42 protein-coding genes are annotated in these 48,236 nt (G+C 39.0%); 39 read left to right on the forward strand and 3 right to left on the reverse strand.

Features of this window, described 5'->3' with window-relative positions; genetic code table 11:
• Positions 1-31: 31 nt before the first annotated feature.
• The 3 genes from AB1498_11950 to secD are packed head-to-tail and all read right to left on the reverse strand — an operon-like array spanning position 32 to position 3,420.
• Positions 32-1,138, reverse strand: a complete 1,107-nt coding sequence (locus AB1498_11950) for a DUF362 domain-containing protein (GenBank protein MEW6089004.1) — start codon at positions 1,136-1,138, stop codon at positions 32-34.
• A gap of 2 nt (positions 1,139-1,140) precedes the next feature.
• On the reverse strand, positions 1,141-2,061 hold the full coding sequence (secF, locus tag AB1498_11955; protein MEW6089005.1) for a protein translocase subunit SecF: 921 nt from the start codon (positions 2,059-2,061) through the stop codon (positions 1,141-1,143).
• A 12-nt stretch (positions 2,062-2,073) separates the two neighbouring features.
• Entirely contained in the window at positions 2,074-3,420 is a 1,347-nt protein-coding gene (gene secD / locus AB1498_11960; GenBank protein MEW6089006.1) for a protein translocase subunit SecD, read from the reverse strand.
• Positions 3,421-3,628: 208 nt separating this feature from the next.
• On the opposite strand from secD, the gene AB1498_11965 reads away from it, so the two are divergent.
• From AB1498_11965 to AB1498_12155, 39 genes are all read left to right on the forward strand, one after another.
• Positions 3,629-8,641: a fibronectin type III domain-containing protein gene (locus AB1498_11965; protein MEW6089007.1), complete on the forward strand. Its 5,013-nt coding sequence runs from the start codon at positions 3,629-3,631 to the stop codon at positions 8,639-8,641.
• 255 nt (positions 8,642-8,896) lie between these two features.
• Positions 8,897-9,433, forward strand: coding sequence for a hypothetical protein (locus tag AB1498_11970; protein ID MEW6089008.1), 537 nt, complete (start codon positions 8,897-8,899; stop codon positions 9,431-9,433).
• On the forward strand, positions 9,399-9,698 hold the full coding sequence (locus AB1498_11975; GenBank protein MEW6089009.1) for a UPF0175 family protein: 300 nt from the start codon (positions 9,399-9,401) through the stop codon (positions 9,696-9,698). The genes AB1498_11970 and AB1498_11975 overlap by 35 nt, the downstream gene beginning before the upstream one ends.
• 82 nt (positions 9,699-9,780) lie before the next feature.
• Positions 9,781-13,245 carry a DNA polymerase III subunit alpha gene (locus AB1498_11980; protein ID MEW6089010.1) on the forward strand — a complete coding sequence of 1,155 codons (3,465 nt, stop codon included), beginning with the start codon at positions 9,781-9,783 and terminating at the stop codon, positions 13,243-13,245.
• 59 nt (positions 13,246-13,304) lie between these two features.
• The gene (locus AB1498_11985) at positions 13,305-14,255 is read left to right on the forward strand and encodes an acetyl-CoA carboxylase carboxyltransferase subunit alpha (GenBank protein MEW6089011.1); all 951 of its coding nucleotides are present in this window, start codon (positions 13,305-13,307) and stop codon (positions 14,253-14,255) included.
• Positions 14,255-14,941, forward strand: a complete 687-nt coding sequence (locus tag AB1498_11990) for an L-threonylcarbamoyladenylate synthase (GenBank protein MEW6089012.1) — start codon at positions 14,255-14,257, stop codon at positions 14,939-14,941. Before AB1498_11985 ends, AB1498_11990 begins: the two co-directional genes overlap by 1 nt.
• Positions 14,907-16,796 (forward strand): pyruvate/oxaloacetate carboxyltransferase, encoded by a 1,890-nt coding sequence (locus AB1498_11995; protein MEW6089013.1) that lies wholly within the window; start codon positions 14,907-14,909, stop codon positions 16,794-16,796. The genes AB1498_11990 and AB1498_11995 overlap by 35 nt, the downstream gene beginning before the upstream one ends.
• Positions 16,797-16,799: 3 nt before the next feature.
• On the forward strand, positions 16,800-18,038 hold the full coding sequence (locus AB1498_12000) for a flippase (GenBank protein ID MEW6089014.1): 1,239 nt from the start codon (positions 16,800-16,802) through the stop codon (positions 18,036-18,038).
• A gap of 1 nt (position 18,039) precedes the next feature.
• On the forward strand, positions 18,040-18,966 hold the full coding sequence (locus AB1498_12005) for a glycosyltransferase family 2 protein (GenBank protein ID MEW6089015.1): 927 nt from the start codon (positions 18,040-18,042) through the stop codon (positions 18,964-18,966).
• Positions 18,959-20,320 (forward strand): hypothetical protein, encoded by a 1,362-nt coding sequence (locus tag AB1498_12010; protein ID MEW6089016.1) that lies wholly within the window; start codon positions 18,959-18,961, stop codon positions 20,318-20,320. The genes AB1498_12005 and AB1498_12010 overlap by 8 nt, the downstream gene beginning before the upstream one ends.
• Positions 20,317-21,243 (forward strand): glycosyltransferase family 2 protein, encoded by a 927-nt coding sequence (locus AB1498_12015; protein ID MEW6089017.1) that lies wholly within the window; start codon positions 20,317-20,319, stop codon positions 21,241-21,243. The genes AB1498_12010 and AB1498_12015 overlap by 4 nt, the downstream gene beginning before the upstream one ends.
• The gene (locus tag AB1498_12020) at positions 21,198-22,199 is read left to right on the forward strand and encodes a glycosyltransferase family 2 protein (protein MEW6089018.1); all 1,002 of its coding nucleotides are present in this window, start codon (positions 21,198-21,200) and stop codon (positions 22,197-22,199) included. The genes AB1498_12015 and AB1498_12020 overlap by 46 nt, the downstream gene beginning before the upstream one ends.
• Positions 22,200-22,204: 5 nt before the next feature.
• Positions 22,205-23,236 carry an MraY family glycosyltransferase gene (locus AB1498_12025; GenBank protein MEW6089019.1) on the forward strand — a complete coding sequence of 344 codons (1,032 nt, stop codon included), beginning with the start codon at positions 22,205-22,207 and terminating at the stop codon, positions 23,234-23,236.
• A complete protein-coding gene (locus AB1498_12030) occupies positions 23,229-24,521 on the forward strand; it encodes an FAD-dependent oxidoreductase (protein ID MEW6089020.1) in 1,293 nt (430 codons plus the stop codon). The genes AB1498_12025 and AB1498_12030 overlap by 8 nt, the downstream gene beginning before the upstream one ends.
• Positions 24,508-25,677 carry a glycosyltransferase family 4 protein gene (locus tag AB1498_12035; protein ID MEW6089021.1) on the forward strand — a complete coding sequence of 390 codons (1,170 nt, stop codon included), beginning with the start codon at positions 24,508-24,510 and terminating at the stop codon, positions 25,675-25,677. Before AB1498_12030 ends, AB1498_12035 begins: the two co-directional genes overlap by 14 nt.
• Before the next feature lie 193 nt (positions 25,678-25,870).
• Positions 25,871-26,389 (forward strand): sigma-70 family RNA polymerase sigma factor, encoded by a 519-nt coding sequence (locus tag AB1498_12040; protein MEW6089022.1) that lies wholly within the window; start codon positions 25,871-25,873, stop codon positions 26,387-26,389.
• A 285-nt stretch (positions 26,390-26,674) separates the two neighbouring features.
• Positions 26,675-29,224 (forward strand): hypothetical protein, encoded by a 2,550-nt coding sequence (locus AB1498_12045; protein ID MEW6089023.1) that lies wholly within the window; start codon positions 26,675-26,677, stop codon positions 29,222-29,224.
• A 92-nt stretch (positions 29,225-29,316) separates the two neighbouring features.
• On the forward strand, positions 29,317-30,234 hold the full coding sequence (locus tag AB1498_12050) for a PEP-CTERM sorting domain-containing protein (GenBank protein ID MEW6089024.1): 918 nt from the start codon (positions 29,317-29,319) through the stop codon (positions 30,232-30,234).
• A 290-nt stretch (positions 30,235-30,524) separates the two neighbouring features.
• Complete coding sequence (gene nifH / locus AB1498_12055; GenBank protein MEW6089025.1) at positions 30,525-31,343, forward strand: nitrogenase iron protein; 819 nt, start codon at positions 30,525-30,527, stop codon at positions 31,341-31,343.
• A 56-nt stretch (positions 31,344-31,399) separates the two neighbouring features.
• A complete protein-coding gene (locus AB1498_12060; GenBank protein ID MEW6089026.1) occupies positions 31,400-31,738 on the forward strand; it encodes a P-II family nitrogen regulator in 339 nt (112 codons plus the stop codon).
• A 43-nt stretch (positions 31,739-31,781) separates the two neighbouring features.
• A complete protein-coding gene (locus AB1498_12065) occupies positions 31,782-32,141 on the forward strand; it encodes a P-II family nitrogen regulator (GenBank protein MEW6089027.1) in 360 nt (119 codons plus the stop codon).
• A gap of 16 nt (positions 32,142-32,157) precedes the next feature.
• Positions 32,158-33,795, forward strand: a complete 1,638-nt coding sequence (nifD, locus tag AB1498_12070) for a nitrogenase molybdenum-iron protein alpha chain (protein ID MEW6089028.1) — start codon at positions 32,158-32,160, stop codon at positions 33,793-33,795.
• Positions 33,796-33,905: 110 nt separating this feature from the next.
• Complete coding sequence (locus AB1498_12075) at positions 33,906-35,279, forward strand: nitrogenase component 1 (protein MEW6089029.1); 1,374 nt, start codon at positions 33,906-33,908, stop codon at positions 35,277-35,279.
• A 50-nt stretch (positions 35,280-35,329) separates the two neighbouring features.
• Entirely contained in the window at positions 35,330-36,679 is a 1,350-nt protein-coding gene (nifE, locus tag AB1498_12080; GenBank protein ID MEW6089030.1) for a nitrogenase iron-molybdenum cofactor biosynthesis protein NifE, read from the forward strand.
• Positions 36,669-38,072, forward strand: a complete 1,404-nt coding sequence (locus tag AB1498_12085) for a nitrogenase component 1 (GenBank protein MEW6089031.1) — start codon at positions 36,669-36,671, stop codon at positions 38,070-38,072. Before nifE ends, AB1498_12085 begins: the two co-directional genes overlap by 11 nt.
• Positions 38,069-39,304, forward strand: coding sequence for a radical SAM protein (locus AB1498_12090; protein MEW6089032.1), 1,236 nt, complete (start codon positions 38,069-38,071; stop codon positions 39,302-39,304). The genes AB1498_12085 and AB1498_12090 overlap by 4 nt, the downstream gene beginning before the upstream one ends.
• A 41-nt stretch (positions 39,305-39,345) precedes the next feature.
• Positions 39,346-39,927 carry a DUF6036 family nucleotidyltransferase gene (locus AB1498_12095; protein MEW6089033.1) on the forward strand — a complete coding sequence of 194 codons (582 nt, stop codon included), beginning with the start codon at positions 39,346-39,348 and terminating at the stop codon, positions 39,925-39,927.
• Complete coding sequence (locus AB1498_12100) at positions 39,914-40,132, forward strand: hypothetical protein (protein MEW6089034.1); 219 nt, start codon at positions 39,914-39,916, stop codon at positions 40,130-40,132. Before AB1498_12095 ends, AB1498_12100 begins: the two co-directional genes overlap by 14 nt.
• A 340-nt stretch (positions 40,133-40,472) precedes the next feature.
• Positions 40,473-41,171: a hypothetical protein gene (locus AB1498_12105; GenBank protein ID MEW6089035.1), complete on the forward strand. Its 699-nt coding sequence runs from the start codon at positions 40,473-40,475 to the stop codon at positions 41,169-41,171.
• Between the two features lie 151 nt (positions 41,172-41,322).
• Positions 41,323-42,675 (forward strand): ammonium transporter, encoded by a 1,353-nt coding sequence (locus AB1498_12110; protein ID MEW6089036.1) that lies wholly within the window; start codon positions 41,323-41,325, stop codon positions 42,673-42,675.
• A gap of 77 nt (positions 42,676-42,752) precedes the next feature.
• Positions 42,753-43,091 carry a P-II family nitrogen regulator gene (locus tag AB1498_12115; GenBank protein MEW6089037.1) on the forward strand — a complete coding sequence of 113 codons (339 nt, stop codon included), beginning with the start codon at positions 42,753-42,755 and terminating at the stop codon, positions 43,089-43,091.
• 90 nt (positions 43,092-43,181) lie between these two features.
• Positions 43,182-43,361 (forward strand): hypothetical protein, encoded by a 180-nt coding sequence (locus tag AB1498_12120; protein MEW6089038.1) that lies wholly within the window; start codon positions 43,182-43,184, stop codon positions 43,359-43,361.
• Between the two features lie 67 nt (positions 43,362-43,428).
• Positions 43,429-44,757: an ammonium transporter gene (amt, locus tag AB1498_12125; protein MEW6089039.1), complete on the forward strand. Its 1,329-nt coding sequence runs from the start codon at positions 43,429-43,431 to the stop codon at positions 44,755-44,757.
• A 58-nt stretch (positions 44,758-44,815) separates the two neighbouring features.
• Positions 44,816-45,154 (forward strand): P-II family nitrogen regulator, encoded by a 339-nt coding sequence (locus AB1498_12130; GenBank protein MEW6089040.1) that lies wholly within the window; start codon positions 44,816-44,818, stop codon positions 45,152-45,154.
• A 164-nt stretch (positions 45,155-45,318) separates the two neighbouring features.
• Positions 45,319-45,450, forward strand: coding sequence for a DUF6364 family protein (locus tag AB1498_12135; protein MEW6089041.1), 132 nt, complete (start codon positions 45,319-45,321; stop codon positions 45,448-45,450).
• Positions 45,451-45,547: 97 nt separating this feature from the next.
• The gene (locus tag AB1498_12140) at positions 45,548-45,862 is read left to right on the forward strand and encodes a hypothetical protein (GenBank protein MEW6089042.1); all 315 of its coding nucleotides are present in this window, start codon (positions 45,548-45,550) and stop codon (positions 45,860-45,862) included.
• A gap of 415 nt (positions 45,863-46,277) precedes the next feature.
• The gene (locus tag AB1498_12145) at positions 46,278-46,541 is read left to right on the forward strand and encodes a hypothetical protein (GenBank protein ID MEW6089043.1); all 264 of its coding nucleotides are present in this window, start codon (positions 46,278-46,280) and stop codon (positions 46,539-46,541) included.
• A 32-nt stretch (positions 46,542-46,573) separates the two neighbouring features.
• Positions 46,574-46,927 (forward strand): hypothetical protein, encoded by a 354-nt coding sequence (locus AB1498_12150; GenBank protein MEW6089044.1) that lies wholly within the window; start codon positions 46,574-46,576, stop codon positions 46,925-46,927.
• A 180-nt stretch (positions 46,928-47,107) separates the two neighbouring features.
• The gene (locus AB1498_12155; GenBank protein ID MEW6089045.1) at positions 47,108-47,596 is read left to right on the forward strand and encodes a hypothetical protein; all 489 of its coding nucleotides are present in this window, start codon (positions 47,108-47,110) and stop codon (positions 47,594-47,596) included.
• The last annotated feature ends 640 nt before the right edge of the window (positions 47,597-48,236 follow it).

The following is a 48,236-nucleotide window of genomic DNA, read 5'->3' on the forward strand; positions in this document are numbered from 1 at the left end:
GCAAAGACAAAATGGACTAAAAATGTAACAGCTACACTTCGATTAAATTGTATTTACGAAAACCCAATCCCAGTTTTTCCGCGTAATCAAGCTGAATATTCCAGTCAATATGAGGGTAAATACCTTTGAATTTGTCCTCGCCGGGCAATATGTTGTTTGTAAGCCGTGTATTTGCCAATCCCTGGGTTTTGTTCACTAAATCAACGCTTGCCTGGTCAATCGCGACAGGGTCAAGAGAGGCGAGTATTCCTATATTTGGAACAATAGGGCTGTCTGAAAACGGGTAGCAGTCGCATTGCGGAGAAACATCCAGTATAAAATTAAAAAAAGCCGATTTATGCTTTTTATTATAAAGTACCGCGTACGCGTATTCAACTATTTTTTCCTGGAATACGGAAGTATCCGGGTTCCAGTTTATCTGTATGGCTTTGCTTTGGCATATTGCGAGGCATTCTCCGCATCCTATACATTTCGACTGGTCAATTTGCGCGTTGGTTTGAGTTAAAGTAATCGCATTTCCCGGGCACCATGAAACACATCTTTTACACAAAGTGCATTTATCTTTTTTAACTTTTGGCCGGACATCGGAATGCATGGCAAGTTTCCCGCCCTTGCTGCCGGAGCCCATTCCGATATTTTTTAAAGCCCCGCCGAAACCTGAGAGCTCGTGCGCCTTGAAATGGCTTAACGCAATAATACAGTCAGCCTGTGCGATTTCCTTTCCGATCAGGGCTTTCTTAAAATGTTTTTGGTTTATTGTCACTTCTTCATAGGAGGCGCCTTTAAGGCCGTCCGCGATTATTGAAGGGACACCCACGGTTGAGTATGTGAAACCGTTGGCAATCGAGGTTTCCAGATGGTTTACCGCGTCGGACCGGGATGCCAGATATAAGATATTTGAGTCGGTTAAAAAAGGGTATGAATCATCTTTTTTTAGTAATTCGGCGATTTTTCTCACAAATATCGACCTTATAAAAGACGAATTTCCTTTTTCCCCGAAATGGATTTTTACAGCGGCGAAATCTTTTGGCGAAACACAGTTTGACACCCGGCAGGATTTATACAGCCGTTCTATTTTTTTAAATAGATTATCCTCTGCTTTTAATTTTAAAGAGGCAAAATATACGGGGGAATTCATTATTATTTTTTTCTTGGGAAAATCTTTTCCCAATCTATTAGAATCGGCGCGGCTATATAAACTGTTGAATATGTGCCTGAAATGAATCCAATAACAAGCGCAAAAGCAAAATCATGTATCACAGGCCCCCCAAAAAGAAATAAAACAACAACACTGAAAATTGCGGTCAAAGTAGTTAATATCGTCCTGGAAAGGGTCTCATTTATACTTCTGTTAACCAGGGAAGGATAATTATCCTTTGGATATAAACGTATATCTTCCCTTATACGGTCAAATATTACGATAGTATCATTTACTGAAAAACCGATTAACGTCAATATCGCGGCCAAAACGGTTAAATTAAATTCTTTATTCAAAAATGAAAAAAAGGAGAGAGTGATTAAGACGTCATGTATCAGGGCCAGAACAGCCGCAAGGCCGTATTTGAATTCAAAACGGAAACTTAAATAAATTATTATTCCAAGCCATGAAAAGATCGTTGCCAAAACAGCCTTGGATTTTAAGTCCTTGCCTACTAAAGGGCCGACATATTCGACACGCTCAAAGCGGATTTTATTTTTGCCGAATTTATTTTCAAAAGCCTCTGTTATTTGTTTATTTACTTTTTCATATACTGTGCCTTCCGCGTTTTCCGCCACTTTTTCCTTATTTATACGAATGATTATGCTGTTCCTGTTCAAAACCTGTTGTATGGTGCTTTCTTCAAGGTTGATTGTTTTAAGGACCGACCGGACTTCTGCGACATCAGGATTATTTTCAAAAGCAATCTCCATAAGGACGCCTCCCCTGAAATCCACGCCCAAATTCAGCCCGCCTTTTATAATCATGGAAATTATTCCCGCTGTTATAATAACAAGTGAAATTGTTATTGCTGTATACCTGTATTTGACAAAATCAAAATTTATATTACGGAATAAATTCATGGACACTCCAACTTAAATGCTTATTTTCTGGGTCCTGCTCGCATTGGACTCCTGCAAAATTTTAGAAAGCACAACGGCCGTAAACATGCTTGATAAAAGGCCGATTGTTAAAGTCACGGCAAAACCTTTTACGCTTCCGGTCCCAAACCAGAATAAAAATACAGCGGAAATAATTGTCGTAAGATTAGCATCAAAAATAGTAATAAACGCTTTTTTATAGCCATTTTCAATTGAAGACCGGACGCTTTTTCCCTGTGCTATTTCTTCGCGAATACGTTCAAACACCAGGATATTAGCGTCAACCGCCATTCCAAAGGTCAGGATTAAACCTGCAATACCCGGCAAAGTTAATGTTGCGTTAAAAAGCGACATTATGGCAATTGTTATTATCATATTGATTAATAAAGCAAAATTGGCAATCACCCCTGAAAACTTATAATAAAAAAGCATGAATATCCAGATAGTCAATAGGGAAACAATGCCGCATAGTATGCCGCTTTTAATTGAATCACTGCCGAGGCTCGGCCCGATAGTCTGCTCCTGGCCTATTATAACAGGGCAGGGTAAAGCGCCTGCGCGAAGGACAATGGATAGATCCGCAGCTTCTTCCATGGTAAAATTACCGCTTATTTCGGCGCTGCCGCCTGGTATAAGTTCCCTGATAACAGGAGCTGATTTTACCACTCCGTCAAGGACGATGGCAAGTCGCCGCCCTACATTATCGCCTGTTATATCCGCGAACATCCTGGTGCCTTCGTCATTAAAACTTATTGTTACTCTCGGCTCATTAAATTCTCCAAATTTTATTTGTACATCTTTCAGATATTTCCCGGTAATTGACGCCTTTTTGTTTATCAGGATCTTTTCATGGCTGACATTTCCTCTTTCATCTTTATGTTCTATTGTTAAAAGATCATCATATTCCGGTATCTGGTTATTTTTAACAGCGCTCTGTAAATCTGTCTGTTCATCTACAAGCTTGAATTCGAGCATGGCGGTTTTACCGATTAATTCTTTGGCCCTGTTCGGGTCTTTTATGCCGGGCAGTTCCACTATAATTTGATTTGTTCCCTGCCGCTGTATGATTGGTTCGGCAACCCCGAACTGGTCTATGCGGTTCCGGATAATTTCCTTGGCAACCTCAACCGCGTCATCGGCATTTGATCCTTCAGGAAGTTTTGATGTGTCAACCTCAAGGATGAGATGAATCCCTCCCTGGAGGTCAAGGCCGAGGTTTATGCTTTTTTTAGGCAGATATTTTCCTATAATTTCAGGAAAGGTTATGTTTGCCGTAGGCATGGCATATAATAATGCCGAAGCGATTATTAATATTGCTATATATAATTTTAATTTTTTCATGATTATAAAAATTAGTTATATATTCTACGAAAAATATTTAGTTATGTCAATAAGTTTTTGATTATTATTTGTAAATTTTATTTTTTTCTTGACGGAATAAACATACTTTAGTATAATAATAATCTTCGCAAGTAACAAATCTTAAAGAGGGATTTCTTAAAATATTAAATAAAATTTAAAAAATAATTTAAATCAGGTAGGGGGAAACATGAAAAATTTTTCTACTAAGATATTATTAATAATATTAGCTTTAGCAATAATTTTTCAATTTAAGAATTTAAGTTATGCCCAGAATATACCAGCCTGTTCTTCGTGTCACAATGTTCCGGGAGGGCAGTTTTCAGTCGCTCCCGTAGATTTAAATAATTGTAATATATGCCACGCAAATCTTATAGCAGGTACCTGTGACAGCGGCACGGTATCAACTCCTTACGGAAATTATAAAAGCAGCCCCCCGGACTCAAACGGCAATGTCCTTCATTCTGAACACGCGGGAATAAATAATCCGTCCGCAGACCCAAGCTGTCAAAACTGCCATATACAGACAGATTGCAATACATGTCATACAACTGTTAACCACAATGCCCATTTTAGCACAGACCCGTCTTATCTGCCGAGAAACTTGACTGTTGCCAACGGGACAAGCGTTTACAATAAGGATTTCAATTGCGCGAATTCATTATGTCATAACACTATTGCTAATTCTGTTGCGAATACAAGCAGGGTTCTCGCGATAGACAGCCAGACTTATGGAAGTATATCAATCGATGCCGGAGACAGCCCTAAAGGCATAGCGGTAAATAATAATACAAACCGGGTTTATATAACGAACTATAACAGTAATACTGTTACAGTAATAGATTCCGACACGAGCAGCATAAGTTTTAACCAGGCGATAGGAACAATTAGTGTGGGTAATAACCCTTATGATATTGCGGTAAATGTAAATACAAATATTATATATGTGACTAACACATCGGATAACACAGTTTCAATAATAGATGGTAGCTCAAATCTTGTAATTGCGGCAATTAATGTGGGGCTTTACCCGAGAGATATAGAAGTTAATTCAGCGACTAACGAGGTGTATGTGGCAAATTATGGAGGCGGTTATATTTCGGTAATAAATCCGGACATGGGTAACCAGGTTTCCAATATTTTTGTCACCGGCATAAAACCGCAAGGCATGTATGTTGACAGTGTTTCCAATAAGATTTATTTGGGCGTAATGGAAACGAACCCGGACCCACAGGTAAAAGTTTATAATATTCTGGTCATTGACGGCGGGACAAAATCTGTTACAGGCAATATTGCAAATACGGGGATCAGCAACGACATAGTTTTAAACGCGCCAGCCAATCGAATATATAGTGCGTCTGATGATAAAATAGTTGTAATTGACAGCAATAGCCTTGGGATAATGCAAAACATAAATATAAATAATAGTGTTATTACAAGTGTTGCGATTTATCCGGAAGCAGGGCGGCTCTATGCGGCGGTTAAAAATAGCGACAACAGTGAAACTCTTTATGTCTTGAACAGCATAAATGACAGCTATGATATAATTAACACAATCCAGTTGGTAAAAAACACACAAAAAGTAAGGGTAAATAATAATAACGGCTATATATATATTTCCGGAGGATTATCGACTATTGTGCCGGAAACAAACCCTTCATGTTTTAATTGCCATACGGATGTTTCAAAACATTCTCCTTCATATCATGACCCCAATCCGAGGCAGACAGAGAATGCTGTATGTAATTTATGTCATAACCAGACTAATTTGATTGATATTCATAGCGCATATAACTGGAGCTGTGTTTCATGCCATGTGGGGATGGGGCCAAATTACGGACAAACAGCTCTGACTGTAATAAACGTATACAAAACGATATCTAATCCAACTTACGCGGACAAGGCGGGATGCCAGGACTGTCACCCCAATGTAACAGGGACAAAGGGTGAGCCTATTTCCCTGCAGAACAGTAATCATATAACATTGCATGACCCGAACCCGAGACAGACAGAAAACGCAGTATGTAATTTATGCCACAGCCAGGCTAATCTGTCGGCTGTTCATACGGCGGTAAGCTGGGATTGTCTGGCATGCCATAACGGAACAGGTCCGAAATACGGAACTACGGCAGTTTCAGTAATAAATGCGTATGCTTTATCGGGAAAAACTTACGCGGACAAGGCGGGATGCCAGGATTGTCACCCGACAGTAACAGGGACAAAAGGAAACCCCGTATCACTTGATAATGCAAGTCATTATGCTTTACATGATCCAAATCCAAGACAAACAGAGAACACAATATGTAACTTATGTCATACAGGGACAAATCTGGCAATTGAACATAAGAATAACAATTGGAATTGTGACGCGTGCCATCTGGGAACAGGTCCGAATTCAGGTGCCGCGGCGCAGACATATATAGCGTTTTACATGTCATTGCCGGATACTGCAAAAACATATGATGCTAAAGCAGGATGCCAGGATTGCCATTCAACGGTTACAGGTGTAAAAGGTAATTCCGCGTCACTTTCAAATAGTACTCACGTAACACTGCATATACCGAACCCCGCAACAAGTACACCGTGTAACACGTGCCATAATACTGCCCTAACTTTGCCGGAATTGCATAAAAATATTGCAGATGGATGTCTGGGGTGCCATAGTGATACGGCATGGACAGAAGCGAAACAGGCAATTGCAAAATACCACGCGAACCCGATACCTGAAAACAGGGCGGGGTGCACGGATTGCCACGGCCAGGTAAGCCATACATGCGTTACATGCCATGAAGAACAGAGAAACGCGAGAAGGCCGGTAACACCCGAGTTTGGATTGAATTCTCATCATGTCGCGGGCGTGGTCAGCCCGGAAGACTGTATGTCCTGCCATAATACAGACAATCATGGAAGCGGGATTGTGTATCTGAAAAACATAGATGGTGAAGGAACAATCGCCTTTGATCCCAACGATGCAGATTCTTTAAATCCTTTCTGCCTGGGATGTCATGACGCGGACAGCAAAAATTCAGTTCCTTTTACAGACGGGAAGAAACCAATATCATCAGGCAGAAACTGGGACAGCACGGATATTGAGACTAAATATTCAAATACAGGAACAGCGGATTCCAATAAATATCCGCCGACACAAACACCTCCGGGTCATTCGTCAACAGGATGGAAATATAACACTGTCCCGAATGAAAAGAAGGCGTATTCGCCGCATGGGAACCCTGCGGCAAACCAGCCTAATGGAAATACTTCAGATAAAGCTGTGCCGTGTTTTGGATGCCATAACTCACATGGCTCAAGTTTGCCGGCTTTAATTAAGACAACAGATAATTATTTACCATCAAGTATTGAAGATTTCTGCTGGGACTGTCATTTGAATGATGACGTGAATGCTCCTTATAAGGCATCAGATTATTTAAATGATGCGGATAATAATATAGTGAGAGATTATACCGGCGATGACAGGTGGGGTAAAAATGACGGGACAGGTTTTAAAGGTGACTGGATGGGAACATTTACTTACAAAAACGGAAGGTTTGTGAGCAGTCATTTTTATCCGAGCAAAACACATGACTCAACAGGGATATGGCAGAGAAATCCCATCAATTGCACGGACTGCCATGATCCCCACGGTGTTAATTCGAGCCTTACAAACGCGCAGTATATGGTTCCTATTTTGAAAGGGACGTGGCTGATATCCCCGTATAAAGAAGACAGGGCGCCGATGGCAAGTTTCGAGAGCCAGATGAATGATCCTTATTTTTCAGGCGGAGGAGAACCGGTACCAAGCGGAGCGCCTCAGGGCGGTAAAAAACCGCGCGCGAATCCCGATCTGGATTTTAACAACCCGCCCAATCCCGGCGGGGGGTATCCCAATAAGACCGGCGGGCAGGGGCATGAAGGGTATTTTATTGACGCAAATACATTTGGAGCAATTAATAAATATACAAGCACATGGATTGGTGCCAGGGCATGGGACAACGGGAAAATAATCACATCCAACAGGATAACCGAAGATGAAACCAAATTTGCGGGTCTGTGTTTAAAATGCCATAATAAAACGGCGTTAAAGACAATCTGGGGCGGGCACGGTGTTGTCAAAGGCTGGGGAGGCGCAAGCAAAGACATATTTACAAGCAACATGGCGAGAGGTCAAGAAAAAGCTAAACCCGGCGCTGGTGTCCATAATATGGGGCAGTATAGCGATGGAGACGGTAATTATGCCCGCGGATACCGCTGGGATGTTGACCCGCGCTCCAATTATCAGCAAAAATCAGGGTATATCCAGACCGATTATCACCAGTTTGTCTGTTCGAAATGTCATTCACCTCACGCGTCGAGATTACCAAGACTGATGATAACAAATTGTATTGACACAAAAGGAAACCATACCGATTATCCTTATGAGCTGAACGATTTGGCGACTAATTGTCATGATACAAATGACGGCGCGGGATGGAATAACAAAACTCCATGGATTGAACCGACGGACCCTGTTACAACAGCAACAGTTGATACCGCTCAAATTGTGCCGAGTTCATCAACTGTTTTGACCGGAGAAAGCAAGACATTGACTTTCATGGCGAAAAATAACAAGACTTACACATTGAAATATTTCACTGCGGAGTTTTCTTACAATTATTCAGTTCTGGATATTTCGAATTTGAACTGTACGCCGCCGGCAAGAATAGCTTCCATAGATGCTAACAACAGGACAATTACTCTGAGATGGGAGAATATTAACCCGAGGATTGTGATGATGGCGACATTTGACTGCAAGAGCGATTATACAGGAAATTACGAGATAACAAAAAGCAATATAGAATATAAAGATGAAAACGACAATGTATACTACGGCACCTGCAATAATGCCGTAATTAATGTAGTAGATACTATACCGGATACTCAGTCGCCAAGCGTACCTGCTAATTTAAGATATACGAGCAAAGGCCGGAATTATATTAGTCTCGCGTGGAATGCCTCTACAGATAACGTGGGTGTAACAGGTTATAATATTTACAGAAAAAAAGGGTCATACGGCACATGGTCAAAAGTTGGGACTTCACAGGTTCTTTCATATAATGACACAGGGTTAAGCAGCAGTACTACTTATTATTACAAAGTATCGGCATATGATGCTGCTGGCAATGAATCAGCACAGAGCAGCCAGATTTCAGTGACAACTTCAAAATAGAAAATTAAATGGCCCCGGTTTAATCAGGGGACGCTCTAAAGGGGGTGAATTTTAATGAAAATTAAATACATGAAACCGGCTATAATCAAAACTTCTTACATCCATCCTTGCTAAGAATTTTTTTAATCTTTTATTCTGTAAACTACCCTGCCAGCTTGATGAGGCGGGGTAGTTTATTTTAGGGAAAAGAATGTGTCGTTGAAAAATAAATAAATTATGTTGACAAATATCATACAACCATATTACAATTAATACATGATAATTTTTGATTCCTCAACAATAATTCTTTTGTCAAAAATAGAAATATTAGAGCTGTTTGTTGAAAATTTCAAGGGTAAAATATTAATACCTGAAAAAGTCAAGTTTGAAATATCCAGGGAAGATAAACAAGACTATTCCTTAGTATCGGGTTTAATTAAAAACAAGAAAATAGGCATTCAAAAAGCGGGGGATGAAAAACAAATACAGAAATTGATGAAAGATTTCAATATAGGAGAAGGTGAAGCGGAGGTATTGGTGCTTGCCCTTCAGGAGAATGCAAAAGTTGTCGCGACAGACGACAGAAACGCGATAAAAGCGTGCAAAGTGCTGAAGATAGATTTTTTAACCGCTATTTCAATTTTGCTTAGAGCGTTTGAAAAGAAATTAATTGATGAAGAAAGAATGCTGATCAAACTGCAGAAACTTAAAATGTTCGGAAGATACAGCGTTCCGATAATCGAAGATGCGGTAAAAAGAATAAAAAGGAGAGAAGAAGATGGCAACCAAAACACTAAGCATAAGAATGAGTGACGATGATTACAAGTTCCTTTCCCGGCTTGCGAAAGAAGAGAAGGAGGATGTTTCAAAGGCCGTAAGGGAACTTGTCGATACCGGCCGGGTGATGCTCGCGATAGAAAAATACAAAAAGTCGGAAGCTTCTCTCGAGAAATCCGCGAAAATCGCGGGTGTTTCCATATCAAAAATGATGGATATTTTAAAGGAATATTGTGTGGATACGAACCTGGATTTTGAAGATTATCTTGGGAGCTTAAATTCAATACGAAAAATCTGGTAAGTAGCGAAATTTATTCTTTATTTAATCCGGACATTTCCTTCCCCTTGACTTTATATCAGTATAATTATATACTTTATAAATTATGGTTCATTCGCATTTTGTTCATCTTCATGTTCATACAGAATACAGCCTCCTGGACGGCGCGTGCCGCATTGACGATCTGATAAAACTTGCCAAAAAATATCATATGCCCGCCCTTGCCATAACCGACCACGGTAATATGTTTGGTGCGATAGAATTTTATGAAAAGGCAATGAAGGAGGGTATAAAACCGGTCATCGGGTGCGAGGTATATATTGCGCCCAACAGCCGCTTTGAAAAAGAATCCAGGGGAATTTCTGACGCATCATACCACCTTGTTCTCCTCGCAAAGGACAAGACAGGCTACAAAAATTTAATGGAACTTGTAAGCAAAGGGTATCTTGAGGGGTTTTATTACCGGCCGAGAATCGATAAGGAGATTTTAAGGGAGTTTAGCCGCGGCCTTATTTGCTTGAGCAGCTGCCTGAAAGGAGAAATCGCAAACTTGATTCTTTCAGGGAGATTGGATGACGCAAAAAAAACCGCGAATTTTTATAAGGACATTTTTCCGCCAGGGGATTTTTTCCTGGAAATTCAAAATAACGGTTTAAAAGAACAGTCGGCTGTTTCTGAAAGTTTGATTATGTTAAGTAAAGAACTTGAAATTCCCCTGGTTGCCACGAGTGACTGCCATTATCTTCAAAAAGAAGATGCGAAGGCACATGACATGCTCCTTTGCATCCAGACAGGTACCACCCGCAGTGACCCTAAGAGAATGCGGTTTTCTTCTGAAGAATTTTATTTCCGCTCTCCAGATGAAATGAATGGACTTTTTAAAGATATTCCTGAGGCAATTTATAATACTATTGATATTGCTGAACGGTGCAACCTTGAATTATTTTTTGATCAAATTTATCTGCCTCACTTTGAAGTCCCGCGCAATGATACTCCTCTTAATTATCTTGAACGGCTTTGCAGGGAAGGTTTGAAAAAACGCTATGGTGAAATTACTCCTGAGATTGAAAACAGGTTGAATTATGAGTTGAAAGTTATCAATAAAATGGGTTACCCGAGTTATTTTTTGATTGTCTGGGATTTTATACGATATGCAAAAGAACATGATATCCCTGTAGGGCCCGGCAGGGGGTCTGCTTCAGGGAGTATTGTGTCTTATGCGCTGGGAATAACCAATCTTGACCCGATAAAATACGGGTTGATATTTGAAAGGTTCTTGAACCCGGAAAGGGTGAGCCTTCCTGATATAGACATTGATTTTTGTTATGAAAGAAGGGCTGAAGTAATTGATTATGTAACAAAAAAATACGGCGTGTCGAATGTGGCCCAGATTATCACATTCGGGACCATGGCCGCGCGGGGTGTTATTCGCGACGTGGGAAGGGTTTTGGATATGTCTTACGCGGAGGTTGACAGGATTGCGAAATTAATACCTTTTGAACCTGACATAACGCTCGATAAGGCGCTTAATTCGGAAGAGGAGCTTTCAAGGCTTATTAATACAAGGGAGGATGTTAAGGAGTTGTTCGATATTGCAAAAAGGCTTGAAGGTCTCACACGCCACGCTTCGATGCACGCGGCAGGTGTTGTTATTTCTAAAGATAATCTTACGAATTACGTCCCTCTTTTCCGCGGCGCGAACAATGAAGTGATTACACAATATGACATGAATTCGATTGACAGGATAGGACTTTTAAAGATTGATTTCCTGGGATTGCGCACTTTGACGGTTATTTTTGATACAATTCAGATAATAAAAAGGACCAAAAATATCAATGTGAATCCCGACGAACTTGTGATGGATGACCCGGCAACTTATAAGGTTTTAATCAATGGGAATTCAATCGGAATATTTCAGCTTGAAAGCAGGGGAATGAGGGATTTACTCAGGAAATTAAAACCGGGGACTTTTGAGGATATAATCGCCCTTATCGCTTTATACCGCCCCGGTCCCCTGGGAAGCAACATGGTCGATGATTTTATTAAATGCAAGCATGGTTTGATGAAGATAAAATATCTTCATCCAAAACTTGAAGATATCCTGCAAACTACCTATGGAATAATACTTTACCAGGAACAGGTTATGAAGATAGCTGAGGCCGTGGGTAATTTTACAATGGGGCAGGCTGACATTTTACGAAAGGCAATGGGGAAAAAGATCCCGGAGGTCATGGATCGCCAGAGAAAGACTTTTGTTGAAGGCGCGAAAAAAAACGGGATCGATCCCAAAATTTCCAATGAGATATTTGACCTGATGGCGAAATTCGCGGGTTACGGTTTTAACAAGTCTCATAGTGCCGCTTACGCGATGGTGGCATACCAGACAGCTTATCTTAAAACACATTTTCCGACAGAGTTTATGGCCGCGCTTCTGACGTCTGAAATGGGTGATAATAAAAAAATTGTTTTATATGTTGAGGAATGCCGCAGGATGAACATTGATGTACTGCCACCCGATATTAATGAAAGTTTTGCAAAATTTACCGTGGTTAAAGAAAGGGTGATACGTTTTGGGCTTAACGCGGTAAAAAACGTCGGCGAGGCTGCAATTGAATCTATAATTTCAGGGAGAAAACAGCTTAAAAAATACAAAACACTTTTGGAATTTTGCAAGACCGTGGATTTAAGGGCTGTAAACCGGCGTGTAATCGAAAGTTTAATTAAATGCGGGGCGTTTGATTCGTTGGGAATTTACCGCTCCAGGCTCCTTGCGACCCTGGATGAAACAATGGAAGTCGCCTCGGGGATTCAAAAGGATAAACAATCAGGCCAGTTTTCTTTGTTTGGGGCCGAGGAAAATGGTGGCCGGGAAATCAAAATACCTGATATTGAGGAATGGCCGGAAAGCCAGCTTTTAAACATGGAGAAGGAGATGCTTGGTTTATATATTTCAGGGCACCCGTTAGACCATTATAAAGAAGAAGTAAAACAATGGACAAATTGCAATACGACGGATTTGATAAATATGTCGCAGGATGATGAGGTGCGTATCGCGGGAATTATCAGTTCTATAAAGAAGACAATTACAAAAAAAGGCGATAAGATGGGTTTTGCCGGCCTGGAAGACAGGCATAGTGTGGTGGAAGTTATTGTTTTCCCGTCTGTATTCAAGAATGCGGGAGAATTCCTCAACGAGGATGTTTTGATATTTGTGATGGGAAGATTGGATTTTTCAGGGGAACAGAATGAAAGAGTTAAAATAATCGCAGAAGAGATAATCCCGCTTTCTCAAGTAAAGGAGAAAATGACCGATATAATCCATATCAGGATAAATACGTTAGGATTAGAAAACAGTTTATTGGAAGAAACTAAAAAAATACTAAACAGCCATAAAGGCCGATGTTCCGTTTATTTGCATTTTTTAAAACCTTCAAAAGACGAAATTGTCCAAAAATTAAATTCTGATTATCTTGCCGCGCCCTCAAGTGAATTGATAGACGAAATTGAAAAAATCCTTGGTGACGGCAGTATTTGGTTCAGCAGCCGGAAAATATTTTTGAAAAATGGTTGATGTTTCTGTTAAAAATATGATATAATTTTCCCTAAAATAAATGTTTTAATGAGGAGATTATGAGCAGTATACCTTTGGAATTTGAAAATGAAGTATATATTTTGGAGAAGAAGATATTTGAGTTAAAAAAGACGGAAAACGCGGCTAAAAATTTAACAGAAGCCAGGGAATTAGAGGAAAAACTTGCACGGGTAAAGGAAAAAGTTTACGCATCACTGACCCCGTGGCAAAGGGTTCAGTTGGCCAGGCACCCGCAGCGTCCTTACACACTTGATTATATTAAATTAATCATTGATGATTTTATTGAGCTTCGCGGTGACAGGTTGTTTTCCGATGACCAGGCAATTGTTGGCGGTATAGCAAAATTTGATAATCAGTCCATAATGGTTATCGGCCATCAAAAGGGAAGAGGCACAAAGGACAATTTAGCCCGTAATTTCGGCATGCCGCATCCTGAAGGATACCGGAAAGCAAGAAGATTGATGAAATTGGCTGAAAAATTCGGTTTTCCTGTAATCACATTTATTGACACACCGGGTGCCTACCCGGGGATCGGCGCGGAAGAGCGGGGACAGGGTGAGGCCATTGCAAATAATATGGAAATAATGGTACGGCTTCAGGTCCCGATTATATGCGCGGTTATCGGAGAAGGTTCAAGCGGAGGCGCGTTAGCCATTGGAGTCGGGGACAAGATTTTAATGATGGAAAATGCTATCTATTCGGTTATTTCTCCTGAAGGCTGTGCGGCTATACTCTGGAAAGATTCCGCGAAAGTGGAGGAGGCTGCGGAGGCCTTAAAACTTACCGCGCCGGATTTATTGAAGTTCGGTGTCATTGACGAGATAATACCTGAACCAATCGGAGGCGCGCACCGTTTAAAAGAAGAGGCTGCCAGGAATTTAAAAAATTCCATAATAAAAAATCTGAAATTGTTACAGTCTATTCCCCTTGGACATTTGTTAGAAAATCGTTTTGATAAATTTAAAAAAATGGGAAGATTTATAGAATAGTGGAGATTATTCGCCTTAAATCCGGAAATATTTCAGCGGCTGGAATAAAAAGAATAAGAGATGTTTTAAAAAATGACGGGTTGGTAATTTTCCCGACAGATACTGTATATGGTCTGGCAGGAAACGCAGGCAGCAGTTTTGCACTCGAAAAGATATATAAATTAAAGAAAAGACCGAAGGATAAACCGTTTATAATTTTTGTTCCTGATATTGATTCCTTAAATAAACTTAAAATTAAGTTTGTTCCAAAGATAAAAAAGTTGCTTAATGTATTTTGGCCCGGAGCAGTTACTTTTATTTTTAGAAAAATCCCCCTTAATCCCCCTTTTTCAAAGGGGGAAAGAGGGGGATTTAAAAGAAGCGAAACGATAGCGGTTCGTATTCCCGGCCATCCGGTTGTTCTTGCCATACTTAAGGAATTTAACGGCCCGCTTGTGGTTACAAGTGCTAATATTTCGGGGAAAGAGGCACCTATTTATTTTAAACAAATAGACGCTGAGATTTTAAAAAATACTGATATAGCGGTTGATGAGGGTATTTGCAGGTTTGGTGTTGTGTCAACTATTGTTGATGTTAGTGAAAAAGAATTGAAAATTTTGCGGGAAGGCGCGGTTCCAAAAGAAAAAATAATAGAAATTTGGGGAGAATTAAATGGGGAAAAAGGCAAAAGTTTTAAAGAGTCCTGATAAAAAAACGGTAAAAGTCACAGATACCACCTTGCGTGACGCTCATCAATCTCTCTGGGCGACACGTATGCGGACGGATGATATCCTTCCTATCGCGAGTAAAATTGATGAAGTTGGTTATTATTCGGTTGAGGTTTGGGGGGGCGCCACATTTGACGTCTGCATGCGCTATCTTAACGAAGACCCGTGGGAAAGGCTAAAATTAATAAAAAAATATTTTAAAAAAACTCCTCTCCAGATGCTTTTACGCGGGCAGAACATAGTCGGGTATAAAAATTACCCTGATGATGTGCTGGACATTTTTATTAAAAAATCAGTTGAAAACGGCATAAGTATCTTCAGGATTTTTGATGCGTTGAACGATGTCCGTAATTTGGAAAAAGCGATTGAAATCACAAAAAGAGAAGGGGCGCATGCCCAGGGTAATATTTGTTATACCGTAAGCCCCTTTCATGATATTAAACATTATCTTGATTGCGCCCGCAGGCAGGTAAATTTGGGGGTGGATTCCTTAAATATCAAGGATATGGCGGGGATATTGACCCCATATATTGCCTATGATTTAATAAGCGCACTAAAAAGTGAATTTAAAATTACAATTCAGCTCCACTGCCATTCTTCCTCAGGCATGGCCGCTGTAAGCTACCTGAAAGGTATTGAGGCAGGTGCGGATATTATTGACTGCGCGTCTGCGCCTCTTGCCCTTTATACTTCCCAGCCTGCTATAGAAACCATGATAGCCATCCTGCGTGACACTGATAAAAAAATGAATTTTAACATGGCTAAATTAAAAGAAGTGTCCGACTACTTTGAAGCCCTTTCAGAGAAGAAAAAATTAATGCGGCCTCAGCAGTCGCTGATAGACATCGCGGTCATAACTCACCAGGTCCCTGGGGGCATGGTATCAAATTTAATTGCCCAGCTGGATAAACAGAAGGCGCTTGATAAACTCGAAGAAGTTCTTGTTGAAATCCCGAAGGTGAGGCAGGAGTTAGGCTATCCTCCTTTAGTTACGCCTACAAGCCAGGTAATCGGCACCCAGGCAGTATTTAACGTTTTAACCGGTGAAAGGTATAAAATTGTGCCGGAAGAAGTCAAAGATTATGTCAGGGGTTTATACGGCCGTTCACCCGCGCCTATGGATGAAAAGGTCAAACAAAAAATTTTAAAAGGAGAAAAATCCATAAATGTCCGTCCGGCTGATTTGCTTTCTCCTATAATGGAAAAGGTCAAAGCTGAATTGGAGCCGGATCTCGTGCAGAAAGAAGAGGATTATATTTCTTACGCGCTTTTCCCGAATGTCGCTTTGAATTTTTTCCGCTGGAGAAAATATCCTGAAAGATATCCGCCGGCTGAAGACCCTCTTTCTGCGGTTAACGTTGAAGTTGAAAAAAAAGTAAAAGAGAAAGATACAGTCGAAGAAATAAAAAATATTGTAAAAGTTATGGAGGTTAACAATATTGCAGAATTAAGCGTGGAGGAAAAAGACAGCAAATTCAGGATTAAACGCAATATGGGTATTATGCTGGAATCAATTGAGGGATTAGTCGGCGGCACTATAACCGAACCTTTAAAAATGGTCCCCGGCATTGTTGAAGAAGAAATCGGACAGGGTAAATTTTATGTTGAATCACCCATGATAGGAACATTTTACCGTGCTACATCGCCCACCGCTGAACCGTTTGTTGAAGAGGGGGATGAGGTAAAACCCGGCCATGTCATATGTATTATCGAGGCCATGAAACTTATGAATGAGCTCCAGATTGAAAAAAGAGGACGCATAGAAAAAATACTGGTTAAAAATTCGCAGCCGGTCGAAAAAGGGCAGAAATTATTTTTAGTGAAAGAATTATAAAAAGTGGAGATAAAATTTGATTTTTCTCGCATTTTAAAGGATACATTTTTTTTAATATTATCTTCTATTATAAGCAAAGCCTTTACATTTTTTTTTATAATATTTGCCGTCCGGACCCTTAAGGCAGAGAATTTCGGCATTTATGGGTTAATCCTTTCCATATTGGCAATCTTTACCATTATTTCAGATTTCGGCCTTCAATCCCTGACAATCCGTGAAGTCTCGCGCGATAAAAATTCAGCTTCTCAATACCTGTCCCACAATTTGATTTTAAAGATAGTTCTGGTTTTTTTATCATATCTTGGACTCTATTTTTTTGTGATTATTTCTAATTACCCTTCCCAGGTTAAAAATCTGATTTTGATAGCAGGATTTGGCTTTGTTGCTGATTCTTTCCGAAATACCTTTAATGCATATTTTTTTATATATGAAAGAACAGACATATTGTCGTTTTTTAATGTTTTTGGCTCATTTATGAATGCAGTATCCGGGATTATTGTTTTAATTTTGGGGTTTGGATTAAAAGGGATAATAATACAAACTGTCTTAATGAACTGGCTCCTTTTTATAGTGGTTTTTTTAATTGTGATAAAAAAATTTGTAAGGTTTGAATTTAAAATCAAATATGATTTTGTTAAAAAAGTGATAAAAGGTGCTTTCCCTTTTGCCATGTTAACGATTTTATCCGTTATTTATTTCAAAATAGATACAGTTCTGCTTTCAATGTTCCAGAATGCCCGGGCTGTCGGCATTTATTCAGCCCCATACAAATTAGTAGAAGTTTTAATGTTTATTCCTGCAAGCTTAGCCGGGGTGCTGTTTCCTTTTGTATCATATTTTTCCATAAATTCATCAGAGAATCTTTTAAAAAGCTATCAATATTCTGTAAAAATTTTATTAATAATTATTTTGCCTGTTGCAATAATTACGATTATTTTCGGAGAACAAATCGTTCTCCTGGCGCTTGGAAACGAGTTTACAGACTCGGGTTTTCCTTTAAAAATTCTTATGCTGGCATTAATAATTATATTTATTAATGCACCGGCAGGAAATATTATCTATAATTCAAATTATTTATATTCGTTTATTAAATGGGCAGGTTTGAATACACTTCTTAATTTTATATTAAATTTGATTTTTATTCCTGCATATAGTTATAACGGCGCGGCATTTGTTACGCTTATTACAGAAATGACCGGCGCCGCCATTAATTTCTATTTTTTGAAAAAGATATTTGTTTAATATGAAACTTTCAATAATTATTGTTAATTGGAACACCGGAAATTTATTGAGAAACTGCCTGAGATCCATTTACGAAAATTACGGCCCGGCGGATTTTGAAGTTATAGTTGTTGATAATGATTCTAAAGACGGAAGCCCCAGGATGGTGGGAAAAGATTTCCCTGAAATTAAACTGATTAAAAACAAAGAGAACATGGGTTTCTCAAAGGCGAATAACCAGGCGATAGAAATATGCAGGGGAGATTACGTACTTATTTTAAATCCCGATATAATTATTAAAAAAAATGCGATAGAAAACATGCTGGAATTTTTAAATGTTAATAACGATGCCGGTGCAGCAGGCGCCAAATTCCTTAACCCTGATGGAAGTGTTCAAAAAGCGGGGTATTACCGGAGGTCTCCGTCCATAATTCAAATACTTTTATTTTATACAATACTTAACAGAATATTCAGGCATTTCCCGGGAATATGTTCCCGTTACTGGGAGAATGACGATATGGATAACCGGCACGAGGTTGACCAGATTCCGGGTGCCTGCGTTCTGGTTAAAAGAGAGGTCCTCGAAAAAACAGGAGGATTTGACGAGGATTATTTTATATGGTATGAGGATGTTGACTGGTGTTTCAGGATAAAAAGGGCCGGGTGGAAATTATATTATTGCCATGATGCTGAAATGGTGCATTATGGCGGGCAGAGTTTCATAAATGTCAATTCGGGTGAAAAAATTATTCTGTTTTATGCGGGCTTATTAAAATATTTTCAAAAGAACCATTCAAAAACAGATTATTTTCTGGCACGTTCAATAATTACCGTAAATTTTTTGATTGTCAATACAGCCCAGATATTAATGTATCCTTTTGCGGCAAAAAAACGCGGGATTTGGCGGGACAATATTTCCGCGCGCTGGAGATTTATAAAAAATGCATAGAAACATTTTTAAAAATCGGTTTGATAATAAAAAAAACAAATGGCTGACATTGATTTTATTATTGTATTTTGTTCTTGCAATAAATTATGCTTTAAACGTTCCAATATTTGAAGCGCCGGACGAGCCGGACCATTTTGCGCATATAAAATATTTGGTAAATAATAAACGGCTGCCGTTTTTAAACGTAAAAACGGCAGATGAGCCTGCCACAGCGATACATCCGCCGCTTTATTACTTTTTGAGCGCCATTATTTATGCCCCGTTCCAGGTTTTTGATCATCCGGTTGAGGTTATTCCCAATGAAAAATTCAGTTTAAAAAGCAGAAATAAATTTTTTCACGGTGAGGAAAAAATAATAAACCATATACCGTTTTATATTATAAGGTTGTTTTCCATTATGCTGGGAATGGGGACAATTATTTTCGGGTGGAAAATCGCGGCAGAATTTTTTAGGGAGAATCATTATCTCGTTAATTTATCCGCCGCTCTAATCGCTTTTATTCCACAGTTTGTTTATGTCAGCAGTGTTATCAACAGCGACAACCTGGCGAATTTTATTTCTACAATTGCTTTTTGGATTTTAATAAAAGTGGCCCAAAAAGAATATAATAGGAAAATTTATGTTGTTTTTTTGGGGATTTTGACGGGACTGGCGGCTATTACAAAATTTACAGTCCTGTTTTTAATCCCTTTTTCAGTTATTGTTTTTTATATTATAAAAAACAATAAAAAGGAGTTTTACGGTAATGTCATAATTATTTTTGTCCTTGTCATTGTTGTTTCCGGCTGGTACTATCTTAGAAACTACTTGATATACGGTTTTGCTTTGGGAGGGAATTTTGTGATAAAAAGAAGTATTTTCTCTTCGTATTTTATAAAACCTTTTGCGAATATCATGCTTCTTTCTTTTTTTGGGCTTTTTGGCTGGATGAGTATACTTATGGGCAAACTTGTCTATTGTTTTTATATATTATTTTATGGATTTGGTTTTTTCACATCATTAGGATTCATTTTTAAAAATTCATCATTAACAGAAAAACATCCTGACATGAAAGTCTTAAATTGGATTTTGTTTTTAAGTATTATATTAAGTTTGGCGTCTAATATAAGATATAATATGAATAGCGATGATTACCAGGGGAGGCATATGCTTCCGATTATTGCCCCTTTTGCGGTTTTAACGGTCCAGGGATTTTATTATATATTTTTTTGGTTCAAAGGAAAATATCTTATAAATCTATCGGAAAAAATAAAAACAATTTTTATTGTTGTGTTGATATTTGTCTTAGCGTATTTAAATATTTTTGTTGTTAATACCTACATTAAGCAGAGTTTTGCCGGGGCATTTATATGATTTCGATAATTATTGTGACATGGAATTCCGGAGAGCATTTATTTTCATGTTTGAAATCGGTTAAAAGCCAGACCGAAAAGGATTTAGAATTAGTTATTGTTGACAATAACTCAAGTGATTCGACAAAAGAAATAATAAAATCGTTTAAAACGGACATATTTATAGAAAATTCAAGCAACCTGGGGTTCGCAAGGGCAAATAACCAGGGTATCAGTGTCTCTAAGGGAGACTATATCCTGACATTAAATCCTGATGTGATCCTTGGCCCGCATTATTTAAAAAAAGTAAGAGAAGAAATTAAAAAAAAAGAAAAAACAGGTATGGTTTCAGGTATGCTGATAAGGCCCTCGGGGGTAATCGATTCACAGGGAATTTATCTAAGTAGCAGCAGGAGATTTTACGACATAGGGGAGGGGAGAGAATCTGGGACCCATCCAGGTTATGAACTGCTTGGCCCCTGTGCGGCGGCAGGTTTTTACAGCAGAAAAATGCTCGATGATATAAAAATCCCCCTTAGTCCCCCTTTTACAAAGGGGGAAATAGGGGGATTTGAATATTTTGATGAGGATTTTTTCGCTTATATTGAGGACGTGGATTTGGCCTGGCGCGCAAATATCCTGGGATGGAAAGCGGCTTATTGCCATGACGCGGTAGCAACGCATTTCAGGGGGGGGAGCCGCATTGATTCGCAGTGGAAGCAGTATCTTAGTTTTCGAAACCGTTATCTTATGATTATTAAAAATGAAAAGGTCACGCATTTAATGAGATACTTTTATCTTTTTATCTTATACGATTTAACCAGGGTGATATTTTTGTTTTTCAAAAATAAATATGTTACCGATGATAACCTGAAATTTTCAAATCTTTTAAAAAAGGCATGGAAGAAAAGAAAACTTATCCTGAAAAAACAGTTTCAATTATAATCATTAATTGGAATGGCGAGAAATATCTTCATGACTGTATTAAATCTGCCAGGTCGCAAAATTACGGGGTTTTTGAAATAATACTGGTTGATAACGCATCAAAAGATAATTCTTTATGTAGTTTACCCAAGGACGTTATTTTAATTAAAAATGATTCAAATAAAGGGTTTTGCGCGGCGGCCAACCAGGGAATTAAAACAGCTTCGGGGGAATTCATTATTTTATTAAATCAGGATATTATTCTTGACAGAAATTTTATTAAAAAGATTATTGATACTTTTACGGAAAATAAAAATACAGGAATGGTTTCAGGCAAAATATTAAGAATGGATAAAAAGACGATAGATTCAACCGGCCAGTTTATGAATTATTGGCTGAAACCAGTTGAAAGGGGATATAATAAGAAAGACTATGGGCAATTTGATAAAAAAACGGAAATATTTTCAGTCTGCGGGGCCGCGGCATGTTATCGGAGGGAGATGCTGGAAGATATAAAAATTGAAATAAAAACGCAAGTGGATGAAAAGCAGGATGAGTATTTCGATGAAAATTTTTTTGCATTTTATGAAGATATGGATTTAGGATGGAGGGCACAGTCAAGAGGATGGAGGGCATTCTATAATCCGGAAGCAATTGTGTATCACCAGAGAGGGGGGACGCAAAAGGGAAAACAGAGGTTCCAGATTTTAGGACGCTCTCCTGATTTACAGTTGAAGATTATAGCCAACAGGTATTTTATGATAATAAAAAATATTTCAAAAACGCATTTTTTGGTTTATTCACCGTTTTTGCTGATAAGAAGCACAATAGATTTACTGTTTATAATTTTTTATATTAAGAATTTTAAAAAAGTGCTGAATGAAATGATATTATTTAAGCCCGCATGGGAAAAGCGGGGTATAATTAAATCGAGAAAGTTGGTTTCTGATAAGATTATCCGGAAATTTATTGTTTGAAAAATATGAGCCTTATTTATTTGATAATATTTATATGTTCATTTTTGTTAGCCTTGTTTCTGACACCGTTTTTCAGGAATTTGGCACTTAGATTAAATATTTTAGATAATCCGGCGACAAATGCCCTGAAAACCCAGGATAAACCTGTGCCGTATCTTGGCGGGCTCGCTATCTATTTTTCCTTTATTATAGTTATTATCGGTGTGATAATGTTTTCCAGGCTTGAATTCAGCCCCGATATTGTGAGCATTATCATAGGAGGGACTGTAATCTGCCTCCTGGGGTTTATAGATGATATTTACAAATTGAGGCCTTTAATTAAATTTGTTTTTCAGTTTGTAGCCGCATTAATTCTCATATATTTTGATTTAAGGCTGAAAATATTTTTTTTGCCAAAAGCAGTAAATATTTTATTGACAATTTTATGGATTGTCGGAATTACAAACGCGTTTAACCTGATTGATATTATGGACGGGCTGTCCGGCGGTGTGGCTTTTATCGCGGGCATGACCTTTTTGTTTGTAGGGCTGCCCACTAACCAGATTTTTATTATTCTGTTTTCCTGCGCCCTCACAGGTTCAGTTATCGGATTTTTGCCGTATAATTTGAAGCCTGCTTCAATCTATATGGGAGATGCCGGGAGTCAATTCCTGGGATTTGTGCTTTCTGCGATAGCTATCGGTGAAAGTTATACTGCGGTAAACAATGCCGCACTTTTAAGCCCGATATTGATTCTTGGTATCCCGGTTTACGATACAATTCTTGTCTCAATACTGAGGATAAAACAGAAAAAAAGCCCTTTTTTGGGAAGCCCGGACCATTTTGCTTTAAGGCTGGAGGCACTGGGTATCGACAGGCAGTTTGTGGTCATTATAATTTATCTTTTGACCATTATACTGGGCCAGGCTTCCTATATTGCAACGCAGGTAAATCTTTACGGAGCTGTATTTACATATGCGTTAATTTGCCTTATGGCGGTGGTTTTCGGATGGAAACTGGGGAAGATAAAGATGGCGAGGGAAAAAACAGGTGAATGAACCAGTGGTAATTCTTGGGGCGGGACTGACCGGCCTTAGTACGGCATATCATTTGAACAAAGATTATCATATTTTTGAAAAAGAAAATGAGGTCGGGGGTCTTTGCCGGTCATATAGAGTTGATGGATTTACTTTCGACTATACAGGGCATCTTCTATTTTTAAAAAACCCGTTGATAAAAAAACTGGTTGTTGATTTAATAGGGGATAATTTAATCAAGCATCAAAGAAAATCGTGGGTTTATCTGAAAAATCAATTGATTAAGTTTCCATTCCAGGCAAATTTTGGTTCACTGCCGGACAGTATAGCAAAGGAATGCCTGGGTGATTTTATTTTCACGTATGGTTATAATCAGGGAAAAAATTATACTAACCTTTTGAAATGGCTGGAAAACAGGTTCGGCAAAGGATTGACGGGATGTTTTCTAAGGCCCTATAATCAAAAGATGTGGAAAGTCCCCCTATCCGGGATAACACTCGACTGGGTAGATAAGTTTATACCCCAGCCTGATTTAAATGAGGTTATTGATGGTGTGCTGGATATCGGTCAAAAAAGATACGGTTATAATACTGAGTTTTTTTATCCCAAAAAAGGCGGTATTTTTTCACTGCCCCTGGCGTTTAAAAAAGGTGTTAAAAATTTACATTTAGATGAGGAAGTTTCAGAAATATTTTTAGGAAAGAAATTAATACGCTTTAAATCAGGGAATGAAGTCTTATTTTCCAGGATTGTTTCAACGATCCCTCTGCCTGAACTCTTGGAAATCATTAAAGATATACCGGTTGAAATAAAATCAAAAGCCAAAGACTTGCAATATACTTCAGTTTATAACATAAACCTGGGTGTTGATAAAAAATGCGGCCCGGGTGTTCACTGGATTTACCTGCCGGAAAAAAGGTACCCATTTTACCGGTTTGGCTTTGGTTCAAAATTTTCAAAATTTATGGCTCCGGAAGGGAGGTCGTCAATTTATGTTGAAATTTCTTATTCTCCCGGCAAACCGTTTAATAAAAAAGGCATGTTGGCCAATACAATCGAAAAATTAACTGAACTTAAAGTAATTTCTAATAAAATCGATATTAACGTAGTGAAAATACTGGATATTAAATATGCGTATATTATCTATAACCTTGCAAGGCAGAGATATTTAAAGTCTATTTTGGATTATCTTGAATCCCAGGGTATTTTTTCATGCGGGAGATACGGCGCGTGGGAATATTCATCCATGAATGACGCAATTTATTGCGGGATGAACATAGCGAAAAAAATAAATGAAACCATGTAAAATAATTCAGATAGTTACTAAGCTGGAATTAGGCGGAGCACAGGTGATTGTGCTTGACCTGTGCAGGAAATTAATCGCGGAAAATATGGAGGTCATTTTAATCACAAATGACGAGGGGATACTTGTCCCCGACGCGAAAGCGATTAAAAATCTAAAGATATATTTTGTTCCCGAATTAGACAGGAAAATAAATATTAAAAAGGACATAAAGTGTTTAATTACGCTTAGCAAAATTTTGAAAAAAGAAAAACCTTATATAGTCCATACACATAGCTCAAAAGCTGGTATTTTAGGGAGGCTCGCGGCAAGGATTAATAAGGTGCCCATCGTTGTCCATACCATTCATGGATTTGCATTTAATGAGAGCCAGAATGCATTTTATAATAAATTTATTGTTTTTTTGGAAAGACTTTCCGCCCGTTGGGCCGACATTTTAATCGCAGTTTCTTATGATGTAATGTTAAAAGGCCAGCATAAAAATATCGGCAGGGAGGATCAATACAGGGTAATTTGTAACGGTGTTGATATTAGCTTGTTGAGAAATATAAAAATAGACAAAAATAATAAAATTAAAGAACTTAATCTTGATGCATCATTTCCAATAATAGGAATGATTGCCTGTTTAAAGCCGCAGAAATCCCCCCAGGATTTTGTTAAGGTGGCGGAGACGGTCCTTCAAAAAAATAAAAATGCGCAATTTATTTTGATAGGAGACGGTATTTTAAGAAATGAAGTCGAGATGTTAATAAATAATTATGAACTGGAAGATAATGTCCACCTTTTAGGATGGCGCAGGGACATTCCTGATCTTTTGTCCATTATGGATATTTTTGTTCTGACTTCTTTGTGGGAAGGGCTGCCTTTGACTGTTCTCGAGGCCATGACCTGTAAAAAGCCCGTAGTAGTGACTAATATCGACGGGAATAAGGATATCGTGATTGACGGGCAGAATGGTTTTTTGTGCGAACCGGGGAATATAAAACAAATGGCGGAAAAAATAATTTATTTGATCGAGAACCCTTATTATGCCGAAACTATGGGATTATCGGCCTACAGGTTTGTCCAGAACTTTGATAAAGAAAAAATGCTTGACGGGAACATTGAAATATATAAAAAATTGTCCAGGAAATCCTTGAATGAACAGGGTGTCCGGTAAACTTATTTAATTCTAATATTTTCTTGACAAAAACGGAATTTATGGTATAATTTTATTAAAATACAAAGAGGTATTAAAAGACATAGATGTCTTCCAGCGGGTTTTTTGCCTGCGGGAAGACTTTTTTTTTGGAACTATGGCGTTCCTTTTATCCGGTGATGGATTTAAGGGACGCCTTTTTTTTGGGGAGAAAATGAATTTTGAAAATATTGTGGAAAGAATTTCACCCACATTAAAAAATATTACATATAAACTTAACGGCCATTACACATTTTTTAACGATGATGACCTGTTCCAGGAATCGTTAATGCATCTCTGGCTGGAATACCAGGAAGGAAAATTGGACAATAAAACAGACAGCTATATTCTGCAGGGATGTTATTTCTATCTTAAAAATTACATACGTAAAGTAAACGCCGATACAAAGTTTGTAAGCCTTGAAGCTTTAATTGATGATGGAAATAAGGCAACGAGAGAAATATTGTCTTTGAAAGACAAACATTCTGAAGATGATTTTGATAATTTAAGCAACAAAATTTTAATTGAAAATATGATGAGAAGTTTCAGCAAGCGGGAAAGAGACATATTGACTTTAATAGCTAGGGGTTTTACAACAAGGGAAATAGGTGAGAAATTGAATGTGTCGCATGTCGCGGTCATAAAAGTAACGAATAAAATTAAAGAAAAATGCGGGAAATACGTTAAGGCCTGAAATTTCAAAATCCCGTGCCAGCCATTTTAATATGAATTTACAGATACTACGATTCTCCTAAAAATCCACGCAAAGTTATAGCTATAGTGAATAAAGGCAAAAAAAACAAAGACAAATAGACGAAAATAGTATAAAATATATTAAATAGAAAATAATAGCAGAGGCTCACAAATGACCTTTTTATCCAAAAGAAAAAATATTTATTCTTTTTTTATCCTCTTATTTATTCTCTTAAACTTCATGCCGGCCTGCACCAAAACTGCTATTAAATCAGAAATAAACAAGATGCCTGTAGAAATGCCTGTATTTAACGAGGTGCAGGAAAAAGAAAATAAGAAAGACCTCATTGAAAAATATAAAATTCTTATAAAAGAAATACAAAATACCAGGATTGAAAAAGAGAAAGTAATAGAACTGATCAATATGGATACTGATAAACGAAAAAGTGATGAAGAAAACAAAAAAATAGCCTATGCAAAAAACAGGGTTAAATATATTGACGAAGTATATATTACACAGTTAGAGGAGCTTAAGGACACGGCAAAAAAACTAAGATATTTAAATTATCCCGCGAAAGTAAAAATATCTCTTGGAAAATATGGAGAAGCGCAAAATGAATTGGAACTATCGAGAGATAAATTGGATTCAATAAAAAACAAGATAAAATCGTTCCTGACTGAATACTGGTCTGAAAAAGCTGACGAAAAACAGGCGATAGCGGCTGTAAATGAGGCGAAAAGTATTCAGAAGGAATATGATGTCCTCGTAAAAATTATTAAAATAACAGAAAAAGAACTTGAAGTGATGGAAAAAGAATATAAAAATACAGATTATTTAAAAGAATATTTATCAGAATCAAAAAAACTTCTCGAAGAATATGAAGAAATCAAAAGAGAAGCAATAATTTCTAAAAATAGATTAGACTCGGTGAATAAAGAAAAAGATATAAAGAATGAATATGATGCCCTGATAAAAATGATTAAAATAACAGAGAAAGAACTTAGAGAGAATGACCATTCGCAGGGGAAGACAAAACCTCTGGATTTTAAAACAGCAATAGATGAAAAGGAGAAAAAACTTCTGGAATATTATGAAGAGCTTCAGAAGGAAATATTAACCCCCAAAAATAAACTCGATGAAATAAGGAGAACAATAGACATTTACACGGCTAAAGAAAGAGTAGCCAGTATTCGCGGAAATTATAAGGAAGTCGATGAATATAGGATTATGGCGGAAAAAACCGGGAGTGAGGCAAAAAAAAGCCAGAAAGAATATGATGCCCTGTTAAGAAAGATCAATAAAATCGAAAAAGAACTCAGAAATAAAGAATATTTAAAAGAAATTTTATCAGAAGCAAAAATGCTTTATGGAAAATATGAAAAGGCTGAAAATGAAAATGAGATCGCGAGAGACAAATTAAATAAATTAAACGAACAAACAAATATTGATTTAAGTTATAGGGCATCTATGGTTAAAAGCTGGTCTGAATTAATGGATAAATATGAGGGGAAAGGTGAAGCCGATAAAGAGGAGATAGAAAACATCAGGAATAGATATTATGTCTCAGCAAAGGAACTTAAAATATTAGAGAAAGAACTTGGGGATATGGGATATCCTGGAAAAATGCTATCAAGACCAGATATAAAAAAGCTTATCGAAATATACAGGGATATTAGAAAAGAAGTAAAGGCTGTAAAAAATGAAATGGACGGAATAAACAGACAAATAAATATTTATTTGTCAGGACAGGGAGCGGCGGAAATTCAACCGGATCCGGAAAAGGATAAGGTTGAGGCAATTAAAAATTCGGCAAAAGATCTTCAGGAGAAATATGATGGCCGGGTAAAGGAATTTTGGAAAATAAAAAAGGAACTTAGCAGTTCCGGTTTATCCCCGGAAGATAAAAATATTTTAGAAAGATGGATGGCGGCAGAAGAGGATAAAGTAAGACTTCTTGAAAGTTCTAAAAGAATTCAAAATGAAATAAAAACTCTTAAAAATAAAATGGATGAAATAAATGAAAAAATAAATTTTTACGCAGCTAAAGAAAGAGCAGTTGTTATTCGCAAAGACCAGGAAAATGCTGATGAATATAAAGAGGAGAAGGAATTTTTCATCAGCCAGGGGAAATGCATTCAGGAAGAATATGATAAATTAGCAGAAAAGATCAAACCAATTGAAATAAAACTCGAAATAATAGAAAGAATAATCAGGGCAATAGAAAAAAAACTTGGTTACCAGGATGGAAAATCGACAAAATTTGGAACAACGGAGTTTCTGGAGAGATATAAAATGGTTCTAAAAGAAATAAAAGTTACAGGAGATGAACTGGGCAGAACAAGCAGACAGATATATGTTTATTCGCCGGGACAGGGAGCAGAAGATATTAAGAAAAGTTTGGAAAAAGATAAAGTGCAAATTGAGGTAATTAAAAAGACGGCAGAAGGCCTTCAGGAAAGATATAATGACCTGTCAAAAGAACTTTGGGAAATAAAAAAAGAACTTGGTTATTCTGATTGTTTAAGGATAAATGAAAATATTTTAGAAATGGAAATAACTGAGGAAGAGAAAAATGAAAGGCTTTTTGAAATATATGAAGGGTTCCAAAGTGAAATGAAAGCTTCCGAAGAGGAAAGATACCAATTGGATATAATACAAGCAGAGGGAATGATCTATTCGGATCTGCAAAGGACAGCAAAGTATGGTAACAATCCGGAATCAGCCGAGGAATATAAGAGAAAGGCTAAAGCAGCCAGGGCTGAGAAAAGATGGCTCCAGAGAAAATATGACAATTTAAAAAAAGAACTCGAAATAATAAAAAAAGAATTTCAATAATAAGACGGGAATAATAACAGTAATTTAAAAAATAATGCACAAAATTCACTAAATATGGTATAATCAATGAAAATTTTTTTAGGGGGATGGACATGAAAAATACAATCAAAATTAAAAAGATAACGGCGGGAATTATCTTATTCCTTGCTATGTTATTATCTCCGGGTGCGGTGAAGGCTGACACAATAACAACGTTTTACGCGATCACTCCCGCCGGAGGCTCCGATTCTCTTATTGGTTTCCAGCTTGATTCCATCAATAACGGGATAATCGAAGTTACAACGAATGTCCCGCTTACGCTGAACGGCGCAGCGCCCAACATTTTTACAAATTCACTTTCATTCAGCCCGTCGGGAGAATTATACGCATGGAGTTCAAGAAGCACGGTCCCTGACCCGCTGACCGGGGAGTTTACAGGCCAGCTTTACACGATAGACAGGTTTACGGGAGAGATTACATTGATAGGCGACGGAGGAGAACCTTACTGGATGAACGGCATGGCTTTTGATTCCGACGGGAAACTCTGGGGGATTGAAAATAACTTATACTCAATAGATACCGCGACAGGCGCAAGGACAAAGGTCAGCAATAATTCTATAGGCAGCGGGCACCGCGGATTAGCTTACGATTTTTCGAATGATGAATTATACGCGTGGACCGGTTTCACGAACATAGCCGACCAGGTACTTAAAATAGACAGGGCTACCGGTGCCGCTGTGAATGTGCCGATAAATTTTAACCTTCAGATGGAAAGGGTGGGGACGGAATTTGACCCTGTTACCGGTAATCTGATAGGTTTGAGGGACGGCAACCTCATATACAGCGTGAATCTTGGCACGGGAAACGCCGAATATCTTGGAAAACTTTATCTGAATGGAAGCGATAATATCCAGGCCAACGGCCTTACGGTCCTGCAAACGCATGTGACTGTCCCGGAACCCTCAACAATGATATTGCTCGGAAGTTTATTACTGGGCGCGAGTGTTTTCAGCAGAAAGAAAAGGACATAGCGATAGAATAATTGAACAACCGGTTACCGGAACGGTTAAAATTTTACTTGTATAATCAGAAGCACATAGATGTGTAGAAAAATACAAAGGCGTCCCGATGAAATATCGGGATGCCTTTTTTTTAAATGAATTACCCCGATGTTCATCGGGGTTCAATTCGCACTATCATCCTGATACATCGGGATGATGTACTCATTGAAGACAGGGGTGTCTTTTTTGTTCCATGAAGAGGAAAAAAATGACACCCTTTTTGTTTTTGAAACAGCTTCTGCTAAAAAATGGAGGTAAAAATGAGACAAATTGCGATTTACGGAAAAGGCGGTATCGGTAAGTCCACAACCACGCAGAATACGGTCGCGGCGCTTGCTGAGATGGGAAAAAAAGTTATGGTTGTCGGCTGCGATCCTAAAGCGGACTCCACAAGGCTTCTTTTAAACGGCCTGGTGCAAAAGACGGTGCTGGATACTTTAAGAGAAGAAGGGGATGACGTGGAACTTGATAAAGTGCTGAAACCGGGTTACGGAAAAGTCCTGTGTGTGGAATCCGGTGGGCCGGAACCCGGGGTAGGCTGCGCGGGCCGGGGAATAATAACGGCTATTAATCTTCTGGAAAGCCTGGGGGCGTATACCGACGACCTTGATTTTGTTTTTTACGATGTTCTCGGAGATGTAGTCTGCGGTGGATTCGCGATGCCAATTCGTGAAGGAAAAGCTAAGGAAATATATATTGTGGCTTCAGGAGAGATGATGGCGATGTATGCCGCTAATAATATTTGCAAGGGTATAAAAAAGTTTACAGCGGGAGGAGCGCGTTTGGGCGGGATAATATGCAATTCCAGAAAAGTGGATAATGAACTGGAAATGTTAACCGCTTTTGCCAAAAAACTTGGAACACAGTTAATACAATTTGTCCCGAGAGATAATGTCGTACAGAGGGCGGAAATAAACAAAAAGACCGTTATTGATTATAACCCGGCTGAAAAGCAGGCTGACGCGTACAGGGGCCTTGCCAGGAATATTACTGATAACAAAAGTTTTGTTGTTCCAAACCCGATGAGCGGAGACGAACTTGAAGCGCTTTTGATGGAATACGGACTAACCGGGATATAGTAAATTATCAGAAATATTAAAAAATAAAAATAAGGAGGATAATTAGTATGTCAAAGATGGTAATGATACGTTCAATTGTAAGGCCTGAAAAAGTTAATAAAATAATGGGTGAATTATATGAAGCGGGCTTTCCCGCTGTAACAAAGATTGATGTAGTGGGACGCGGAAAACAGCGGGGGATAAAGGTCGGAGATGTCGTTTATGACGAATTGTCAAAAGAAATGCTTTTAATGATCGTTGATGAAAAAGACAAGGAGTTCATAATAAACATAATAATAAAAAACGCGAAAACGGGGGAAGGTGCTTTCGGTGACGGGAAGATCTTTGTCAGCCCTGTGGATGAAATTTACACAATAAGCACAGGGGTGAAAGAATATCCGGAAGAAAATCAATAATATAAGTCTCATAAGACATATATGACCTATACAGGAGGATTCAATGAAAGAAGTTATGGCAATTATTCGTCAGGAAAATATTAATAAGACAAAAAATGATCTGGTTAAAGAAGGGTTTCCGAGTTTAACAGCACGGAAAGTTCTGGGCCGGGGGCGGATGAGCGTGGAATTTGACCTTGCGGAAAATTCAGGAATAAAAGCGGAAGGCCTTTCACGGGGCTCACGCCTTATGCCAAAGAGGATCATTACAATTATAGTGAAGGATGAAGAAGTAGATAAAGTTGTTGGCGCGATTATCAGGTCAAACAGTAAAGGTAACAAGGGAGACGGAAAAATATTTGTATTGCCGGTTACTGAGGTATACCGAGTGCGGGATAATAAAAGAGATAATGAAACGCTATGAAAATGAGGGGGATAATATGTCTGATAAAGAAAAATTAAAAAATGCAAGGATAAACGCGGGGAAGAAAGCAGTGAAAGAAATATTAAGTGAGTACCCGGCAAAAACCGCCAAGAACAGGGACGAACATATTATTGTTAAGGAAATTAAAAAAGGCGAGTGCCAGAAGATAAAAGCCAATACCAGGACGATTCCCGGGATCATCACGAACAGGGGATGCTGTTTTGCCGGTTGCAAAGGCGTTGTATTCGGCCCTATTAAGGACATGGTGCATATTGTGCACGGCCCAATCGGGTGTTCTTATTATACCTGGGGCACGCGCAGAAATAAAGCAAGGTCTGATGACGCGAAACAAATATATTCGGCGTACGCGTTTTCAACGGATATGCAGGAAAGCGATATCGTATTCGGCGGCGAGAAAAAACTTGAACAGGCGGTTAGGGAGGCATTTGAAATATTCAAGCCTGCGGCAATTTCAATACATGCTACCTGTCCTGTGGGCCTGATAGGTGATGACGTCCAGGCGGTCGTGCGCCGCATGCAGGCGGAGCTTGGTGTAATGGTCCTTGCTTTAAATTGCGAAGGTTATAAAGGAGTAAGCCAGTCGGCCGGGCATCATATCGCGAATAACAGGCTCTTTAAAGATGTAATAGGCCTGAAGGACAAAAAATACAAAAATTCTTTTACTGTAAATGTTCTGGGAGAATATAACATCGGAGGTGACGGCTGGGAGGTCCACAGGATCTTGAACGAGATCGGTTATGAAGTAATCTCGACTCTTACCGGTGATGCCGGGATCGAGGATATTACCCTGGCGCATAACGCCAAATTAAATGTCGTGCAATGCCACCGGTCTATCAATTATATGGCAGAGATGATGGAAAAGAAATTCAGTATTCCCTGGATAAAGGTAAACTTTGTCGGTGTGAACAGCATCTGTGAGACCCTTAGGAACATCGCGAAGTTTTTCGGTGATAAAGAGTTAATAAAAAGAACGGAAGCATTTATTAAAAAAGAAAGAGAACAGATCGATCCTGTAATAAAAGAATATAGAAAGGGAATTCAGGGGCGGACGGCAATGCTTTTTGTGGGCGGGTCGCGCAGCCACCATTATCAGGATATTTTCAGCGAATTGGGTGTAGCTACGGTTATGGCCGGGTATGAATTCGCTCACAGGGATGATTACGAAGGAAGAAAAGTAATTCCGGACATAAAACCTGACGCGGACAGCAAGAATATCGAAGAGTTAACTGTCGGGCCAGATGAAACCAGATATTATGAGCCTGATAAAGATAAAATAAAAAAACTCATTGCTGAAGGTGTGCCGGTTAATGAGTATGAAGGTATGTACGCGGCATCTATGGAAGGCGCTTTGATAATTGACGACCTTAACCATTATGAAACTGAAAAACTAATTGAAATATTAAAACCGGATATTTTTTGTTCAGGGGTTAAAGATAAATACGCCATTCAGAAAATGGGTATACCTTCAAAACAGCTGCACTCATATGATTATTCAGGGCCCTATGCCGGATTTAAAGGCGCTGTTATTTTCGCGAGGGATATTTATATGACGTTTAACAGCCCGGCATGGCAGTATATCAGGCCGCCGTGGGAAATAGAACCGGAAATGACAGGTGAATTAAATAAAAGATAATATGAACTCCTCCCAACCTCCTCTTTAAAAAAAGAGGAGGAGAAGAAGAAGTTCCCCCTCTTTTTTTAAAGAGGGGGACAGGGGGAGTTCTAACATAGGAGATAAAGAAAATGTTAGATGCAACGCCTAAAAAAATAGCAGACAGAAAAGCTCTAAGAATTAATCCGGCAAAAACCTGCCAGCCGATTGGAGCGATCTACGCGGCGCTTGGAATTCATAAATGCCTTCCGCACAGTCATGGTTCCCAGGGTTGCGTGTCTTTTCACAGGATGCACCTTACAAGACATTTCAGGGAACCGGCAATGGCATCGACAAGCTCGTTTACCGAAGGTACTTCGGTATTCGGAGGGAACGCGAATTTAAGAGAGGCTATAAAAAATGTGTTTCAGGTTTATAAACCTGATTGCCTGGCAATACATACCACATGCCTTTCTGAAACAATAGGGGATGATGTGCCTGGTATTATAAGAAACGCAAGTGATTTAATCCCTGAGGGGAAATATGTGATTCACGCGAATACCCCGAGTTATGTGGGAAGCCACATAACCGGTTTCGCGAATATGACAAAGGCCATGGCGGATTATCTTGCTGAAAAGAACCTGCCGGGGGTGTCAGACAGGCTAAATATTATTCCGGGATTTGTTGAACCCGCTGATATACGGGAAATAAAAAGGATATTAAATATGTTTGGAATAAAATATAACCTCTATCCTGATACGTCTGATGTTATGGATGCGCCGCAAACAGGAAAATACAGCTTTTATCCGAGCGGAGGAGCCCCGATCGATATGATAAAAGCCTCAGGATCAGCAAAGGCCACAATATGTATGGGCCCTTATTCTTCTATGCCCGCCGGCATAGCCTTAGACAATAAATGCGGGGTTGAACTAGTCTCAATAAACGTGCCTGTCGGCATAGAAGCCACAGACCGGTTTATCATGAAATTACTGGCTTTAACAGGACGCAAAACTCCTCCGGAAGAAATAATAAACGAAAGAGGGCGGCTGGTGGACCTTATGACAGATACAAATTTTCAATATCAGGGAAAACGTGTGGCGATCTTTGGAGACCCGGATATGGTGATACCGATGACGGATTTTATTGTAAGTCTAGGATTAATACCGGTTTACTGTTTGACAGGAACACCAGGTGAAAGGTTTGTGAACGATATAAAAAGAATTTGCGAAAAAGTGTTCCCGGATGTAAGAGTGGAAGCCCAGGCAGACCTTTTTCTTTTGCACCAGTGGCTTAAAAATGAGAAAGTGGACCTGATTATTGGAAATACTTACGGGAAATATATTTCCAGGGCGGAAGGTATTCCTCTCGTCAGATTCGGATTTCCGGTCCTGGACCGGATCGCTTATCCGTATTTCCCGAATGTGGGGTACCAGGGAGCGATAAGGTTATTAGAGAAAATAAGTACCGCTTTGCTCGATAAACAGGACGCTGACGCGCTGGATGAAGATCTTGAATTGGTTATGTAAAAACCGTTCAAACGGTTTGAACTGTTTAAACTGTTTAAACGAAAGTAAAAATGCAAATATTAGCTGAAAGAGAAAAATCTATATACAGAAAAACTTCAGGTTGTAGTTTTTCCATAGACTGTGAAAAAGCGAGCCTTGCAGGAGCGGTCAGCCAGCGGGCCTGCGTGTTTTGCGGCGCCAGGGTTGTATTGAATCCGATTACCGACGCGTTGCATTTAATACACGGTCCAATCGGATGCGCGAGTTATACCTGGGATATCAGGGGGAGCTTAACGAGCGATTCAGAAATTTACAGGAACAGTTTTTCCACCGACATGAAGGAAAAGGACGTCATCTTTGGCGGGGAACAAAAGTTAAGAAGCGCTTTAAAAGAACTTATTGAAAAATTCAGGCCAAAGGCGGTTTTTGTTTTCTCAACATGCATAGTCGGGATCATTGGCGATGACCTTGAATCTATCTGTAAAACGGCAGAGTTGGAATCGGGCCTCCCAGTTATTCCTGTCCAATCGCCCGGTTTTGGAGGCACAAAAGTATCAGGATACCTGGCGGCGTGTGACGCGATATTTAAACTGATATGTAAGGGTGATGCGTATAAAACAAAAAGAGAAACGATCCCTTACAGCCTGAATATACTGGGGGATTTTAATATTGGAGCGGAACTGTGGATCGTAAAAGATTGTCTGGAGCGGATCGGCATTAGCGTGGTTTCTACTATTACGGGGGATGGCAAAATAAGCGAGATACAAAACGCGCCCCTGGCACAATTGAATATTCTGCAATGCGCGGGTTCGATGGGGTATCTCGCGAAAAAAATACAGGAAGACATAGGAACGCCGTTCATTAAAATCAGTTTTTTTGGGCAGGACGACACGATAAGATCGCTATGGATGATTGCTGAATATTTTAACAAAAAAGAAATTACTGATAAAACTGAAAAACTTATAAAGGAAGAAATGGCAAAGTACGGCCCGAAGATCGAGAAATACAGGGCGGGAATAAAAGGCAAAAAGATCGGGATATATGTCGGGGGAGCGTTTAAAGCCAAATCCCTGATAAAGGCGTTTAACAGGCTGGAAGCGGAAGTTGTTTTTGTAGGGACACAAACTGGAAATAAAGAAGATTATGCTGAAATATCAAACATGACAAAACCGGGTACGGTTATTATTGATGATACGAATCCCATTGAATTGTCAAAGTATCTTAAGAATAAAAAGGCGGACCTTCTGGTCGGCGGAGTAAAAGAACGATATCTTGCTTACAAGATGGGAATCGGTTTTTGCGATCACAATCACGAGCGCAAATTCCCCCTGGCGGGTTTTGCGGGAGATCTTGAATTTACGCGTGAAATACATACTTCATTGATGAGCCCGGTCTGGAGAATAATGGAAGATGAAAAATAAAACGGCGCTGAAAGAAAATTATGCCACGGTTAACCCCTGTTATAACTGTATGCCCTTAGGCGCGATAATCGCGGGTTCCGGGTTTGAAAAAACATGCACTCTGCTTCATGGATCTCAGGGCTGCGCGACTTACATGCGCCGCCACCTTTCGAGGCATTTTCAGGAACCGGTTGACGCGGGCTCGTCTTCTTTAAATGAAAAAGACGCTATTTACGGCGGTGAAGAAAACCTGAAAAAAGCCGTAATAAATATTTATAAGCAATATGATCCAAAGATGATAGTGGTCATAAGTACCTGCCTGTCTGAAACAATAGGCGATGATATTCCCGCGATAATTAATGAAATTGAAAACATTTCAAAGGCAGTGAATATCCCTCTGGCGCATGTTTCGTGTCCGAGTTATGCCGGCAGTTATACGAACGGGTACTGGAAGGCTGTAAAAGCGGTACTGGAAAAGAAAGCAAAACAAAATACGGAAATAAAAGTTGATACTATAAATATTATCCCGGGTATCGTTACTCCAAAAGACCTCAGATGTTTGTCTAAATTGGGGAAAGAATACGGGATCAAGTTTAATATCTTTGGGGATTATTCGGAAAGGTTTGACGCTCCTTGGAATAAAGTACATAAAATCATGCCGGATGGCGGCACAAAGCTGAGTTCCGTGGAAGATGCCGGAGATGCCGCCGCGACCATAGAGTTCTCTGTTAACCATCCTGAAACGGATTCGCCGGCTGTTTTTCTTAAAAACAGGTTTGGTGTACCTTTTTACAGAATACCTTATCCCGCGGGGCTAAAAAATACGGACAGGTTTTTTAAAATATTAAAATCGATAACAGATAAAGATACGCCGGCTGAAATCCAAAAAGAGAGAGGCCGTCTGCTTGACGCGATGGCGGACGCGCATAAGATATTGTTTGATAAAAGAGCTGTTATATTTGGCGATAGTGAGTATATGTTAAGTGTTTACTGTTGTTTGAAGGAATGGGGTATGAGATTCAGCGGAGTGGTAAGTGATAAAGACCTGAATCTGGATATAATTGAAAATGATTATAAAAATATTATAGGCAATAAAAGGGAAGATGCAAAAACGCTGTTTATAAACAACGGCAGCATGCATGATCTTGAAGAATGGCTTAGATCAAATAAGATCGATATTTTACTGGGCTCGAGCATGGGCTCTTCAATATCGCTGAAATATGATATTCCACTGGTGAGGCGAGGATTTCCGATACACGACCGTTTTGGTGCCGGAAGATCATTGACCATAGGTTATGAAGGAACTCTTGCATTGCTTGATGATGTTTCCAACGCGTTTGCCGGGATACTTCACTCATCGTTCAGAAAAGACCTTGGAAACAAATATTTAAATAAAGAAAGGGATTATTTATGAAAATCTCAACTGAAATATCTCATCCATGTTTTTCAAGTGAAGCTGCGTGCAGGTCTGCCAGGCTGCATTTACCGGTCGCGCCCGAATGTAATATTCAGTGTACCTACTGCAAACGAAAATATGACTGCGTTAATGAAAGCCGGCCAGGGGTGGCCAGTTCCATTATTTCCCCTGAAGAAGCACTGGAAAGAGTCAAGCTTGTGGAAAATAAATTCCCAAATTTAAAGGTTATTGGAATAGCCGGGCCTGGAGATACACTCGCGAATCCAAATGAGGTTTTTAAAACCTTCAGGTTGATACGCGATTATAATGATAAACTGAAATTTTGTTTTTCGACAAACGGGGTTAATGTGGTAAAACATCTGAAGGAGATCAGGGAAACAGGCGTAAAATACATTACCGTGACAATCAATTCACGGAAAGTGGATGTCGCGAGGACTTTTTACCGCTGGGCGAAGGACGGAGATACTTTCCATAAAGGAGCACTGGCCGCCCATTATATACTCGAAAAACAGGAAGAAGCCCTGGCCGCTTTAAAAGAAGAAAACATACACTTAAAAGTAAATTCCATATTCATACCCGGCGTTAATGATAACGAGATGAAAGACCTGGCAGAGTTCGCGAAAAATTATGGCGCTGAAATACATAATATAATGCCGTTCATTCCGACGAAGGGAACATACTTTGAAAATTTTCCGATGGCCAGCAGAAAAACTCTCATCCATCTGCAAAAAGAAATGTCCTCCATATTGCCGCAGATGACGCATTGCAGGCAGTGCCGGGCGGACGCGGTTGGGAACGTTATCGATGAAAAACCCATTTTTATTGAAAACGGTAAAATAGAAGAAATATGCGTGTGCGGTAATAACAAAAATGATCAGTCTGCTAATGAAAACAAAATAAAACGTTTCGCTGTGGCTTCTAAAAACGGTTATCTGGTGGACCAGCATTTTGGGCACGCCAATGAATTCCTTATATATGACGCTTCGGCAGAAGGTATTAAATTTGTTGAGAGAAGGAAAATGGGACAATATTGTTACGGCCAGGAAAATTGCGAGACGACTGATCAAAAAATAAATAAGATCACCGGCTTACTTTCTGATTGCAACGGTTTACTGGCGCTCAGGATCGGGGACGCGCCGAGAAAAGCTTTGGAAGATAAAGGAATTCATGTGAATATGACTTGCAATAGAATAGAAGACGCGATCCGGGAGAATTGTTTGTATTTATAAGTTTGAAATAGTAAATGGTTTTTGATATAATATAAAAAATAATGATAAAAGAGCAAAAGATATTAAAGAAAGCAAAAAAAATTGCTGATCCTTTCAAAAGACAGCTTTATGTTATTGGTATACTAACTAAAATTTTAGAAAAATTTAATGTCAGGCCGGTTGTTGTCGGTGGATTCGCGTTGGAATTTTATACGACAGGGGGATATAATACCGGTGATATTGATTTAGTTTTTGCGGATTACGGTCTTTTAAGTAAAATTATGGTTGATTTGGGGTTTGAAAGGGTGGGAAGGCACTGGATAAGCAAAGAATTAGATGTTTTCATTGAAGCGCCGGGGTCAAACCTTACAGAGGGTGAAAAAGGGCATCTAAGCCGTGTTGAAATTGATGATTTACATGTTTATTTAATCGGGATAGAGGATTTGATAGTTGACCGCATGAATGCTTATGTCCATTGGAAATCACAGGATGATGGATATTGGGTAAAAGAATTGCTTTCGATACATAAAGGAAAGTTTGATAGAAAATATTTAAATAAAAGATGCAAAGAAGAAAAGACACTGGAAGCTTTCAAAAAATTAGAAAAGGATTTAAAAGGAATTGTAAATAATGAGAAATTATAATTATGATAGCTTTATAAAAGAAAAAAAAGACAAATTTTTTTCGCTAAGGGCGGAATTAAGAAGAAAGCGAAATGGTGTGAGCCGTTTACGCTCGCGGGATGAACGTAATTGCTTAATTTTGTGGAATAAGGCACGCTGGGAGAAGATGTTAAGCAGCGGTGAATTAGTGGAAATAGGCCCGCGCGCGTGGCGAGTAAAGCTATAATAAAAAATATAAATTCCGCATTCCAACAAAAGTTTAATCAGTTGGTTACCAAAAACAAAAGTTTATTACTTGTATAATCAGATACACATTGAAGTGTAAAAATAACAAAGGCGTTCGTCATGGATAATGGCGGATGCTTTTTTTTTAATGAAGACACCCCGATATTTTTCGGGGTAGTCTGAATTAACCCCGATGTACATCGGGGTTTGGTTCGTACTATTACTTCTGTTCACACTTCGTGTTTCATAAGTAATGTACTCATCAAAGACACAGGCGTCTTTTAATCCAAAAACGGATATAAAGGCGCCTTTTTTATTGGGCGTCAAAAAAAGGAGAACACATGAAATATTTTAAAGTTATTTTATTACTGTCAGCTATTCACTTTTCACTATTCACTATTTCAAACGCGACACCGTCAACCCAGATATGGAATCCTTCAACGGATATTCAGGCCGTTAAAACATGGCACCTGGGCATTGATAATTACTTTTCTGTAAAAGACAACAAGGATAATCCCGTGGCTTTCCCGACGGATGTCGGATTGACTTATGGTTTGGTGAAAAATCTGGAAGTAGGTATTGATTTTTTTGAGCCTTCCGAAAATCCAGCCCAATTTAACGTGAAATATGGATTTTCTGAAAAGGAGGTTATCCCAGCAATAGCTTTTGGTTTATGCAACGCGGGGACAAAAAAAGATGTGACTGATTACAATATTATTTACGGGGTGATCGCGAAAACATTTAATCCCATCGGGAGAATATCTCTTGGTTATTATACCGGGAATAAAAAACTTCTGATTGATGAAAATGGAGACAAAGAAAATACCGGGCTGATTGCCACATGGGATAAGGCAATAACAGACAAAGTTTGGGCCGCTGTTGATTACGCGTCAGGCAAAAGCTGGTATGGTTCAACAAGTTTTGGTTTCTCTTATTTATTCGCGCCAAATACAAGCATAATATTTGGTTACACTATTTATAACAATGACAAGATTACTGTAAATGATACTTTTACGACACAATTAGATATTAATTTCTAAAAGTATGGGTTTGATTAATCAAACCCTCTGAAGGGAGTTGACCATAATGAAAAGAAAAGAAATGTTTAAAAATATCTTTGAAATGCTGTTTATAAGCTGTCTTATATTTGGAAGCATAAATTTAGTAAGGGCTGAAGAGGCCGATACAGCCATGGAAATGACAGCCCCCGCGGCTGAAGCGCCAGTGGAGGTTTCAGTGCCACAAGCTGATCCCAGCGGGGCCGCGACACTGGAACAAAATACTCAAGCGCCAGTTGATTATGTCTGGATTTTAGTTTGTGGATTTCTAGTGTTTTTTATGCAGGCAGGTTTTGCTATGGTTGAAGCAGGTTTTTGCCGCGCGAAAAATGCGACCAATCTCATGGCAAAAAATACAATTGATTTTGTTATTGCTTCATTATTCTTTATGGCCTTTGGTTTTGCAATAATGATGGGCCAGGATTATAATGGATTGATCGGGACAACAGGCTGGTTTTTGCGGGGCTCAAATTATGATGTAGGAAGATATTTAATGTTTTTCTGGCAATTGGTTTTTGCAGGGACTGCCGCGACTATTGTTTCAGGAGCAGTCGCGGAACGGCTGAAATTTAAAGCATATTTTATGTATAGTATTATTGTAACCGCGATAATTTATCCGATATACGGGCATTGGGTTTGGGGTGGAGGCTGGCTTTCGAAGCTTTCTTTTGGCGCGGGCCATGTTGATTTTGCCGGCTCGGGAGTTGTGCATACAGTCGGTGGTTTTGTCGGCCTGGCAGGCGCTATAGTTTTAGGCCCCAGATTCGGCAAATTCAGTAAAAACGGCGAATCAAAAGCGATACCCGGCCACAGTATCACATTAGCCGCATTAGGTACTTTTATTTTATGGTTCGGCTGGTTTGGATTTAATCCGGGTTCAACCTTCTCCGCTCATCAATTAAGGATTACTGTTGTCGCGGTGAATACAAATATGGCGGCGGCGGCAGGTGCCGCGGTGGCGCTACTTATTGTATTTATGAAAACAAAGAAATGGGATGTTGGCATGATGCTGAATGGTTGTTTAGCGGGCCTGGTAGCGGTAACTGCCCCTTGCGCTTGGATTGAAGCATGGGCGGCAGTTGTTATTGGAGGTATCGCGGGGCTGTTGGTTGTACTAAGCGTGTATTTTTGGGAGTCCAGAGGCGTTGACGATCCTGTTGGTGCGGTAAGTGTCCATGCGGTAAATGGTGTTTGGGGCCTGATTAGCGTAGGTTTGTTTGCTGATGGGACGTACGGATTGTGTACTACTTCCGGCCCTTTGGTCCAAGGCCTTTTTTATGGCGGCGGTTTTGGCCAGTTAATCGCTCAGATCATTGGAGTAATAACCTGTGTCATCTGGGCTTTTGGTTTGGGCTATATTTCATTCAAATTAATGGACAAAAAATTTGGTATCAGGGTATCTCCTGAAGAGGAATTAAGTGGATTGGATATTCCTGAACATGGGACACCGGCATATCCAGATTTTTATACGAATAAACACAATTAGCCATTAAGAAACACCGTTTTCAAAATAATATTAATGTAGGGGCACGGCATGCCGTGCCCCTACCGGAGGAAATTAAAATGAAAAAAATAGAGGCAATAATACGGCCCGAAAAATTAGAGGCTGTCAGGAAGGCGCTGGAAAAAGTAAGTTATTCAGGCCTTATGATCACGGAAATTGAAGGGCATGGCAAGCAAAAAGGGGTGGTTCAGCAATGGCGCGGTGAAAAATACAGGGTGGAACTTCTTCCAAAGATAAAAGTTGAGCTGGTTGTTAAAGACAATGAAGCAGATCCTGTAATTAAATCAATCATTGAAAATGCTAAGACAGACGCGGTTGGAGACGGGAAAATATTTGTTTATAATATTGAGGATGTAGTGAGAATAAGGACGGAAGAAAGAGGCGAAAAGGCATTGTAATTTTAATGTAGGGGCGGCTCTTGCGGCCGCCCCAAAAATAAGGGCAGGCGCAAGACCTGCCCCTACATATAAATTGTGGGTAAAAACATCATGATAGATAAAGATTTAATAGACAAAATTATTTTATTAAAAGCGGAAAGGAGGTACACGCTTTATGATTTGTCCAAGATACTGGATGTCCAAATCGCGACAATCGAAAGGTGGCTGAAAACAAATAGAATAAATAAAGTATACGCGAATCTGGTAAAAGAAAAATTAGGGATAAATTAAGTATTTTTTTTGCCTTGCAATTATTCATTTGATTAATTAAATAAAAAATTAACAGGAAAGGAGAGTTATGGATTTAAAAGTTGCCCTGGATACGATGTGGGTCCTGGTTACGGCGATGCTTGTGTTTTTTATGAATCTTGGTTTTGCGTTTGTTGAGGCTGGCTTCGCGCGCGCTAAAAACTGCGTGAATATTTTATCGAAAAATTTCGTTGTATTCGCGGTTTCCTCGCTTGGATTTTTATTATTAGGATGGGGCCTTATGTTTGGAGACGGCAATGGTTTTATAGGTTTGAATGGGCTTTTATTTTTGGGCGGCGCGGATAATTCTCCCGCGGTTGGAGATGCTTACCAGGGTGTATATTCGGCTATGTCCTGGGCAGGTGTTCCTTTGATGGCAAAATTTTTCTTTCAGCTGGTTTTTTGCGGAACTGCCGCGACGATTGTCTCCGGTGCTGTCGCGGAAAGGATTAAATACCTTTCGTTTATAATATTTTCTTTTATATTGACGATGTTTATTTATCCGGTTGTCGGACACTGGATATGGGGCGGCGGTTGGCTTTCGAAAATGGGAATGTTTGATTTCTCGGGTTCAACAGTAATTCATTCGCTTGGCGGGTGGTCCGCTTTAGCGGGGATATTGGTGCTTGGGCCGCGTTTTGGAAAATATAACAGTGACGGCACAGTGAACGCTATCCCGGGGCATAATTTGTCCATGGCGACATTGGGAACTTTCGTCCTGTGGTTTGGTTGGTTCGGTTTTAATCCTGGTTCAACTATGGCCGCGAACGCGCAGGCTATAGGGCACATAGCCGTTACAACAAATACCGCGGCCGCGGCGGCAATAATGAGCGCGACGATATTTTCATGGGTATTTTTAGGAAAACCTGATCTTGGCATGACTCTGAACGGATGCCTGGCGGGCCTTGTCGCGATTACCGCGCCGTGCGCTTTTGTGAGCGTGGGGAGTTCCCTTATTATCGGCCTTATTGCCGGGGTCCTGGTGGTCCTTGCGGTAATATGGTTTGATAAAATTAAAATTGACGATCCAGTGGGCGCGACGTCCGTGCATCTCGCGAATGGAATTTTCGGGACGATATGCGTGGGCTTGTTCGCCCAGGACAAAATCACAGGCACCGCAACAGGCAACGGACTCCTGTTCGGCGGCGGGACAAAACTTTTGTTCGCGCAATTAACAGGTGTTGTGAGCGTGGGATTATTTACTTTTCTTGCTTCATTGATAACATGGATTATAATAAAAGCGGTATTTGGTTTAAGGGTCAGCTTGCAGGAGGAAATTGAGGGATTGGACATCGGGGAACACGGGAATTCGGCTTATCCCGAATTTTTGACGAGGAAACCGGGATATTCATTCCTGGGGGTAAAAAACGGAAATTAACGCCCCCTCAATCCCCCTCTTTAGTTAAAGAGGGGGAAGGGGGAGTTGGAGAATAAAAATGAAAAAAATTGAAGCGATAATAAGACCTGAAAAGATAGACGCGGTCAGGGTCGGCCTTGAAAAGGTCGGATACGCGGGCATAATGATAACGGAGATACAGGGGCACGGCAAGCAGAAAGGAATCGTCCAGCAGTGGCGGGGTGAAAAATATAAGGTGGACCTCCTGCCAAAGATTAAAATTGAAATAATTGCGAAAGACACAGACGTGAAAAAAATAGTAAATACGGTAATCGACAACGCGAGAACCGGCGAAGTCGGCGACGGCAAGATATTCGTTTCGAATATCGAAAACACCATACGGATACGCACGGGCGAGGAAGGAGATATTGCGATTTAAGAAAACTATTTATTCTCGTGGGCCCCGGTAATATCGGGGCCCTTTTTATTTCAAACCACGGCCATTCGAAAAATTATTGATAAGGATATGAAATGTGATTTTATTTTTCTATTAACAAATACGTATAATAGGCGTATATTATCAGCATAGGAGGAATTACTGAGATGCGAAAAGAAAAATTAAACATCACATTAGACAGGGATTTAATAGAATATGCAAAGATTTACGCGGAGCAACAACGGACGTCTATATCTGAAATTTTTACCGTGTTAAAGAGAACGACCCAACCGAGATAATCATAAGGGACCCTGAATTTAAGGAAGGCCTGCTGAAAACTATTTCCAAAATACGCTCGGGAAAAATGAAATGGCATAAATACGATGAGGTGTTTTGATGAATGTCCTTTTCAGCGATGATTTTTTGGATTCCTTAAAAAAATACGGCTCGATAAAGAAGGACATAAAAAGAAAAGCGGACATGATTATTGAAAATCCCGTGGTTTTGGGTGAACCGTTGAAAGGCAATTTTAGAGGGTTTTATAGTTTTCCTGTAAAAAGGAATTTTATAATCATATTTTTATACTGTAAAGTCTGCCGCAAAAAAGGTGGCAATGAAACAGTCCGGTGCGGTGATTGTAACGATAATTCTGATGAAATAATCAAATTTATCGATATCGGCCCGCATGACAAGGCTTATGGGGAAAAATAAATAATTGAGCAGTAGGGGAGTTTTTCCGACTGCTCACCCTGAGCAACGCGAAGGGGCTCTTGTATATTTATGGATCCTTCGTCACTTCGTTCCTCAGGAAACAACATCCCGAAAGTCGTATTAAAAAGAAGCTGGATAATATGACAAATGGGATATTATCCAGCTTTTCAAATCTAATATTCGTAAACAGTTAGGTCAAGAAAATATTTTAATTGCCTTTGACAGAGATGTAAAAAACTGATATTATCCAGAAAACTACATAATAATATGTTCTCCCCTTCGCTGCGCTCCGGGGAGAACGAGGCAGTTGAGCAGAGAACTCCTGTTTCACCCCTCCGCTCCGCTGCGGGGAGAACCAGGAGTTCGAACAGATGCCCTTCGGGCACTGCTCAACTGCCTCGTTATTGGTGATATATTGATTTATAAAAAAACAACTACAATAATTTTAATTTTATTAACTCCTTTAATAATTGGAGCTTCTTTTTTCACAATTGAAACTAATTTTGATTCTTCTATTTCAATCGACAATGAACTAATTGGACAATGGAAAACAATAAACTTTAAAAATAAATTTGAAACAGATAAAGAAAAGGCTTTTAAAAATTTTTATTTATTAGGAAAAGTAGATATTATTATTATGATATTATCTTTTCAAGTGAATTTGAATGGGAAAAATTAAAAAATGACAGCATTGATTTTGATATTGCCTATTTGAAAGGGATTCCATTTGAAGCGAATTCAAAAAAATATATTGCTGTTCAGTTTTTATCTGTTTTAAAAGGAAAATCGTTTGAAAATAATCCAAATAAAGACCCGCATAAATATTTTTTATTATCATATGAAATTAATAACAATAAATTAATAACATTTCAAGTCCCAGATACAAATTTTATTAAAGCAATTAATAACAAAAGATTAAATGGTATTCATGATGGAAAAATAATATTATCAACAAATGTTCAATGTACCATAGAAGAGTTAATTAAATTTTTAACTGAAATAGAAATAAATGGAAAAAATATTAATGAAAGAGATATAATTGAATTTCAAAAAGCAAATTATTGAACATAACTTATCATTACATCGGAAAATTGCCGCTATCGCGGCAATTTCCGCTGAACTCGGTGTTCAGGCGCGCTGCGCGCGCCTGAACGGCGAGTTGCGCTTTCGCACTCGCCCGATTTGTTCAGACGTCGCGCTGATTCGCGCTCCTGAACAAATCGTTCGAGCGCATTCGCCGTTAAAATGAAATTAATAAAAATTAATTATTATATTGCATCATTTATATTTTTAATTCTATTTTTATTTTATCCTAAATATCTAAAAACCATGATAGATTTTGGAAAGGCTGAAATAGAAGGCGAAGTGATAGAGATATATAAAGAACCTCAGGTTATCAACAATCCCCCAGAGCCATCTACATATTTTGTTGCCAAGATTAAGGTTAATCGAATTCTACCGGGTTATGAAGGTGGGATGATATCTGAAATTGAACATGTAAAAGAAGACGGGGGAGAAGTAATTCTGGATATTTTTCATATTGGGTATAAAACTGAATTGGATCAACGGACTTTTCTTCCCGATAAAATCTTTATTGGTACTCTCAGCTATTCATACAGAGAATATCATAAAATTCATTCTTCCCAAACTGTATGGAGCCTTGAGTTATCAAAGATATTAAATGACTCAGAAACAGAAGACTATAAAAAGCAAGAAAAGGAAAGAAATAAATAAATATATAAATCCTCACACTAAACTTCCCTGTAAAGAATGTCATAAAAAAATGGAACAGTTTGACAAAGAGAAAGAAATTACCAAAAAAGAATTTAATTACGAAGAATTAAGCACGTTATGCAATAAATGTCATTCTCGCCGTCGTGACCGAGAGCATCCAGCGGAGTGTGCTCATACAGTTAAGCCTAAGATAGCGAAAGTTCCTCCGTCGAATTTTCCACTGAATTCTAACGGTGAAATTACATGTATTACCTGTCACAATGCATGTTCTAACTTTTCCAACCCACGTCTTCTACGTGGCGGATTTAGTTGCACTATGTGTCACATAGTGTAGAAAAGTAGTAAAAAGCTTATGGTCGAGTAGACCAACAGAACTTCCCGGAAAGCTTGGGTACATAAAAGTATAAAAGTTATGAAAATAAAAAACAAATAAAAGCTTTTAACCAGATGCTCCACCGGATTTTGAACAGCCGGCAAAAAAATCGCCGTCTGTTCAAAACCGGTGAGCTTTTTCGTTTTGCCTGTCGAAAAACCCCTATTTTCATCAAAAAGTACTTTCTTTGTATTAAATAATCAGGTATAATGTAAACAATATATTATAACTGAAAGGAGAAAGCATTAAATGGCCCGCTATAAGAAC

This window comes from bacterium (assembly GCA_040754625.1).
In the GTDB taxonomy this organism is placed as follows: domain Bacteria; phylum JACRDZ01; class JAQUKH01; order JAQUKH01; family JAQUKH01; genus JAQUKH01.

Coding starts and splice junctions, on each gene's coding strand:
- AB1498_11965 (MEW6089007.1), top strand. CDS start 3,629: ATGAAAAATTTTTCTACTAAGATATTATTAATAATATTAGCTTTAGCA.
- AB1498_12135 (MEW6089041.1), top strand. CDS start 45,319: ATGCGAAAAGAAAAATTAAACATCACATTAGACAGGGATTTAATAGAA.
- AB1498_11995 (MEW6089013.1), top strand. CDS start 14,907: ATGGGGAAAAAGGCAAAAGTTTTAAAGAGTCCTGATAAAAAAACGGTA.
- AB1498_12050 (MEW6089024.1), top strand. CDS start 29,317: ATGAAAAATACAATCAAAATTAAAAAGATAACGGCGGGAATTATCTTA.
- AB1498_12060 (MEW6089026.1), top strand. CDS start 31,400: ATGGTAATGATACGTTCAATTGTAAGGCCTGAAAAAGTTAATAAAATA.
- AB1498_12040 (MEW6089022.1), top strand. CDS start 25,871: ATGAATTTTGAAAATATTGTGGAAAGAATTTCACCCACATTAAAAAAT.
- AB1498_11980 (MEW6089010.1), top strand. CDS start 9,781: ATGGTTCATTCGCATTTTGTTCATCTTCATGTTCATACAGAATACAGC.
- AB1498_11950 (MEW6089004.1), bottom strand. CDS start 1,138: ATGAATTCCCCCGTATATTTTGCCTCTTTAAAATTAAAAGCAGAGGAT.
- AB1498_12120 (MEW6089038.1), top strand. CDS start 43,182: ATGATAGATAAAGATTTAATAGACAAAATTATTTTATTAAAAGCGGAA.
- AB1498_12005 (MEW6089015.1), top strand. CDS start 18,040: ATGAAACTTTCAATAATTATTGTTAATTGGAACACCGGAAATTTATTG.
- secF (MEW6089005.1), bottom strand. CDS start 2,061: ATGAATTTATTCCGTAATATAAATTTTGATTTTGTCAAATACAGGTAT.
- AB1498_12115 (MEW6089037.1), top strand. CDS start 42,753: ATGAAAAAAATAGAGGCAATAATACGGCCCGAAAAATTAGAGGCTGTC.
- AB1498_12155 (MEW6089045.1), top strand. CDS start 47,108: ATGAAATTAATAAAAATTAATTATTATATTGCATCATTTATATTTTTA.
- AB1498_12105 (MEW6089035.1), top strand. CDS start 40,473: ATGAAATATTTTAAAGTTATTTTATTACTGTCAGCTATTCACTTTTCA.
- AB1498_12110 (MEW6089036.1), top strand. CDS start 41,323: ATGGAAATGACAGCCCCCGCGGCTGAAGCGCCAGTGGAGGTTTCAGTG.
- nifE (MEW6089030.1), top strand. CDS start 35,330: ATGCAAATATTAGCTGAAAGAGAAAAATCTATATACAGAAAAACTTCA.
- AB1498_12035 (MEW6089021.1), top strand. CDS start 24,508: ATGAAACCATGTAAAATAATTCAGATAGTTACTAAGCTGGAATTAGGC.
- AB1498_12010 (MEW6089016.1), top strand. CDS start 18,959: ATGCATAGAAACATTTTTAAAAATCGGTTTGATAATAAAAAAAACAAA.
- amt (MEW6089039.1), top strand. CDS start 43,429: ATGGATTTAAAAGTTGCCCTGGATACGATGTGGGTCCTGGTTACGGCG.
- AB1498_12090 (MEW6089032.1), top strand. CDS start 38,069: ATGAAAATCTCAACTGAAATATCTCATCCATGTTTTTCAAGTGAAGCT.
- AB1498_12025 (MEW6089019.1), top strand. CDS start 22,205: ATGAGCCTTATTTATTTGATAATATTTATATGTTCATTTTTGTTAGCC.
- AB1498_11970 (MEW6089008.1), top strand. CDS start 8,897: ATGATAATTTTTGATTCCTCAACAATAATTCTTTTGTCAAAAATAGAA.
- AB1498_12095 (MEW6089033.1), top strand. CDS start 39,346: ATGATAAAAGAGCAAAAGATATTAAAGAAAGCAAAAAAAATTGCTGAT.
- AB1498_12075 (MEW6089029.1), top strand. CDS start 33,906: ATGTTAGATGCAACGCCTAAAAAAATAGCAGACAGAAAAGCTCTAAGA.
- AB1498_11985 (MEW6089011.1), top strand. CDS start 13,305: ATGAGCAGTATACCTTTGGAATTTGAAAATGAAGTATATATTTTGGAG.
- AB1498_12045 (MEW6089023.1), top strand. CDS start 26,675: ATGCCTGTAGAAATGCCTGTATTTAACGAGGTGCAGGAAAAAGAAAAT.
- secD (MEW6089006.1), bottom strand. CDS start 3,420: ATGAAAAAATTAAAATTATATATAGCAATATTAATAATCGCTTCGGCA.
- AB1498_12140 (MEW6089042.1), top strand. CDS start 45,548: ATGAATGTCCTTTTCAGCGATGATTTTTTGGATTCCTTAAAAAAATAC.
- AB1498_12065 (MEW6089027.1), top strand. CDS start 31,782: ATGAAAGAAGTTATGGCAATTATTCGTCAGGAAAATATTAATAAGACA.
- AB1498_12020 (MEW6089018.1), top strand. CDS start 21,198: ATGGAAGAAAAGAAAACTTATCCTGAAAAAACAGTTTCAATTATAATC.
- AB1498_12130 (MEW6089040.1), top strand. CDS start 44,816: ATGAAAAAAATTGAAGCGATAATAAGACCTGAAAAGATAGACGCGGTC.
- AB1498_12015 (MEW6089017.1), top strand. CDS start 20,317: ATGATTTCGATAATTATTGTGACATGGAATTCCGGAGAGCATTTATTT.
- nifH (MEW6089025.1), top strand. CDS start 30,525: ATGAGACAAATTGCGATTTACGGAAAAGGCGGTATCGGTAAGTCCACA.
- nifD (MEW6089028.1), top strand. CDS start 32,158: ATGTCTGATAAAGAAAAATTAAAAAATGCAAGGATAAACGCGGGGAAG.
- AB1498_12085 (MEW6089031.1), top strand. CDS start 36,669: ATGAAAAATAAAACGGCGCTGAAAGAAAATTATGCCACGGTTAACCCC.
- AB1498_11975 (MEW6089009.1), top strand. CDS start 9,399: ATGGCAACCAAAACACTAAGCATAAGAATGAGTGACGATGATTACAAG.
- AB1498_12100 (MEW6089034.1), top strand. CDS start 39,914: ATGAGAAATTATAATTATGATAGCTTTATAAAAGAAAAAAAAGACAAA.